We start from the raw sequence: 57,671 nt of genomic DNA, 5'->3' as shown, positions 1-57,671 counted from the left end.
GTGTCCTATCTGCTGATTATCGTATTCGTCGTCTTCATGCAGACAGCAGAACGTAAGATTCCGATTCAGTATACATCCAGTACTGTAACGACTCGTAAGAAGGACATGACTTACCTGCCGCTGAAAATCAATTCCGCCAGCGTAATTCCTGTCATCTTCGCATCCGCCATCATGGTTGCGCCGCTGCAGATCTGCAAAATGGTCTGGCCAGCAGCAAGCTGGGTCAAAACACTGGAAACCTATATGGGAATGCAGACTCCGGTCAGCCTTGTGATCTATGTGGTTTTGATACTGTTATTCACCTTCTTCTATACGAAGCTGCAGGTGGATCCGGAAAAAATCGCAGAGAACCTCGGAAAATCCGGTACGTATATCCCGGGAATCCGTCCGGGTACGGAGACCAAAGAATATGTTAACAAAGTATTGTGCAGAATCACGGTTCTGGGAGCAATCGGGCTTGCCTTTATCGCTGTTCTGCCGCATGCACTGCCTCTGATTCCAGGCATCAATCTTCCACAGTCAATGGGTATTGGTGGAACCGGAATCATCATCGTTGTCGGTGTGGCAATGGAAACGGTAAAACAGATCGAGGGACGCCTGACACAGAAATCCTACCGCGGATTCCTGCAGAGATAAAACGATAGAAGGTGAACCTATGAATATCCTGATTATGGGAGGACCTGGTGCCGGAAAAGGTACGATGTCTGCCAAAATCGTCGAGAAGTTTAACGTTAACCACATTTCCACGGGAGATATCTTCCGCAGTGAAATCGGAAAGGGAACAGCTCTTGGCATGGAGGCGAAAAGCTTCATGGATAAAGGACTGCTGGTTCCCGACGAAGTCGTTAACAATATGGTAAAGAGTTATCTGGAAAAGCTGGAAGACAAGAAAAACGGTTTCCTGCTGGACGGCTATCCGAGAACACTTGACCAGGCCAAAGCATTCGATGCACTGGCTGAAGGCAGCGAGCTTGCCATTGACAAAGTCATCGCACTTGAAATTGACTTTGAAAAGCTGGCAGATCGTGTAACCGGACGCCGCATTTGCAAGGAATGTGGAGAAATCTATCACATCAAATCAAAGCCGAGTAAAACCGATAATGTTTGCGATGTATGTGGTGGAGAATTATTCCAGCGCAAGGACGATACTGTGGAAAGCTTAACAGTGCGTCTGGAAGAGTACAGTTCACAGACGGCTCCGGTGCTTGACTATTATGATAGTAAGGGAATCGTCACAAGAATTGATGCGAGTCAGCCGATTGACAGCGTATGGAATGATACACTGACAGCTCTGGAGAAATAGGAATGGTGAAAGCCAAAACAAATCAGGAGTTGACAAAGATGAGAAAAGCGGGTATAATTGTTGCGCTTGCACATCGTGCAGCAAGTGCAGCAATGCAGCCCGGAATTACCACGCAGGAATTGGATAGAATCATTGAAAATGTGATTCTGGAAAACGGTGCAACACCGTCATTCAAGGGTCTGTACGGCTTTCCGGCAGCAGCCTGTATTTCTATAAATTCTGTCGTAGTACATGGTATCCCAGGCGATACCGTTTTATGCGACGGAGACATTGTTTCAGTAGATATCGGTGCCTGTTATCAGGGGTACCATGGAGACTCTGCCTGGACCTATGGCGTTGGCAAGCTCAGCGAGGAAGATCAGCGACTGATGCGTGTCAGTGAAGAATCCTTGTATGAAGGTTTAAAAATGGCCAGAGCGGGGAATCATTTAACTGATATTTCTCATGCAATCGGAGAATATGTGTTTACGCACGGGTATTCGATTCCAAGAGACTATGCAGGACATGGTATTGGAACTTCTGTCCATGAAGATCCGACAGTTCCAAATTTTGGCCCGGCAGGCCGCGGCATCCTCCTGCAGGAGGGTATGACGCTGGCAGTGGAACCGATGGTTCACGCGGGCAAACCACAGACAAGAATGTTGAAGGATGGCTGGGGTGTCGTCACTAGAGACGGCAGCAAGGCAGCTCATTTCGAACACACGATTGTGATTACAAACCGTGGGTATGAAATACTCACAACACTGAATAAGGAGGAACGTCCAGATAATGGGTAAACAAGATGTTATTGAAATTGACGGAGTTGTCGTAGATACTCTGCCAAACGCAATGTTTAAGGTGAAACTGGCCAACGGACACGAAATTCTGGCTCACGTTTCTGGTAAAATCCGCATGCACTACATTCGCATTTTACCAGGGGACCGTGTTACCGTAGAGATTTCACCGTATGATTTAACACGTGGGCGTATAACATTCCGACACAAGTAAGTCGTGAATTAAGGAGGAAAACGCATGAAAGTAAGACCATCTGTCAAACCAATATGCGATAAGTGCCGCATTATCAAACGTAAAGGCCGCGTCATGGTTATTTGCGAAAATCCAAAACACAAACAGAGACAGGGAAACTAACGGAGGTGTAATGTAATGGCTCGTATTGCAGGTGTAGACTTACCACGCGATAAGCGCGTAGTAGTATCATTAACGTATATTTACGGTATCGGTCGCTCCACATCAGAAAAAATTCTGGCTAAAACTGGAATCAGCGAAGATATCCGTGTAAAAGACTTAACAGAAGATCAGGTAAATGCAATCCGTAACGAAATCGATGGTGTAAAGGTTGAAGGTGACCTGCGTCGTGAGGTTCAGTTAAACATCAAGCGTTTAATGGAAATCGGATGCTACCGTGGAATCCGTCACAGAAGAGGATTACCAGTACGCGGACAGCGTACAAAGACAAATGCTCGTACGCGTAAAGGTCCAGTTCGTACAGTAGCAAACAAAAAGAAATAGGACGATAGGAGGAAGTAAATAATGGCAAAGAACGTAAAAGCGAACTCACGTGGTAAACGTAAGGCACGCAAGAATATTGCTCGTGGAGTTGCACATGTCCACTCAACATTTAACAATACCATCGTTACTATTACTGATGAAAACGGAAATGCTGTAGCATGGTCTAGTGCTGGTGCTTTAGGATTCAAGGGATCTCGTAAATCCACTCCTTTCGCAGCACAGATGGCTGGAGAAGCTGCAGGAAAAGCAGCAATAGAGAATGGTATGAAAGTAATTGCAGTTAGCGTAAAGGGTCCGGGACCAGGACGTGAAGCAGCTGTAAGAGCTCTGCAGGTAGCAGGACTGGAAATCACATTGATCAACGATGTGACACCGATCCCGCACAACGGTTGTCGTCCACCTAAACGACCACGTGGTTAATGATTAACTGTAATTGAGGAGGTAAACTATGCAAAAATTCGAACGTGCACATTTTGAAGTAAAAGAATATGATGAATCTCAACATTACGGGAAGTTTGTGTTTGAACCTTTGGAAAGAGGTTTTGGTACAACCATTGGAAATGCACTAAGACGTGTTTTGCTCTCCTCTTTACCGGGAGCTGCCGTATTTTCAATTAAAGTTGATGGTGTTTACCACGAGTTCACTTCAATTCCTGGAATTGTAGAGGACGTAACGGCAATCATTTTAAATATCAAAACCCTTGTGATGAGTATTCAGGATGATGAAATTTATACCCTGCGTATCTCAAAACAGGGTCCAGGCGCAGTAACCGGTGCTGATATCATTTGCCCGGAAGGTGTGGAGGTAATAAGCAAGGACTTGCACATCTGTACACTGGAAGAGGGCGGAATGCTGGAAATGGAACTGCAGGCTCGTATTGGTCGCGGGTACGTGAGTGCTGACACAAACAAGCAGCTGTACCAGACACCAAATCAGCCTCTGGGAATCATTTACACAGATTCAATTTATACACCAATCGAAAAGGTATCCTATAATGTGGAGCCGACTCGTGTTGGACAGGATGCTCACTATGACAAGGTTGCTCTGGAAATCTGGACAGACTCTTCACTGAGTCCTGCAGAAGCCGTAGCACTTGCCAGCAAAATTCTGATCGACCATCTGGAGCTGCTGACGAATGTTCACGAAGCAGTAAACGATATGGAATCCGTGATGAAGGAAGCACAGGGTGAGGTACAGAATAAGGGACTTGTCATGATGATTGAAGACCTTGACTTATCCGTACGTTCCTATAACTGTTTGAAGCGTGCAGGAATCCAGACTGTGGAGGAACTGACACAGAGAACAGAGGATGAAATGATGCGTGTAAGAAACCTGGGTAAGAAATCATTAAAGGAAGTTAAAGATAAGATCTATGATTTGGGACTGAGTTTCAAGTCATACGAATAAATATTCGCAAGGGAGGTTAATGGACCAATGTGGAATCGTAAATTAGGACGTAAGGCTGACCACCGTAAAGCTTTATTACGTAACATGGCGACATCCGTGATCGCTTACGGTCAGATTGAAACTACTGAAATGAAAGCAAAGGAACTTCGTTCCGTTGTTGATGAACTGATCACACTGGCAAAACGTGGAGACCTGCACGCTCGTCGTCAGGCTGCAAGCTTTGTACGTGATGTTGTTGTCAATGAAGAAACAGGACAGACTGCTCTGCAGAAGCTGTTTGAAGAAATCGGTCCTGCTTATGCAGACCGTAAGGGTGGATATACTCGTGTTGTTAAGACAAGAGTACGTCGCGGAGACGCAGCACCTATGGCAATCATTGAATTAGTTAAATAAATAACATGAGAACTGCAACGCAAATCCATAGCGCTGCAGTTTTTTTATCCCTACGGTAATTTAGACATCCTTTTTTAGGACCAGTGACAAAGGCAGATCAGCTGTTAAACTGGAATTGTTTGACGAGGGCTCCTGTATGATCACAACTGTTGTTGTGCAGGCGATAATAGAATTCCTCCCGTATTAAATTTATGAATATGGAGGATTCATGCATTCGCATTAAACAAATAATCTTATGCGATAGACATATCATGTATTTGATGGAAAAAAAGAAATTGAATACAGATCTGTGGTTTCGTTAACATACGATTCAGCAGTGTCTTTTTATATTGAAAAAAAGGTTACCTGTATTCTTTTTACCTGCATTGTAGTATTATAGTGTTGTAAAGGATGTGGGTAGCTCATGCGAATGAAGAAAAAAGTTCTCATTGCCGGTATTGCGATAATACTTGCAGCTTCCGCCGTTGTTGGCTATATCTGGCCACAAAATTAAAAAAAGGAACAGGATTATGCAAAGATGGAGATAACATTCCAAAAGGATCGCCAGATTCTGGAATATGGGGAAAAGATAGACAGCCGCTCCTTTGTAAAGCATTCATTTGGTGAAGTGAAAACCTACCCGAACGTTAATACAAAGAAAACAGGTAGTCAGACAATCACCTATGTATTGACCTATGAAGGGCAGACGAAAAAAATACCGTATACGGTTGAAGTAAAGGATACAAGAAAACCGACAATAAAGCTGAAGGAGAATCATATTACACTGGAATATGGGCAGAAGTATGATGTCGCAGATAATATAAAAAGCGTTCGTGATCCGATTGACGGACCCTTGAAGAAAGCAAACAAAAAAGCAGCCGGAAGCTATTGGATTGACAGCAAACTGAATGTGTTGGAGGCGGGGAGCTACACCATCACCATACATGCACAGGATTTAAATGGAAACAGTGCAGAAAAAAAGTTTACGGTAACGGTAGAGAAAAAAACAGAGCCGGAGCTGAAGGAAAAAAATCCTTCTTCTTCTGATGAAGCGTCATCATCACAGACAGAAGGTTCCGAAGCTGCATCTGTCGAGCCGTATTACGTCAACGGAGTGCTTCTGGTGAATAAAAAGCATGCACTGCCACAGAATTACGGAGGGATGGATTCCAATGCTTACGCAGCTCTGCAGCAGCTTCAGGTCGGAGCTGAGGCTGCTGGTTATTCCATGCCGCTGATCAGCGGCTATCGTTCCTATGCATATCAGGCTTCCTTGTATAACAGCTATGTCGCACAGGATGGACAGGAGCTTGCTGATACCTATTCAGCAAGACCGGGACATTCGGAGCATCAAAGCGGTCTTGCCTTTGACATCGGTGCCTTGGATAACGGGTATGGCAATACGCCGGGTGGGAGATGGCTGAATGCCCATTGTGCAGACTATGGCTTTATTCTGCGCTATCCGGCAGGTAAGGAAAGCATTACAGGCTATCAATACGAGCCATGGCATGTTCGCTACGTTGGGAAAGAAATCGCATCCCGGATTATGTCACAGGGGATCACGCTGGAGGAATATCTGGGCGATGTATAAGCATAGAAAACAAGTGAACTCTACATTCCTGTATAGAGTTCGCTTTTTTCCATTATGTCCGCCGCTTCATAAGACAGCCGTATTATTGAGGAAAAACAGCAAGCTTCCCATATATAATATTAAGAAACAGGGAAGATTCACCTGCTTTTTGCGGATGTCACTGTACGAATAAACAGAAACTGTTATAATATGGTGGAGCGAGGGATGTACATATGAGAAAACAACTGATGATACTTATGACGGCAGGGTTTCTGCTTGCCGGCTGCAATTCCAACGAGGAAGAGGACGCCCTAAAACAGTATGGGGTAGAGGATACAAAAAGCTGTGATAATCTTGCGGCTGTGAAGCAGGCAGGCGACAAGCTTGTAAAGGACAAGGGAAGTGTCTACTGTGCCATCACAACAGATAAGAATCTGGATCAGGCAACTGCCTTTGTGAAAAAGGATTACGATGCGAAGCGCATCAGCGAGTTTTTAAAGCTTCCATACTACCACAAGGAGTTAACCGAGCGCTATATTGCATACGATGACGGAAAAAGGGCAGTACAGGACATTGTTACGAAAGTTAATATCGGCTTGGATCAGCCATATTTCACCAACGTTGATATAATCAGGGATACTGATGATGTAGCACTGCTGGTTAATAAATATCACCGGCTGCCGGATGATTATGAGCCTAAGAATTTGGTAAAGACTCCGAATGCCTGTGTAATTGGAGAAGATTTTTCCTGTCAGAGCGAGCCTCAGTATCTACGCAAGGAGGTTGCGAATGCATTTTCCGAGCTGGTGAAGGCAGGAAAAGAAAAGCAAATCAATATCAAGGCAATTGCAAGCTATCGCAGCTTTGCATATCAGAAAAATCTGTATGATTATTATGAGCAGAGTCAGGGAAAGGAGTATGCGGATAAATACTATGCCCGCCCGGGACAGAGTGAGCATAACAGCGCCCTTGCCGTGGATGTGACCATTAACAATGAAAATTTCAATGAAATTGAAAACTCAGAGCATTATGACTGGCTGCTTAAACATATCGCAGACTATGGCTTCATCCTGCGATACCCTGAGGATAAGGTGGATGTGACCGGTTATCAGTATGAATCCTGGCATCTGCGCTATGTCGGAAAGGATATTGCTAAGGAAATTGTGAAGCAGGGGCTTACACTGGATGAATATATTGCCAGAAAGGATGTGCAGAAATGAAAAAGCTTATGGTTTTGATGCTGAGTCTGCTGCTGTGTGCATGCAGTACATCAGAGAATAAGGAAAAAGAAACACCGAAAGAGGATCCGAAAAATGAAAATACAACGGTATCCTTTGTCGGAGTCGGAGATAATTTGATTCATGAAATGATATATAAGCAGGCGGATGCTGCTGCCGGTGAGATGAATGATGGAAAATATGATTTTACGGAAATGTATACGCATGTAAAGAAGGATATTCAGAAAGCGGATCTTGCTTATATCGATCAGGAATCCATTGTTGGCGGAGATGCGCTTGGTATCAGTGGATATCCGACATTCAACACGCCTGCGGATATCGCTAAAAATGTTGCGGATACCGGCTTTGATATCGTGAATACGGCAAACAATCACTGTCTGGATAAATATCAGGAGGGAATTGATTATTCTCATGAAATCTGGGCAAAACAGAAGGGCATTATTACAGCTGGAACCTATACCTCCCAGAAGGATCGGGATACGATACGTACAATCAAACGCAAGGGAATCACATTTTCCTTTCTTGCCTATACCTATGGAACAAACGGAATTGAACCACCCAATCCCTACAGTGTTGCTTATTTCGATGAGGACCGGATTCGCGAGGATGTGAAGAAGGCAAAACAGCTCAGCGACGTTGTGATTGTTTCTGCGCATTGGGGTGATGAAAATGTTTCAGCCCCTACGGAGTTTCAAAAGAAGTATGCAAAGCTGTTTGCGGATTTGGGTGTTGATGTTGTTGTCGGTGAGCATCCGCATGTGATTCAGCCGGTAACATGGATGGATGGTAAGGATGGAAATAAGACGCTGGTCATTTACTCACTTGGCAATTTTCTGAATGGAATGCTGGATGTAAATAACGTTCTTGGCGGTATGATCCGTTTCGATTTTGTAAAAGACGCAAAAAGCAGTGAAATTTCCATCCAGAATGTGAAATGGGAACCACTGATTACACATTATACTGGAGATGCTGCGGATATTATGAATACGAGAAAGAATTTCACAGTATATAAGCTGAGTGATTACAGCGAGGAGCTGGCGGAACAGCATGGATTAAATGGTGTGGACGGACAGAAGGTTCGCCTGAATGATCTGTATGCACGAACAAAAAAGGTGATTACAGAAATACCTGTTATAGAAAAAGGGGATACGAAATGACGCTGATAGAAGAAATGGAGATGTATGCGCACGAACATGATGTGCCGATTATGCAGAAGGAGGGCATTGATTTTATGTGCTCCTTTCTGAAGGAGCATAATCTGAAGCATGTGCTGGAAATCGGAAGTGCCATCGGCTATTCGGCAATCCGTATGGCAATGCTGGATATGGATATACAGATCACCACGATTGAACGGGATAAGGATCGCTATGATCAGGCTGTGGAGTATGTAAAAAGAAGCGGCTTGCAGGACCGGATCACACTGCTGTTTGGTGATGCACTGGAGACAGTCGTTGAGGGAAGCTTTGATATGCTGTTCATCGATGCGGCCAAGGCACAGTACACTAAGTTTTTCGAGCGCTATGAGCCATTGCTGAAAAAGGGCGGATATGTAATAACGGATAATCTGAAATTCCATGGTCTGGTAGAGCATCCGGAAAACATTAAAAGCCGCAATCTGCGTAGTCTGGTACGTAAAATCGGAAATTTTGTCGAGTATCTGAAGCAGCGTGAGGATTATGATACACAATTTTATGATTTTGGAGACGGTGTGGGAATCAGCAGAAAAAAAGTGTGAGTATAGATCGGAAAGAAAAGGCGTAGCCGGTGCAGTAAGGAATGAAACTATTCCTGAAATTAAGCTATTTCATGTATCATTTCGCATGTTTTGTGATACAATAGAAACAAGAAAGTGGTGATACTATGAAAAAGATAATACCTGCACTGGCGGTAATTGCCGGAGCTGCGGCACTGGTTGCCTACAAGCTGAAAAAGGATGAGGAAAAACAGATCGTTGATCTTGATCAGGGACTTCTTGAGGATGAGGATGACCTGAATGAAATGGATATGGATGACGAAATTGAAGAAGGTCCGATCAGTGATCCCGCTTCCTGTATGGAGACTGTGAAAAAAGAAGCTGCGGATGCTGCAGAGGATTTGAAAGATCTTGCAAAGGATGCTTTTGAAGAAGGAAAAGAAGCAGCTGAGGATTTTGCGGATGCTGTGAAGAATCAGGCAGCGGAAGCAAAGGATATCGTTCAGGATGCTGCAGAGGAATTTGATACGGATTTTCCGTCTCTCCTGAAGAGTGAAACGGCAGCTCTGAAGGAGCAGGCAAAGAAATTGATGGATGACATGCTGCAGGAGGGTGATGTACATGAAAATGAGCGTCCGGTTCAGCACAGCGTGGTATTCCAGACAGCCGAGGATATGGACAGCTTTAAAAATGAGGTTATCAATAAGGGCTTCGTCATCACAAGAGGGGATGAAGACCTGGAGCTGATTGTATTGCATATCACACCGATTGATGATGTCAAGCTGATGGGAAATATCCTGTATATTGCCGGCGAAGCGAAGCTGCATCATGGTAAATATCAGGGATGGAGCAGTAAGGTTATTTATTAAGCCATACAAATAGAAAGACGTCACATACTGCGGCGTCTTTTTCTCAGCTTTGAAACACTTGCTTTTATTCGCTGAATGCTCATAGCACTATAGAGATTTTTTTCGTAAAGAAAAACCCCCCAGTTTTATGCACCGGGTTTTTTTTTCAATCAATTAACACTGTTTCGTCTATGCGTTTTCCATGCTTATCGTAAAAACGTAATTGTGAAATACTTGAATAAGGCGGAAGGAAGTCATAGCTTTTGATAAGATAGGTATCCAGATTTGATAATCCATCCAGTGATATGGTGAGCTTATCTTTATCATTCTTGGAAGCACGCAAATCAAATTCATAGCGCTCTGCTTTCACGATACTGTTATCGATAAAGATAACGATATGGATATTATCGGGCGTTCCAACCTTCATATAGCCAAAAGGTGTATCAGATTCTCTGCCGCCTTCATAGGAATAGGATGAACCATCCTTCTTAAAAATCAACAGATGATAGGTGTCCCCTTGTTTTAGTAAATATAGTAAGCTTTGCTTATCTTCTATAACATTTAATTGCTCGTGATTTTTATAATTATAGTTCATATAATCCTTTGGATCAACCGTATCCTTGCTGAATTCACATGCGGATAAAATGATTGCGCAGGCGAATATAAATGACAACCTTATTTTTGCTTTCATTTTCTTATCTCCCGTTAAAGTAGAAATGACCTATTCGGCTTTTAGAACAGATGATACGTAAGCCCTATGGATGTAATCATATCACATAGGTAATTGAAAATAATGATATGATTTAATAGCGGTTGTGAACCTTTTCAAAAAAGCAAAGCATATCCTCTAGCTTCAATATGCTTCCATCGTCCAATACGGCCGTTCCACTGAGGTAGCCGAAAACCTGATGCTGATCCGTTACAATGATGAGCGCACTTGTTTTCGCACAACGATCAAGAATCGGTCGAAAGGACATTTCAAAGCGTGCGTCGCTGGATGTAATACGCCAAGGCTTGAGATAGCTGTCCGGCGGTATGTGGAAGGTAACATCCTCCAGCTTGTGTGCAACACCATCATACAGCAGTAGATTTTCACTGGCCGCTGTCGTATCACCAAAGCCGTAGCCGACATTGAAGCCAAACGGTTTTCCTTCCACAAGGCCGTTTCCGTTTCCCCAGTACCAGGTGTTGTCATAGGTCCATACCCCACGCCCCCAATCCAGTGTTCCGAAGGAATCCTGTGGATCAAAGTGTATTGTGTTACCGTCAAAGCTGACATTTCCCTCAGCACGCATGCAATTGATTTTCTGATTGTAGTAAAATGCGGTCTTTTTTTCTTTCCACGGTGTCGCAATTACCATACTGTCCATATCCGGCTGATGCAGCGTGATTTCACAATGGAATGGTTTTCCTTCATAGAAGTTCCGAAAATCACAGCGAAGAATGCGTTTGCCCTTCATGACCTGAAATTCCATATCGAGTCGCTTATCCCTGTATCGGCAGGAGCCGCTTTCCGAGCTGGTCGGCAGCTTCAGCTTACCCATTGGAAATGCGTTCAGTATGGTTTCGGTATGCTCCCAGCCCTTCTTAAAATCAAGAAGAGAAACGGATTGCAGTCCGATATAACCGTCATCGGAGATTGTGAAGGCGACACCGTAAAAATCGTTCAGTATCAGATAATAATCCCATTCCTTGATTCTCCAGCGTTTTGCTTTAATATCCTCTCTGCGATATTCCTGCAGCAATGAACGGGACCAGCCTGCCTCTTTCAAACTGCCATGCTCATCCAGCAGAGGATGACGCTGTGTAACCTCATGATTGCGCATACAATAGCCTCCTGTTCTTCTATCTTCATTATAGGCAGTGTCCTGCAGGATTACAATATCATGACGCAAATCCTTGATTTTAATTGACAAATGATTTTCGTACGAGTATCCTGAACTTACAGATGCCGTAGGCTGTCGCATGACCATCAAATAGCCGGTAAAATAAGCGGTCAAACACGGATACAGTGTCTGCATTAGAGAAGGACAACCGGGAGGATACCTATGAAGCTGCATATACAAAATGTAAAGAAGACCTATGACGATAAAGTAGTGCTGAAAGGGGGCAGCGCTGTTTTTGAACAGGGGAAGATTTATGGCCTGCTGGGGAGGAACGGAAGTGGTAAAACGACGCTGTTTAACTGCATTTCTCACGAGATACCCTGTGAGGGTGATGTTCTGATTGAGGAGCACGGAGAATTGCGTAAGGTAGAGGACAGAGATATCGGCTATGCATATTCCAGCCCGATTCTGCCTGAATTTATGACTGGTTTTGAATATATCCGCTTTTATATGGATATTCATGCAAAGGAAATTGATTCTGCCAAGACCATAGATTCCTATTTTGATCTGATGCGCATCGTAGCGGAGGACCGGCATCGTCTGATTAAGGGGTACAGTCACGGTATGAAGAACAAGCTGCAGATGCTGGGATTTCTGATCTCACGGCCGAAGATCATTTTACTGGATGAACCGCTGACATCCTTTGATGTTGTTGTGGCAAATGAAATGAAGCATTTGCTGCTGGAAATGAAGGAGGAACACATTCTCATATTCTCCACCCATATTCTGCAGCTGGCAAGAGATCTCTGTGATGAGATCGTGCTATTGCATAACGGGGTACTGGAACAGCTCGGTCATGATCTGCTGCAACAAAATGATTTTGAGGATCGCATCGTTTCACTGCTGCAGGAGGAAGTAAAGCATGCTGAGTGATATTCTGCTGCTGTTTCGGATTCGGATGACCAGAAAGGTGAACGGATTTTTCTATTACTTTAAAAAACTCCCTCTGATTGGCAGGCTTTTGAAGGAATCCTGTTATGCGGCTGTAAATCTAAAGGGAGTGCTGAGTGTCTTCTCCTTCTTGGTGGATGTCCTGATGAACCTATTGAAGAATCTGCTGTATCTGTTTGTGGTGATTGCTGTGCCGCTGATCAATCTGCAAAAGGGTGCGAATGATGTGCAGATTAGAAATGGATTTCTGTTTGGCTTTGTACTGTTAAGTCTTGTGGCAGGAAGCATAAGCAACAGCAAGCTTCTCACAGCGGACGATGAAACCTTTATTCTCAGCCGCCAGATGCATATGGCAGCCAGACGCTGTCTGTGCTCCCGCAGCTGGTACAGCTATAGCATGAATGCGATCGGACTCTTCCTGGCGTGCCTGCTTCTGTCCTTTATGTTTTCGTTTCCCTTCTGGTATGCATTTATGGCCGGATTCGGCTATCTGGGCTCCCATCAGTGTATGGACATGCTGCAGATGCGGCGCTTTCAAAGGAAAAACAGCTTTTATTTGCAAGCGAATACATGGAAGCTCCTCATTCCACTTGGCTCCTTGATCTTGCTGTATGCATTATACTGGCTGAATGTGGATTTCAGCTTTACTCCATGGCTGTTCTGCATCTTTGCACTTGTGTGTGCAGCAGCCATCATTCCCTATTTGCGTTTTGAAAGCAGCTATCATGCTTACAGTGAGCTGCTGACATGTCTGCTTGTGGAGAATTATGAAATACTGAAGCTGGACAGCAGCCAGATGAAGCAGATGGAGGTAGCGGTGGATGAAAAGAGCTATACGAGTGAGGAGCTGCAATATCGAACAAAGAATACGGGCTATGCCCTTTTAAATGAACTATTCTTCCGCCGTCATAAGCATCTGATTTATAAGCCGGTAAGGTTTCGTCTGGCTGTCATGACAGCACTCTGGCTTGCAGGGACATGTTTGCTGATCGTGCTGAAGGATGATATGAAACTCACGAAGGATATTCTGGAGCTGCTTCCGCCATTTGTATTCCTTTCCTATATCCTCAGCATCTCACAGCGTGTCTGTAAGGCGATGTTTATGAACTGTGATGTATCGCTGCTGCATTACAGCTATTATCGTAGCAGGGAGGCGGTGCTGGTAAATTTCCGACTTCGCTTAAAAAAGCTTTGCTACTATAATCTCCTGCTGATCATGGTGCTTTGCCTGTATATGAATAGCACCGTTGTGCTTGTTGGATTGCCCTATACTCTCTCCACGCTTCTTCTGTTTGATTTTGCTTTGCTTTGTCTGGCTGTGTTTTTCAGTGTTCATTATCTGTTTGTCTACTATATCTTTCAGCCGTATAATGAGCAGTTTGATATGAAAAACCCGTTTATGTCCATCCTCAACGGTCTTGTGTATCTTTTTTGCTATTTCTGCATGCAGCTGGAGGGAAGTCTGTTGTTTGTCAGCGGTGTTTTGGCTGCTACACTTCTATATATCCCGATTGCGCTTCTCCTAGTATATCGTCTAGCGCCGAAAACCTTCCATTTGAAATGATGGTTAAGGCTATTGGCACTCCCTGGTTCCAATAGGAGCCACGGTATCCATTCCAATGACTTTGGATCCAGACAAAAATAATTTCTATCTGACTCCTGCAGCAGTCTGCGTTATCCATTACAAGGCTGTGGCTAGACGTTGCAGGATAACATAACTACGTTTTTCTCTAAACTGGCTGATGGATCTTGTGGTGAAAAAGGCTCACATATCAAAGGCATACCTGATTCTGATTTCATACTTGGGGAAACAGAAATTCATATCCATTTCGACAATGCGTGCAAAAGCAGCCTGTTGATCATACTGTCTGTATTTCTGAAAGGGGAAGCATTTGAGTATTACGTAAGCTTGGAAACGGTCTAACGTGGACAGGCGGTACCAATTTCAGGAGAACAGGGAATATGCATTGAAGCACAGACCAGGCATATAACGTATGTATATTTTTTTATGCTGCATGAATATGTATCCAACACATGTCCGCTATGGTTCTTTCTTTGTATTATCCAGAAAAATAGATTGCGGAATTTTTTCTTTTCGCTATAATTATAGGAAGTAGGGAGATGAGGGCATGCTGAAGAAAAATTTTAATTATTTTACTATGTTTGCGACCGGGCTGTTTTTCTGTGTGCTCGGTTTTTCCTTTATCTTCGATTCTCTTGCTGTCTGGAACTGGCTGTATACAACGCTTGTTATCGGTATATCCGTCGCCGGTGTTATTCGTATTTTCAATATGATTCTGAATTACCGCAAGCTGAAGCACAAGGGCGGACAGTTTCTGGATATCATCGTGTGGCTGATTGCGATTATCATATCACTGGCGATCCCGGAAACCTTTTTCGCCATCTTTCCGCGTTTGATCGGCTGCTGGATTCTGCTGCATGCCATTATCAAAATCATCGTCTTTTATATCAAAATCAAGGATCGGCTGCCGATTCCGTTTATGAAGGTGATTTTTCTATGCGGCGATTTGATCATAGCCTTTTTTCTGATTGTAAATCCGGGCGCACATGAGGATGTAATCAGCTTTTTTCTGGGTGCCTATTTCCTTATTTACGGAGGAAACACCCTGCTTGATCTGATACGGGAAATTCTTCCGAGCGGTAGCGGGGATAAGCTGGATCAGAAAATTCAGCTCTCGGTACCTCCGGTATTGTCTGCCGTTATTCCTCCACATCTGATGAGTACCCTTTTGAACAAGGATAAAGAGGATGAAATCAAGGAACGCTTTGATGCCATAAAAGAGGATATTCCCGTTGATATGGAGGTACTGATACATTTAGCGCCAAGTGGACCCGCTATGTTTGGACATGCGGATGTCGTATATCGTGGATTGGTCATATCCTATGGCTGTTATGATCCGCATAACCGGCATTTATTCGGTACACTGGGGGATGGTGTCGTCATTATCGCACCAAAGGATACCTATATTCGTAACTGTCTGGAGAATGAGAATAAGACACTGATCGGTTTTGGTGTATCCCTGAATGAGGAACAGAAAAAAAGGCTGAATGACCGCATTCTGGAGGTATTTGAAACCTTTTGTGATTTTGAGTGTGACGAGCAGCTAAAGCAAAAGGGACTTCCCTGCAAGGGGGCTTGTGATGACTATCTGAGCCGTGTTACCCGTACATCACCGGAAGCCAGATTTTATAAGATACGAGAAGGAAAGCTGAAAACCTTTTTTGTGGTATCGAGCAACTGTGTTTTTTTTCTTGGAAACCTGCTGAGCTCTATCGGCTTGAATTTGTTTGACCTCAGCGGTATTATATCTCCGGGAGCTTATTATGATTTTTTAAACAAGCAGTTCAAAAGTCACAAGGGGTTTATCGTATCGCGAAGGCTGTATCGGAAAAAGGATGCGAATCAATTTGATCAAAGCATGTCTGAATTTCATAAGTGATATCATCAGGGCAAGCACGCATCAGCGTTCATCAGGTCTGGTTTACAGAGCTGCACAGCATCTATAACAGCAATAGGATTTATCAAAAGCAGGATGAAAGCGTTTCATAGCTGCTGACTGATAAATCCTTTTTTATTTTCATTCTATGAAAAGATGACATCGTAGAGGGTAACACGATAGATAAGCAATGTTCTACGTCTTTTCTGTTTAAATCAGAATACATACACCATACTGTATGCGTTGCTATCCTGAACCTTACAAAATGGTCACATTTCTAGGAATACATTGACAAATCCCGCTGTTTCATATAGTGTATTAGTGTAATAGATACAGTAGTACAGTTTGTGACATGTACAGGGAGGAGAATACAATGCTGGAGCTGAAACATATAGCAAAAACGTATAAAACAGCAAAGGGAGTGAAAACCGAGGCTCTAAAGGATATCAATCTGCGCTTTCCACAGCGCGGGATGGTGTTTGTTTTAGGAAAATCAGGGTCAGGGAAATCCACCCTGCTAAATATCATCGGAGGACTGGATCAGGCGGATGCAGGGGAAATCATCATCAATGGGAAAAGCTCTGCGGATTTCAAGCAATCGGACTATGATTCCTACCGCAATACGTATGTGGGGTTTATCTTTCAGGAATTTAATCTGATGGAGGAGTATACCATTGAGAAGAACATCGCCATGGCGCTGCAGCTGCAGCAGAAGGAAGCATCCCATGCGGACATCGAAGAAATGCTGAAGCGACTGGGGCTGAGCGGCTATGCGGCAAGATATCCGAATGAATTATCAGGCGGACAGAAGCAGCGTGTTGCGATTGCCCGTGCCTTGATTAAGGAACCGGAAATTTTGATGGCGGATGAGCCGACCGGGGCTTTGGATTCTGCGACAGGGAAAGAGATTTTCGATACTCTGAAGGAATTGAGCAGAGAAAAGCTGGTGATCGTTGTCAGTCATGACCGGGAATCTGCACAAGCCTATGCGGATCGAATCATTGAATTTAAGGATGGTGTTGTGGAAGCTGATAGCGCGCCTGATGTTGAAGAACACGCCGAGGTGTTTGAAGCAATTCATTCCCATCTGCCGTTTAAGGATAGCTTCCGTCTTGGCTTTTCCTGTCTGGGGCATAAGAAGATCCGAATGGTATTCACCATTCTGTTGACCAGCTTTGCCCTGCTGCTGCTGGCTCTTTCGGATGCCGTTGGAAACTTCAGCTCTGTCAATGCGCAGTATAAGGCGGCTGAGGAATTACAGGAGCAGTATGCGGGTGTTCGTTATCAGTATATCGATGATCAGGGAAACGTTATTTATACCGGAATGGATACGCAGATAAAGGATGCAGATATAAAAACTGTTTTAAAGGAGAATCCGCAGCAGAAGTTCGCAAAGGTCTATTCCTGGGATACGATGCCGCTGCGTCTGGGCGATTTGGGAATTGAGGAGCTGGACAGTACAGCATATTCCGCTGCTGTCGAACAGTATAAGCTGACAGAAATGAGCAGCTTTGATGTTCTGGGCTTCAAGGATATCAAGGGAAGGTTTCCAAAGGATTACAAGGAAATGGCGATTTCCTCCTATCTGGCGGATATCATCCTTACACAGGGAATCGCAGATGAAAAAGGAAAGCTGCAATTTCCGAAATCATATGATGATATCTTGCAAAACGTAAAGCTGCCAATCGGTGATACATGGATGCGCATCAGCGGGATTGTAAGTAAGGATACCAGCAAATATGAATCCCTGAAGAAGGTCAGTGCAAATAATATCGACAGTGAAACCTACAAGCTCGTTCGTGAATTCCGAAATATAGCAAATATAAGCAGTAATAAGCTGTATGTGAAAGAGGGCTTTGTAAATACAGTGAAGCAGCAGAAGGGAACCGTTCTGGACAGCAGCAGGCATAATCTATTTCTGCGGGTCAATGATGAGGATAAGGGCATGTCCTCACTGGCCTATCCTGCGCAGGCGGTTTCCTATTATGATGGAACAGGAATGGTTTCCACAAAGAGCGTAAAAAAAGATGAAATCCTGCTTTCACCGGATATGCTGATGTTTATTCTGGGAAAATCAGAGAGCTTCTATAGTGATGCCATGGTAAAGAAATCCACAGAAGAGATTCGCAAGACTTTGCAGGATCATGCAAAGCGGCTGATTGGAAGAAATGTGGAGCTGCATGTGGATGAGGGCTTTGGAAACAGCGGTGAGCTTTTGAAGCAGCAGGTGCGGATTGCCGGTATATTGATGCCGGAGGGAACTTTCAGTATGGAGGATGTTTATCAGATCAATGATAACATTGTCAATAAGGAACTGATCGCCCCTTACATTCCGGATACGCTGTATGTCAGTGAGCTGCTGAGCAGCTTTGATGATACCACATTGAAGCCGTTTCTTGAAAAATATGAGATCAACAACAATCTGTATGCCAACACGGTAGCTACACAGGATGTTAAAAGCATCAAGGATTTTGCGAGCTTCGCTACCAAGGTATTCTTCTATGCAAGCATCGCACTGTTCATCTTTGCGGCAGTGCTGATGATGAATTTTATCATTGTGTCGATTTCCTATCGTAAAAAGGATATCGGTATTCTGCGTGCCATCGGCGCAAGAAGCACAGATGTTTTGAAAATCTTTATCTGGGAGGGCGTCATGCTGGCGGCAATCTCCTATGTAATTACCATGATAGGCTTGCAGCTGGTAACGCTGATAACCAATAATTTTGCCAAGGATGAAATCGGTGTTCTGATTTCACCGGTCATCATCACGCTGCGTCAGCCGCTGCTGATGCTGGTGATCGTTGCGGTTGTAACCTTTATTGCCTGCATCCTTCCGGTTACCAGAATTGCACGCCAGCGTCCGATTGACGCAATCAAGAAGTGATATAACAGTATACATTTTATAGAAATAAGGAGTTGTAGAGAATAGTCGTGAAAAACTGGCTAGTAGGTACTACAGCTCTTTTTTTGTTGGTATTCCATATAAATTGCATGTTTATGATATTGGGATATACCCACTTAATCTTGATAGGTCTTTATGATTCACAGGAAAGAGTAAGGGTTATCAGTGCAAGCATAGCTCAGGTCGTTTTTTAGTGGAAGCATAACTGCTCAGCGTTATACAAGAATGACAGTATTAAACATGAAAATGAAATAAAATATTTATTTATATTTAGGTTTATATTAGCTGTTATTTTCAAAAGTATGAAATTCATCTTGTGTTATGTCATTTTGGATAGAAAATCGAGATTGAAAATTATATAACTCCCTGCTAATTTCTGCCTCTTTTTGTTTCAAAGATGAGCGTTCTTCTGAATACGAATCTCATGGTCACTAAAACAAGGATAAACTAAAAAGAAATAGTGCCATTATAATAGTTTACACAATAACCTTTGTAAAGTGACTACCTCTTCCTTTGATAATGGAGCTAATAAAATCTTATTAGTTTTTATAATCTTACTGGCTATTTCATCAACCATCGAAAGACTTTTTGGTGTTAAATGCAAATGAAAATATCTCGCATCCTTTATACTTTGTATTCTATACACAAAATCTTTACTTATCATGTTCCGCATCAAAGCGGTTACAGACGGATTTGTCAATCCCATTTGTTTCTCAATGTCTTTTTGATATATTTCTTCTTTGCTCACGTATATGAATAAAATAATCATTGCCTGTTGAAACGTTATGTTAAATTCTTTCAATGCGGTATTATAAACAGTAAGTGTTTTTTTATCTAATTCATGAATCAGGTTCCCTATTAGACCATTGTGCTCAGATGTAAGTATTTGTATATCTTTATTCATATGAACCTCCATAAGATAGATATCTATATTATATCATAATAGATAAGTAAATGGTTTGAAAAAAGTATATTTAATAAATAAAATATATTGACATTTTAAAATACATAGAATACAATGTATATGACAAAGGATTGTGACTTTAAGTAGGCAAGACCAAAAGAAAAAGAGATTTCTTTTAGGTTTTGCTTGTTTTTTTAAGGAGGATAGGAGAATAGATATGAGAATAAAAAGAATATTAAATAATAATGCTGTAGTCTCACTTGACGAAAATGAAAATGAAGTCATTCTGCTTGGATCTGGTATTGCATTTAAGAGAAAAATTGATGATGAAATCCCTTTATGCAGTGTAGATAAAATATTTTCTTTAAAAAAATCTGAAAACAAGTCGAAATTCTATGAACTTATCTCGGATATCCCTATGGAATATATCAAGCTAACAGAAGAAATTATTTTGATGGCGGAGGAAAAACTTGAGAAAAAACTAGATGAAAGTTTATACTTATTACTAACAGACCATATTCATTATGCTGTAGAGCGTTCAAAAGAGGGGCAGCAGATTCGTAATAAAATGATTTGGGTAATTGAACATTATTATCCGGTAGAATATCAGATAGGCAGTGAAGCAATCACGATGATTAATGATCGGTTGAACTGTCATTTGATGCAACCTGAAGCTGGCTTTATCGCAATGCATATCGTGAATACCTCATCTTCCTGCAGTATGGAAGAAATTAAGAATGAAATGAAAGACATGAAAGCAATCTGTAAGCTTGTATCGTATCATTTTGACATACAGATTAATGAAGACTCCATGAACTATCTTAGGTTTGTCACACATTTGAAGTTTTTTATACAAAGAGTCAAACATAAACAGCTTCTAAATAAGATAGAGCAAAGCGATGAATTATTTTCTATTATTTGTAAAAAGTATTTTCAATCGTATTTATGTGTAGAAAAAATTGAAAAGTATTTTTTGAAGACATATGATGCAGAGATCAGCGATGAAGAAAAGATGTATCTCGTGCTGCATATAGAAAGAGTTGTAAACAACATCTAGCATTTTTATATGGGAAGGAAGGGATAAAATTTTAAGATAACGTACAAAGGGCAATCGGATTGTGACTTTAAGTAGGCAAGACCGCCATCGTTTACTACATTCTCAAATCTAAATAAACGAAAGGTGGAAAAAAAGATGAAAAAAGATTATGCAGATTTAGCAAAGAAAATTCTTCAGTATGTTGGTGGAAAAGACAACATAACATTTGTAATGCATTGTGCAACAAGGTTGCGATTTACATTAAAAGACATTGATAAAGCAGATACGAAGTCCATTAAAGAGTTAAAAGGTGTAATTGATGTAATTATTAAAAATGGACAGTATCAGGTTTGTATCGGTCCGGATGTTATTGATGTATTTCATGAACTGAATCAGTTAGGCACTTTTACGAAGCAGGAAAATGATAACTCAAAAGAAAAGAAAAAAATAGTTGATAAATTCTTTGAAGTAATCTCAGGAATATTTACACCAATCGTCCCGATCCTAATGGCGGCAGGTATGGTTGGTGCAGTCCTTACGGTTTTGAATCTGATAGGTATATTACCAGACACCAGTCCTACTTATTATGTTTGGAATCTAATAAAAGAAGCTGGTTTCTACTTCTTGCCCATTTATGTCGCATACACCGCTTCACAAAAATTAGGAGCGAATCCATTCTTATCCATGTTGCTGGGTGGAATATTATTACATCCGCAATTGAATAATTTTGAAGCACTGGGATTGGAACAATTGAATTTCTTTGGTATCGCAATTAAGAATGTAACATATTCAAGTACGATTCTGCCCATTATTCTTAGTGTGTGGCTATTATCTTACGTAGAGAAATTCTTCAATAAAATCTGTCCACAGGTCATCCGTGCTTTTAGTGTTCCTATGTTATCGACTATGATTGTGGTTCCTATCATGCTTATTGTTATTGGACCTGCTGGTGCTTATTTAGCTGATTATTTATCTGAATTTGTTCAATATCTTGGAGATAATCTTGGATTTTTGGCTGTTGGTATTATTGCGGCGTTAACGCCAATCATGATTGCTACCGGTACGCATTCCTTTGCTTTTCCTGTTATCGTAACCACATTGGCAATGAATGGTTCTGAAGCGCTCATTGTGCCAGCGATGCTGGCGGAAAATATCGCAATGGCAGGTGCTGCTTTCGCAGTAGGTATGCAGTCTAAGAATAAAGATGTAAAAGCAGAAGCAAATGCTGCGACCATATCTGCATTACTTGGCATTTCAGAACCAGCAATGTATGGAATCAATTTACCAAGAAAAACACCGTTTTATGCCACTATTGTCGCGAGTGGCATTGGTGGGATCTTAGCTGGCTTATTAGGTGTGAAATACTATGCTATTGCATCCGCTAGCTTGGTAGGATTGCCTGCTAATATTGGTGATGGATCAATTATGGGCGTTGTCTATGCCGGTGTCGTTATTGTGGTTAGCTTTATAAGTGCGTTTGTGTTGACAAAAGTATTGAGTAAGAAGGATGAAACCATAGAACCTGAAATAAAAAATGCGATTAAAGAAGATAATAAAAAAATAGAAATCAAAGCACCCTGTAACGGAGCAATCGTAAAACTAACAGAAGTGGATGACTCAACTTTCGCAAGTGAAGCTATGGGAAAAGGAATCGCGATGCTTCCAGAGGAAGGTATCTTATATTCTCCTGTAAAGGGAATAGTCAAAACCATATTCCCTACAAAGCATGCAATTGGTTTGTTATCCGATGATGGCGCAGAAATCATGATACATGTTGGAATCGATACGGTACAGTTAGAAGGCAAATATTTTACAACCTACGTAAAACCTGATCAGAGAATAAAAATTGGAGATGAACTTCTTGAATTTGACATCGAGGAAATAAAAAAATTAGAGTACGATATTGTGACACCTATTATCATTACAAATTCACAAGAATATTTAGAAGTATTAGAATGTGATAAAGATCAAGTGAAACGTGGAGAAACCATGATAACGTTACTATAGAGGAGGCTTATATGAACGAAGAATTTCTATGGGGAGGATCTACTTCCTCCTTCCAATTTGAAGGAGGTGCATTTGAGGACGGCAAAGGAAAATCCATATATGACGTCATTACAGAGAATTCGAAGCATAATGTAGATCAATCATTCGAAGCATGGATGGGGGCAAATAAAGTAAGAGATTATTCTATTACATCAGATTTCTATCACCATTATGAGGAGGATATTAAACTACTGGCAGAAATGGGCTTTCGTGCTTTCCGTATGTCGATTGCATGGACGAGATTATATCCGGATGGGGATGGCAGTCTGAATCAAAAAGGTGTGGATTTTTATAAAAGAGTTTTTAAATTGTTAAAGAAGTCTGGCATTGAGCCTGTTGTAACATTGTATCATTGGGATATGCCACAATCCTTGGTGGATCGTTATAATGGATGGTATGGTATTGAAACAGTACACGCATTCAAACAGTATGTGGATACATGTTTCCAGGAATTCGGCTGCTATGTTAGCTATTGGCTGACTTTAAATGAAAATAATATGACTTTAAAAATGCCAACATTTGGAATAGGGAAAAAGATGACACCGGAAACAGTGGGATATAAGGAGTTTTCGTATACAATCTATCATAATACGAATATTGCACATTTTTATGCAGTAAAGCGCTGTCATGAAATACTTCCTCATGCAAAAATAGGATGTATGATAGCGAGTTCACTTGCATATCCCCTAACCAGTGATCCGGAAGATGTATTTCTAGCCCAGCAACATAATCAAGAGTTGACCTATGATTATTTAGATTTATTATGCAAAGGTGAATATACTTCAAAAAACATAAAGCAATTTGAAAAAGATGGCTGGCACGGATATCGTCATGAAGAAGCTTTATTCAAAGATGAAAAAGCCAAAATCGATTTTATTTCATTTAGTTACTACTATTCTGTTTGTGTAGGAAAAGAAAGTAATGCTATCAATGAAAATGCTGAAACATTACAAATGATGTATCAGGCATTAAGGAATCCGAAGCTGAAGCAATCAAGCTTTGGCTGGACAATTGATCCTCTGGGGCTGAGAATTTTAATGAATGATCTTTATGATCGTTATAACTTACCGCTCATGATTGTTGAAAATGGATTAGGTGTAAAAGATGATAACCTGACAAAAGATAAAAAAGTGCATGATGATTATCGAATTGCTTACCTAAAACAGCATATTCAGGCAATTATAGATGCTGTAGATAAAGATAACGTAGAGTGTCTGGGCTATTTGCCTTGGGGATGTATAGATCTTTATAGTGCTTCAGGGGATAGAGATAAACGATATGGATTTATCTATGTGGATTATGAAGACGGATTGAAACGGTATCGAAAAGACAGCTTCTACTGGTACCAGAAAGTAATTGAAAGCAATGGAAAAGAGTTAGAGGGGGAGAGTGCATGTACATTGTTCTTGTAAAAAATAAAGTAAATCAGTCAAAGAAAACTGAGTATATGAGAGATTCGCAATTATTCGCAGAGGAAATGAAAGAGGTAGCTGGATGCAAAGACACTTATGTCCTTACTTCAGCAGATTATGAAGATGTTATAGTGAATGTTGAAGTTTGGGAATCTAAGTATGTTTATGAACAGTATGATGGACATGTATTTCTGAAATACAAGGAGAAACTAAAGTCAAATTTTATTAGTAATACAATAGAAACATATACACTTTAACAAAAAAGATATGCTTAGCATATCTTTTTATACAAGATAAATAGGCGGTGACCATAAATGATTTTATATGAACATGGCATCATATCTATAGACTGTAAACATATAAAGGCGAAAATCCTTTACAAAATTATAAAAGGAGGAGAGTAGGTATATGAATATCGATAAATTGGAAGAAAATTCCGTATGGAAAATAATTCTCGCTTTAGCACTTCCAACAATGATTGGGCAACTGGGTACTATTTTGTATAATATGGCAGACACCTATTTTATTGGACAGGTAAATGACGTTAATCAAGTTGCAGCTATTTCTGTAACCATGCCAGTGTTTTTGGTATTAATGTCTCTAGGTGCTTTGTTTGGGATAGGGAGCGCTTCTTATATATCCAGAATGATGGGAAGTAAAAATGAGCATGAAATGAAAAAAGCTTCTGCATATACATTCTATATCTTACTTGCCTGCGGCTTTGTTTTCACAGTGTTAGGCATAGTATTCATAAATCCGATTCTTTCTATCATCGGTTGTGATACTAATTCATGGAGTTATTCACATGATTATCTATTTATTATCATATTGGGGACGCTTGCTATAATGATATCGAATGCTTTTGCGTTTACATTGCGTTCGGTTGGTGAAACAAAAAAAGCAATGTATGGTTTGGTGATTGGCTCTTTATTAAATATTGCTTTAGATCCTATCTTTATATTATATTTTCATATGGGAGTGAAGGGGGCAGCGATTGCAACTGTTTTTTCAAATGTTGTAACTTCATTATTATATATCTATTATGTTCAAAGAAACGTATATTTGTCATTGCATTTTAACGATGTATCATTTGCTATGTCACTCCAAAAAGAAATTATATCGATTGGGATTCCTGGTTCTTTAGTTACTATTCTGTTAAGCTTCTCAAATATTATATTGAATAACTACTGTGTACTGTATGGAAATGTTGCCGTCGCAGCTATGGGAATAGTCAGCAAAATTAATTTGTTCCCAATTCAACTAACTGTAGGTCTTGGGCAGGGAATACAGCCTTTGATAGGGTACTGTGTTGGAGCAAAAAAGAAAGATAAACTTAAAGAAACAATGAAAGCCGCCAATATAATATCTTTATGTCTAGGTATGTTTTTTGTATTAATCTTTATCCTCATGAAGGCAGTCTTGATGCAGATGTTTATAGATAATGAAGAGGTAATACATTCTGGAGAATTATTTCTCATGATTATAACCATCTCTACACCAATATTAGGCGGTATCTTCATATTCTCGACATTCTTTCAATCATCCGGATTGGTAAAGCCATCCCTATTTGTTTCTGTTGCTAGACAAGGATTATTCTACATTCCTATCATTATGCTTGGAAATTATTTTTTTGGTATCAAAGGTGTTATAATCGCACAGCCAATCTCCGATATTCTTTGTTTTATTGTTTGCATTAGATGGTATAGGAAAATCATGCATGAAGCATAATAGAAAAGACTATCGTCGTCAGATGTGTTGTCTATTAAAGTAAGTCCGTTCGTAAAACTGCTGAACTAATTTTATATGCTATAGCGAAGGTATTGACTGGCAGTATAGCAGAACGGAGGTTATTGCGATAATAGTTCAAATCAAAGGTGATAATGAGGATACCTGTTTAAATGATGAGGGTGACAAGAATAAATTTAAATTATTATGAGAATGTAAAACATGCCAAATAGAAATGGATTTAGAATAAATTCAGGTTAAAAAGTAAGTATATGATGAAGAGCAAGTTAGATTATTTTGTCTGCCTTGCTTTATTTGACCGAATCAAAACGCCTTTTTATAATAAATATTGTGAATACATTTAAATCGAATTTAATGATTGCCTAATTTCTAAGTGCAGGTTCTTTATCATCCATCTTGAAATATTTTTCATTTCACTTACTGGTTTGCAAGGAAAAATTCATACTTATAAAAATTACGGAACAATCGTTTAAAATGCATAATATGTTTTGTATTTTATTGTATACAGCGTGTATATTTCATGTGGGAACATGCAAGTGATAGCTGGACAAAATCTAATATATGTTATTTTAGCATTTCTATGATTGCATGTACGTACTTTTCTCTGTAAAGTGGATGTTTCTCATAAGGATGTCTTTGAAGAAACCTCATACATATAAGGAAGAATCCATGGTTTGTGTTGTTAGTTTTGTTTTACACAGTAGATTTATTGTGTTCACTTTCGATTCGTTGTATAATAAAAACGCTATAATTTTGAGGTGAGAACATGGAAAAAATACGTGTGGAGGATCTGACATTCTCTTATGATAAGGAAACAAATGCAGTGGAGCATGTTTCTTTTTCGATTGAAGAGGGAAGCTATACAACCATTATCGGACATAACGGAAGCGGTAAGTCAACGATTGCTAAGCTGTTGATCGGTCTGCTGGATAAGGATCAGGGACATATTTATGTGGATCAGGATGAGCTGAGCATAGACACCCTGTACGATATTCGCGATAAGGTCGGAATCGTCTTTCAGAATCCTGACAATCAGTTTATCGGCGCTACCGTTGCGGATGATATCGCGTTTGGTCTGGAAAATCATCAGGTGGAAACGGAAAAAATGCAGCCGATTATTGAACGTTTTGCACAAAAGGTAAAAATGACGGAATATATGCAGAGTGAACCGACCAAGCTGTCCGGCGGGCAGAAGCAGCGTGTGGCGATTGCCGGTGTTCTTGCCATGTCTCCGCAGATTCTTATTTTTGATGAATCCACCAGTATGCTGGATCCGCAGGGAAAAGCGGAAATTAACGAGCTGATTCAGGAAATTCATAAGGAAAGCAATATAACGATCATTTCCATAACACATGATATCGAAGAGGTCAGTAAGTCGGATTATGTCATCGTCATGGATGGTGGACATGTGGTTATGAAGGGACTTCCCGACGATATTTTAAGAAAAGAAAAAGAGCTGATTGCGCTTCAGCTGGATATACCGTTTGCCTTGAAATTCACAAAGGCCATGCGTGCACACGGTGTGGATATGAAGGATTGCACAACGATGGAAAAGGTGGTGGATGAAGTATGCCGATTACATTTCAAAAAGTAGCACATACCTATAATGCGGATTCTCCGTTTTCCTATGCGGCCTTAAAGGGGATTGATCTGGAGATTCCGGAAGGAAAGGTAACAGCCATTATCGGAGAAACCGGTAGTGGTAAGTCTACTCTGGTACAGCATCTGAATGCCCTTCTGCTGCCTAGCGAGGGCGAAGTTCAGATACTGGATAAAACAATTACGGCGGGAAGCAAGCCAAAAAATCTGAAGGAGCTGCGCCGTCTGGTCGGTCTGGTGTTCCAGTTTCCGGAATATCAGCTGTTTGAAGAAACCATTGAAAAGGATATCAGCTTCGGACCGAAGAATTTCGGCGTCAGTGCTGAGGAAGCGGCACAGCGTGCGAAGGAGGTACTGAAGGTCGTCGGTTTGGATGAAAGCTACCTGCAGCGCTCACCGTTTGATTTATCCGGGGGACAGAAGCGAAGAATTGCCATTGCCGGAATCCTTGCCATGAACCCGGATGTGCTGGTGCTGGATGAGCCGACAGCCGGACTGGATCCGCAGGGAGCCAGCGATATGATGCGGCTGTTTGTGGATATGAATAAGAAATACGGAAAAACCGTTTTGATCGTAACACATGATATGGAGCATGTATTACAATATTGTGAAGAGGTTGTCGTTGTTCAGGATGGAAGCATCAAAAAGCACTGTGATGTGCAGTCCTTCTTTGAAACCGTAGAGCTCCTGCAGGAGCTGAATATCAATCCCCCGGCTGTGATACGGCTTCGGGAAGAGCTGATTCGCCGCGGCTTTTCCATCGACCGTACTCTGCTGGACATGGACAAGCTGGCTGCGGCTGTCGCTTGTGAGGTGAAGAAGCATGAATAATATCGCACTTGGAAAATATCTGCCGCTGGATTCCATCATTCATCATATGGATCCCAGAGCCAAAATCGGTGCCATGCTGATTATGATGATTGCGATTTTCATACCGGCAGGCTATGCGGGCTATGGAGTTATTGCGGCTGCGGTCATCGGAACTGCACTGCTGGCACGTTTAAAGCTGTCCTTTTTATGGAGAGCAATGAAGCCGATGCTGTTCATGCTGACGTTTCTGCTCATCATCAATCTGCTGGTCATTCGTGACGGGGATGTTCTGTTTACCATATTCGGATTTTCTGTTTACACCGGGGCAATTGCACAGACCCTGTATATCGTTATCCGTCTTGCCTTAATGATTATGATTACCACAATTCTGACTGCCACCACAAAGCCGCTGGAGCTGACGCTGGGAATCGAAGACCTGCTGAAGCCGTTTCAGGTCATTCATGTACCTGCTCATGAAATCGCCATGATGATTTCCATCGCACTGCGCTTTATTCCGACGCTGATTGAAGAAACACAGCGCATCATGAAGGCGCAGGCGTCCCGTGGTGTGGATATGGAGGAGGGAAGCCTGATGGAAAAGGTGAAGGCGATTCTTTCTCTGATTGTACCGCTGTTTGTATCTGCATTCCAGCGTGCTGAGGATCTGGCCTATGCCATGGAGGCAAGAGGCTATATCCCCAACCGTATGCGGACGCGCTATAAGCAGCTGAAGATGGAAGGCAGAGATTATGTTCTGCTTATTGCATCTGTTCTGGTTTTCACTGCAATGGTTGCTATGATGCTGTATGCCTAGATATAAGGTAACACTCAGTTATGACGGCACTGCCTACGGAGGCTGGCAGCGGCAGACGAATACGCATTCCATACAGCAGGAAATTGAAGCAGCCATGGAAAAAATCGAAGGCAACTTTATCCGTATTACGGCAAGTGGAAGAACAGATGCCCATGTGCATGCACTCGGACAGGTATTTCATTTTGATTCCGCTAAGGATCTGGCACCGGAGAACTGGAGGCGTGCTTTAAATTCCCTGCTTCCTCACGATATCCGGATACAGGATGTATGTCTTGTGGAGGATGACTTCCACGCACGCTTTCATGCGGTAAGCAAGCGCTATGATTATCTGATTACAACGGATGTGAACAATCCGTTTTATTATCATTATATGGGGAAGGATCGCAAGGTGCTGGATGTGAAACGTATGAGTGAATGTGCCAGAGTGTTTCTGGGAACCCATGATTTTACGAGCTTCACCAGCAGCAAGCTTGATCCGCGCAAATCAAAGGTCAAAACCATCACTCGTTTGGATATCGTACAGGAGGAGCATGCTGTCCGCCTTGTGTTCGAGGGGAACGGATTTTTGCGCTATATGGTGCGTATGATCGCACAGACCCTGATTGAAGCAGGCAAGCATCGTCTGGATGTTGCGGATGTCAAACAGATGCTGTATGGACAGGATAAGCATCTGTGCCGGTATAAGGCACAGGCGGAAGGACTTTATCTGGTCCACGTAACCTATGCGGATACGAAAAAAACAAAGGAATAAGTACAAAATGACTTGCTATCGGCAGGTCGTTTTTCTGTTTGCAGATGTTCTCAAAAATGCACATTTCCTTTTCATGCCTGCAAAATGTGGGTTAAGGAAAGCAAGCTGCTGTCTTCGCCTGTACCGAGGGCTTTTAAACAGCATATGATAAAAAAACAGGTATAAAAACTTGGATATGGTTCATAACATAAAAGAGCAGTAAGCATATGACTTGAAAAAATAAAGCTGCTTGTATATGATAGTCAGGTACAACGAGGAGGGGTTTTATGAAAAACGTATTTCTAAGCCAGTTTCTGATGATTAGTGAGTGGAAAACCATTGTGTTTCTAATCGCCTATCTGCTGCTGGCTTTTGCAGTATATAAGCTTCCAAAGAAAAAATTCAGCTTTTCCAGCAAGGTGCTGATTGCGACTGTGCTCGGTCTGGCACTGGGACTTGCCATGCAGGCGGTATCCGGTTTTGCGGCAGACCCGATGAAGATTCCGTTTGTGAATGAAACGACACTGTGGTATTCGCTTATCGGTAACGGCTTCATTGATTTTATCCGTATGCTGGTAATTCCGCTTGTCATGGTTTCCATCATTCATGTTATCCTTCATATGGATGAGCGTGAAAATGTACGCAAGCTTGTAAAACGCAGTATTCTTACTACCATGGGTATGGTGGCCGTTGCCGCTGTTGTCGGTCTGACACTGGGAATCGTCTTTCAGCTTGGAGGCAGCGGAAGTGCCGCATCCATCACAAACGGAGAGATGAAGGAGGTCGTACCGGTTGTGACGACTCTGCGCAATCTGATACCTGCCAATCCTGTGGAAGCCATGGTCAACAGCAATGTTGTCGGACTGGTAATCTTCTCCGCATTTTTCGGGCTTGCGGCACGCCGTATGCAGAAAAAGTATCCCGATACCATCCAGGTGTTTTATGAGCTGATTGATGCTCTGCACAAGATTATCATCAGTATTGCCATGACGATTATTAAGGGAATGCCGTATGCAGTGCTGGCATTATTGGCAAATACGATTGCACAGCGCGGTCTGAACAGTATTCTGGAGGTTGGAAAGTTCATCGTGATTCTGTATATTGCATGTATCATACAGCTCATGATTCAACTGCTCGCTATTTCCTTTTTCAAGGTCAATCCGATCACATATTTGAAAAAAAGCTATTCTCTGTTACTGCTTGCCTTTACCTCCCGCAGCTCTCTGGGAGTTCTGCCGGCAACGATTGACACACTGACACAGAAGCTCGGGGTGTCACAGGGAACCGCAAGCTTTGTATCCAGCTTTGGAACAACGGCCGGTATGCAGGGCTGTGCAGGAGTTTTTCCGGCGCTCCTGATTGTCTATGTCGCAAATACCAGCGGTACACCGATTGATATCAGTTTGATCATCATGTCCATCATTGTCATTACCATCGGCTCCATTGGTATTGCCGGTATCCCAGGTACCAGTACCATGGCGGCCTCAGTCGGTTTGTCCGGTGTTGGCCTTGGAGCATCCTTTGCTTTCATAACACCAATTCTGGCAATCGATCCCATTATTGATATGATGCGTACCATGCTGAATGTATCCGGGTCACTGACCAATGCCATCATGGTTGACCGTCAGCTGGAGCTGATGGATATGGAGCTGTATCAGGATATGACGCGCAAGGAAGCAGAAAAGGTATAAAGTTGCGGGCATGGAATGAAATGAAATGTGCCTGCGTGCAACAGAAGAAACAGGGAACGGGCTTAGCCTGCACCTGTTTCTTTTTTGTAATACATATGGAAGAGGGCAGAGAATCTGAGCAGATTGTTTTTTGTCTATTGTCATGCAAGTGTTTCTCCGTTTCAGAGCATCTATTTCTTTGTGGAGGTCAGCTATTGGCAGCGGGTGCTTTGTATATTATAATGAGAATACGTACAGCTTGGGTAAATTTATGGAGAAAAGCAGGTGCAAAGCTGGTGGAAACGACAAGAACAGCGATATATCGATAGGAGAATACAGATGAAGAAAATAATACTGAATCAGGCATCACTGAAGCTTATCGCAATGGGTCTGATGCTTCTGGACCATATATATAAAATTTTCTGCTTTGATGTACGGGATTTTCTTCTTGTACATACCACGCTGACACAGGAAGCCATTCAATGGGGAATTCAGCTGATCGGTATGCTTGGCGCCGCCTCCTTCTGGATCTTTGCATTTTTCATAGCGGAGGGCTGCCATAGGACTCACAATCGCAGTGCCTATCTAATTCGATTGCTGATTATGGGGCTGATATCGGAAATTCCCTTTCAGTATATGATCTGCATTTTACTGGATGCTCCGCTCACTCTGCACTTCGCTTTAACGAACATTTTTTTCACCCTTTTTCTGGGAGCTGCAGCTATTATGGCCTATGATGCTTTCAGAAGCAGACAAACGCTTCAAAAGCTCTCCCTCCTACCATTGCCTCTTTGCATGCTTATCGCATATGTCCTGCAAACAGACTACGGTGCCCTTGGTGTTCTGGCGATTTTTGTCTGCTATTGCGGAAGTGATGAATATCGTCTGTATCGTCTGGGAGGGGTCATCCTGTTGGAAGCCTCTACTCTCCTTATACAGGGACAAAGCCTTCAGGCAGATGATCTGCTGTATGCTTTCCTGTATATCCTCTACGCTTCTTTGTCCCTGCCACTGTTATCCTGCTATAACGGTAAAAAAGGAGCCCTGCCAAAATGGTTATTCTATACCTTCTATCCCTTGCACATCACCATTCTGGTTGTATTGTATATCACTGCATGAAAAGACAAGAAAATCATACAGGAAGCTATCCTGCATGTACCGAGCTGTTTTCTATTATGTTAATAGCAGGGCTGTAATTTCCTCTTTATTTTATAGCTGCTCTTTTCATATCGGAAAGACTTTAATGAAAACTTCTATGAGTATCGTGAATGCTACAAAGGATATGAGTTTAAGAATTTGCTGCAAAGAACATATCAAATAGCATTCTTATAAAGCGTTGACGGCTAAACAATTCATCGAAAGCAGAAAGAAATGACGATATTGAAGCAGTATGATATAATGTACAGAATGATAAACCGGCATCAGTCGTTTATATGATAGGAGGCTGTTAACAATGAATATACAGCGCATTGCAAACCGGCATCTTGAAGATGTAACCAAATTGGTTACAAAGGTTTTTATGGAATTTGAAGCACCGGATTATACGGATGAGGGGATAAAAACGTTTTTTGATACTGCATTGCATAATCAGGAGTTTATGGACCAACTGGATATCTGGGGGGCATATATAAACAAAAAACTGACTGGTATAATTGCGACTAGAAACAACGGCAGTCATATAGCGCTGTTCTTTGTTGATGGTGAATATCATCGACAGGGAATCGGACGAAGGTTGTTTGAAGCAGCATTAAAAAATTCTTCTTCCAATGAGTTAACTGTAAATGCATCTCCTTATGCCATGGAAATTTATCACCATTTGGGCTTCAAAGACACAAAAACCGAACAAACTGTTATGGGGATACGCTTTATTCCAATGATATACAGAAGCAAAACAAGAGACTGCTAAACTCCGCCTTCAATTAACATAAGCTTTTATTATTTATGTTTTTTTTCATTGCAACTACGGGTTGACACATTTCCATGCTTGCATAGTGGCTATGCAACTGAATACTTGCTATAATCGCATCATGAAAGGAGTGCTGATCATGAAGTTAGCGGAAAGAATACAATATTTAAGAAAAATGAAAGGAATCTCACAAGAGGAGCTTGCTGAGAAAGCAGGTGTTTCCAGACAGGCTGTTTCCAAATGGGAGAGTGATCAGAGTACACCGGATGTAGAAAAAATAATTATAATGAGTGATTATTTTGGAGTTACAACAGATTATATCCTAAAGGGCATTCAGACGGTAGAGAGCAAAGAACAAAAAAGCAGGGAGCTTGCGAGTAAGGTACTTTATATCTCATCAGCAGCTTTTGTTGTAATAGGTCTGTTCTGTGCATTTGGAGGCTGGTATGCGCAACAGACAATGGAAGCTGTTTGGGGAGCAATGATCGTTCAAGTAGTAGGTGTTGCCGGATTTTTTATAGCAAGCATACTGTCCAGAGAAAAGGCTCCGATTTATATTGCGTGGATTCTTATCAATGGAATCGTTTTTATGCCTGTATCTATCATGACCGGATATATTGCAGACCTAGTTTTCAGGCAAGGGTGGATTTCTCCTTATCCAATAGGGATCGTTCATACCTTAGCATTTGCAGTTGTATACCTGTCCGTTTTGATTATGAGTTATTTCATTCTGAAGAAACGACAGGAAAATGCAGTTGATATTCAGAAATTTTATTGAATACCATCAATGACACGGGTCTGAGCGGATCAAGTGTCAGGCGATATTTTAAATCTTATAAAACAGAATATGCTTTTATTTAAAACAGAATATGCTTTTATTACTCAGGTGAGATTCTGGCACAGCTGGTGGCTACGAGTTGTTGTGGTATATGATTATCGTGATATACTCAAATAGAAAGCTATGGAGGGTTAAAAATGAAAACAATTGGCTTAATTGGTGGAATGAGTTGGGAAAGTACAATCCCGTATTATCAAATTATCAATGAAGGAGTTAAGGCGCAGCTTGGCGGACTGCATTCAGCAAAAATTATTCTTCACAGTGTGGAATTTGATGAAATTGAAAAATGCCAGTCAAGAGGTGACTGGAAGAAAAGCGGAGAAATATTAGGGAAAGCTGCTCAGGGATTAGAAGCTGCCGGTGCGGATTTTATTTTGATCTGTACAAATACTATGCATAAGGTTGCACCTCAAATCGCATCCATGATTCATATTCCCATCATCCATATTGCAGATGCGACAGCAGAGGAGCTTTTAAACCACAATATTCATAAAGTGGGATTGTTAGGCACAAAATATACGATGACTCAGGATTTCTATAAGCAAAAACTGGTAGAGAGAGGCATAGAGGTTATCGTTCCTGAAGCAACGGAGATTGAAGTGATCAATCATATCATTTTTCATGAACTCTGCGTTGGTCAAATAAAGGAGGACTCACGGAAAAAATTCCAGAGCATTATAGAGCGCATGAAGTCCAGAGGAGCTGAGGGTGTTATTCTTGGCTGTACGGAAATCGGACTTCTTATTCATCAATCAGATTCTTCCATCCCTGTATTCGATACAACGTGTATTCATGCAAAGCGTGCAGTAGAAATCGCATTAGGGGATGGAAGGATGGGAAATTGCTGAGACGATTGTTATGGATGTATGGAAAACACTATATAAGTAAGCAAGTGAGCAATATCCCCCCTGAAGAAGTAACCCTGTTATCTATGCTCACCATGTTGCCTGTGAACTTGAAGCAGGCAATGGGGATATTGATACCGGCTTTTGTATGGAAAGCTGCAGGGAGGCTTTTGTACTGAATATGTGCATAGACAGCGGAAGCTATAATCATACATTTGATTGCCTTTCGTGAAATGGCTCCATATGAAGGTGGAACCGGCAGGCTTGTTGAGGGCTTCTTTATCAGTTAAACGAAGAGAACGAACATATAAAAAAAATGGTTGATTTTAAGAAAAGGAAATTGATGTGTTCATAGGGCTGATGCCAAAATAGTGGGAAAGAATGATACATGAATGCAAACGCATAATGGCAGCTTTTCATTCATACAAAGGTAAGCTGCAGCGCAGTGACGTTGCATCGTTTCTTCATGCAGTAGTGCCATCTTTCTTGTATCGTATATGAGCAGGACACGGAAAATTATAAAAAAGAACACGGTCATTGCGTGCATACAGCATGATTTTCATTTTTCTGCCAAAGAAATCGTATTATGAACATACAGGAGCTGTTATTTACAAATTTATTAAATAGCAGCTCTTTTTGTTGTGTTTTTCTTGTAAAATTACATGAAAAACAGAAAATATAACAAAGAATTTACATAATTTATGAAATGTTAAGGGTTCGTAAAGAGGACGTTAACACTTAATGAAAGCTATTGTAATCTTTTTTCACTTTTCTATAATGGACACAAGCGAGCAAAATATCGCGATGAGGAGAGTAACGTATGCTGACACTGAATAATCTGAAGAAATCGTATGATCAGACATCGATTCTCAACGGAATCAGTCTATCGATAGAAACCGGGGAAATCGTTTCCATTCTGGGACCGAGCGGAAGCGGAAAAACAACCCTGCTGAATTGTATACTGGGCATTACAGAAATTGACAGCGGGAGTGTGGTATTCAACGGACAGGATGTCACCGGAGTATCCATGGAGGAGCGCGGCTTCAATATCGTATTTCAGGACTATGCCCTGTTTCCGAATCTGAACGCCTATGAAAATATCACCTATGGTCTGAAGAATAAGCCCGGTATTTCCACACAGCAGGAGGTGAATGAGCTGATTGAGCTACTGGGGCTTTCTCAGCATCTGGATAAGCACATCGACCAGCTGTCCGGTGGTCAGAAGCAGCGCGTGGCACTGGCCAGAACCATGGTCATGAAACCAAAAATTCTTTTGCTCGATGAACCGCTAAGTGCGCTGGATGGTGTTATCAAGGAAAGCATCAAGGAGAAGATCAAAACGATCGCCAAGGAATTTCACCTGACAACAATCATTGTCACACATGATCCGGAGGAGGCGCTGACCTTGTCCGACCGCGTGCTGATCATGAAGGATGGCAGCATTTCGCAGTATGCGAAGCCGAAGGATATCATCGAGCATCCGCAAAACAGCTTCGTGAAGGAATTCATCCTGAACCAGCTGGAAATCAAACGCAATAATATCTTTACGTTGTTTGGAGAAACCTATGCATAAAAAGCAGCTGGAGCTAAAGGGAATCTATGTGGTTCTGGCGGCTTTGTTTCTCGTATTTCTCTTTATGCCGGTCGCCATGCTGCTGTATAAATCCTTTGAAAGCGGAACCTCACTGACACTGCAGCATTACCGTGATTTGATCTTCAGCGGCAAGTTTGTGAACGCCTTTGGCAACAGCTTTACGGTATCCGGTATCAGTGCCCTGGTGACAACGCTGCTTGCCTTTCTAATGGCCTACACCATCAATTATACAAATGTATCCCAGCGGCTGAAAAAGGGAATCCGCAGTATTGCCACTCTGCCGATGCTCTTGCCTACGATCACCTATGGCTTTGCCATTATATATACATTTGGAAAGCAGGGACTGCTGAGTAAGCTGCTGCATGTGCAGCTGTTTGATATATATGGCTTCAACGGTCTTCTGATCGGTTATGTGATCTATACGCTGCCGATTGCCTTTTTGCTTGTGAACAATACGATGAAATTCATTGATAAGAAATTTATCATCGTTTCAAAAATCATGGGGGATTCCGGAGGGAAGCGCTTCTGGATGACCGCCCTGTCACCGATGATTCCAACCCTTGCGGCAGCCTTTCTTCAGGCATTCTTTCTGAGCTTTACCGACTTTGGTATCCCGGCGGCCGTTGGTGGCGAGTTTGCGGTTGTCGCAACCACGCTGTACAATGAAATGCTCGGCTCCATCCCGAACTTTAGCAACGGTGCGGTTGTCGCCATGATGATGCTGCTTCCTTCCATCATCAGTATCGTTCTTCTGAATTATCTGGAGCGCTATAATGTTCGCTACAATAAAATCAGCAGAATTGAGCTGCCGGAAAACAAGGGGCGTGATTTGTGGTGCGGCCTTGGCTCAGGTCTTATCCTATGCAGTATTCTGCTTGTATTTACGGTTATCATCCTGCTGCCGTTTGTAAAGGAATGGCCGTATGATATCAGCTTTTCCCTGCAGCATTTCACAGATACGCTGGCAAGCGCCAATTTACTGTCGGTTTACCGCAATTCACTGATTGTATCCCTGGGCACAGCGGCTTGTGGTACCATGGTTGCGTATGGCTCTGCTCTTGTGACCACACGCAGCACGCTTCCTGTACTGTGCAGAAAAAGTACTGATGCCATCAGCAGTATAGCTAATACCATACCGGGAATGGTCATCGGTATTGCCTTCCTGTTCGCATTTAGCGGCACACCGCTGCAGAGCACCTTCTGGATCATTATTCTCTGTAATATGATTCATTTCTTCTCCACACCGTATGTGATGGCGAAGAACACACTGGGAAAGCTGAATACCTCCTATGAAACAACGGCAATGCTGATGGGGGACAGCTGGTTCAAAACAATTCGACGAGTGGTCGTTCCCAATTCCAAAAGCACGATACTGGAGATGTTCAGCTATTATTTTATCAATTCCATGGTGACGATTTCTGCCCTGATTTTCATTGTCGGCGCAAAAACAGCAGTGCTGACAACCAAGATCAAGGAGCTGCAGCATTTTGCGAAATTTGATCAGATTTTCGTTCTGTCTCTACTGATTCTTCTGACCAATCTGCTGGTAAAGGGAATCATTCTCTTCGTTACACAGAAGAAGGAGGAGAAGAAAGCAAGAAGTGTCCGTGTGAAGAAATATGCACTTGGCATTCTTGCCGGCGGTGTTGTGCTGTTTACCTTCGTATTCGGACAGGGAAAGGAGCCTGTAGTAATTTACTCCAATGCGGATGAGGAAGCACTGGTAGCGATACAGCATGCACTGGATGAAAACGGCTTTCAGGATCAATATGTTCTGCAATCGTTTGGAACAAGCGAGCTTGGTGGAAAAATCATGGCGGAGGGTAAGAATCTGGAAGCGGATATCATTACGATGAGCTCCTATTATATTGACAGTGCCCAACAAAAAAATGACATGTTTGATAAGCTGACCTTCCCGACGCCGACACTGAAAACCTATTCCGATTACGATACTCCGCTGACGGCATTGGAGGGAGCGATGATTGTGAATACGAGTGTACTGAAGGAAAAGCAGCTGCCGGTGCCGTCCTCTCTGAAGGAGCTTGCAAATCCGAAATATAAGGGACTGATCTCAATACCGGATATCAAGGCAAGCAGTACCGGCTGGCTGCTCGTACAGGCATTGCTGGATACCTATGGAGAAGAAGATGGGAAAGAAATTCTAACTGCAATCCTCGACAATGTCGGTCCGCATCTGGAATCCAGCGGCTCAGGTCCTTTGAAAAAGGTGCGCTCCGGGGAGGTCGGCATTGCCTTCGGACTGCGGCATCAGGCACTTGCGGATAAGGAAAAGGGGCTTCCCATCGACTGTATTGACCCGATTGAAGGCAATTATTCCCTTACGGAAAGCATTGCCGTTGTAAAAAAGGAAAATGTGAATAAGACGGCAATGGCAATGGCACGCTGCATTATGGAAAATGGGAGAAGAGATATTCTGTATACCTATCCAACTGCACTTTATGAAGGTGAACAGGTGGAGAAAAAATATGCAAGCAAATATCCGCGGGTATTTAAGAGAGCATTGAGTGTAGAGCTTTTAGAAGAGCATCAGGCGTTCTTTGAAGGCTGTAGAAAATAAGGAGAGAAGACAAATGAAAACATACAAGCTGTTAACACCGGGACCACTTACGACAACAGACAGTGTAAAGCAGGAAATGCTGTTTGATCACTGTACATGGGATGAGGATTATAAGCAGATTACGCAGCGAATCCGAAGAGAGCTGCTGCAGCTGGCACATGTCGATGAGACTGCATATACAACCGTACTGATGCAGGGCTCCGGAACCTTCGGGGTGGAAAGTGTGATTTCCAGCGTGATTCCTGACGATGGCTGTCTGCTGCTGCTCAGCAATGGGGCCTATGGGGAACGAATCGCCGCAATGTGTCGCTATCATCACATTAGCTGCGTTCATATTGCACAGGATTATGATAAAATACCGGATCGAATGAAAGCAGAGGAAGCACTGAAGCAGCACCCGGAAATTACGCATATTGCAATGATTCACAGCGAAACGACAACCGGCATTCTCAATGATATTCAATCCATTGGTGAGCTGGCTAAGACGTATCATAAGGTCTTTATCGTGGATGCGATGTCAAGCTTTGCCGGCGTGGATATTCCGATGCATGACTGGCATATTGATTTTCTGGTAAGCTCGGCCAATAAGTGTATTCAGGGTGTTCCGGGCTTCTCCTTTATCATCGCAAGAAGAGAGCTTTTGATCGCTTCCAGAGGCTGTGCCCGCAGTCTGTCCTTGGACCTGTACGATCAGTGGGCAGGCATGGAGAAGGATGGAAAATGGCGCTATACCTCTCCTACGCATGTTGTTCTGGCATTTGCCAAGGCAATGGAGGAGCTGCAAAAGGAAGGCGGTATTCCTGCAAGAAGTAAACGCTATGCACATAACCGTGATGTTTTGATTGAGGAATTCGGTAAGCTTGGCTTCCTTCCTTATGTGGAAAAGGCGGTACAGGGTCCAATCATCACAACCTTCCTGTATCCGGATACAGATTTTGATTTCGCACAGATGTATCGCTTTATCAAGGAGCGAGGCTATGCAATTTATCCGGGAAAGCTGACGGATAAGGATACCTTCCGCATTGGAACGATCGGTGAGATTTATGAGGAGGATATCCTGCGGCTGGCACAGATTATGAAAGAGTATATGGAAAGCAGAGGAAACTGATATGAAAATAGAGGGAATTATATTTGACTGGGCAGGAACGACGGTAGATTACGGCTGTTTTGCGCCGGTACAGGCATTTGCGGAGGTATTTCATGCGTTTGGCATGGAGGTTACGATGGAGGAAACGAGAAAGCCGATGGGGATGCTGAAGCGTGATCACATCAAGACCATGCTGGAAATGCCGAGAATTAAGAGATTGTGGAAAAGTGCACACGGCCGTGCAGTAACGGAAGCGGATATCGATGCAATGCATGATACCTTTACGGAAAAGCTGATGAGCATACTGGATCAGTTTGCCGATCCGAAGCCGTATGTCGTGGAAACGATCGCAAGGCTGCGGGCTATGGGACTGGCAATCGGTTCTACTACTGGGTATACAGATCAGATGATGGCGGTCGTAACGCGTGTCGCAAAGGAAAAGGGATATGCTCCGGATTTCTGGATTTCACCGAACAGCGTGGATAACTATGGAAGACCGTATCCGTATATGATTTTTGAGAACCTGAAGCAGCTGCATATCCGTGATGTACACGCAGCCGTTAAGGTAGGGGATACGATCTCCGATATTAAGGAAGGCGTTGCGGCAGGTGTTATCTCTGTCGGTATTCTGGAGGGAAGCTCTCTGATGGGGCTGATGCAAACGGAATACGAAGCACTCAGCACACAGGAAAAGGAAGCACTGTGTGCACGCCTGCGAAAGGAGTATATACAGGCAGGTGCCGATTATGTAGTGCAGGATATACGTGAATTGCCTGCATTGATCCAAGAGCTGAACGATAAATAGACCCGCTATGGCGGGTTTTTCTATAGAGTGTGTGAACATAAGACATACATTCTAATAAAATTGATGATATTTTCGATAACTAAAACGTAGAGCAGGAAAAGAAAAACAATAGAAATCGTTGAAAAGAAAGAGTAACTACTGAAAATTTAGATATACAAATGCTGTCAAATGAAGTTTTCAATAATACTTCTCCGGTAACTGGATGGATGCAGCGGAAGAAAAACCGTATTTGTTTGTCATGATGTCTCTGGCATGCTGAAATATGTGGTAATAGCTATCAGCAATTCGATTAGCAAATTCTATGTAGTCTCCTGTATGCAACTCATGTACTGCTAAGCGCAGTCCTTTATTAACTGTCTGCAATACCTGCTTTTTATGATCGTAATAAGCAATATAATGCCCCCATTCTGTGAGGCGAAAGGCCTCTTCCAGTATGCTTTTCAGGGGTTGTGCATCCGTATGGTATAAAATAGCTTCAAATATATCTATAATACAGATAGAATCCGGAAGATAGAGCTTTTCCTCTAAACTCTTCAGCTCCCTTTTCTTGAATTTTGCGGCAGCATTCACCGTTGCAGGGTGAATGATCAATGCCAGTAATTGCAAAGCATGCAAGTACCGCAATGCCTCCTCTGTTCGTCCCGGATTGGGAAGCATCTGCCTTACACGGGTATCATCCGGGTTTATAATCATTGTACCTTTTCCGTTTATCGTTCTGACAAAGCCTCGTTGTGAAAGCTCTGTCAGAGCTTTTCGTATTGTGGAAACAGAAACATTATAGATTGCAGCCAATTGCTTTTCACTGGGGAGAAAAGTGCCACGCGGATAATCACCGCGGACTATTTTGCGGTTCAGATCACTAACGATGCGAGTATAGAAATAATCCTTGCCACGCGTTGGTCTCCATGAAAAAGCAGCAGGGCTCTGCAGGGGATAAGTCTCCAATGTATCTGCCAGATGCTGCAGGGTTTCTTGAACAGCATATACAAATTTGTGAAGAAGATGAGTCAGCTGAGTATACATAACATGTGTATCCTTTTCTTTCAGGATACTGATAAGATTTGCTGTTATGGGGATGGAATCCTTTCGTAAGACTTTCAGAAAAAAGGTACTGTTTTCTGTGAAAAAGCTTAAATGAGAATGTAGTTCAAAGACAGAATAAAGGTTCCCCAGCAAGGGACTTCCTCCAATTGTCAGAATTTCTTTTAACAGATTTGATACAGGACGCCACCCTCCGGCGGAAATTCCCATACGGGAGACCTTCATAGCTTTTTTGTAATGATACAGAATTTCCAGATTACAGTGCTTTGCTGCAAAGCTTAACAAGGAGGGAAGTATCAAGGCAAATGTCTGATATAACTGTAGAATGTTATCACGACTTCGCAAAATGTCAATACCTTCATTCTCCTGCTGTATTACGGCTTCTCGCGGTAATACGATGGGAGCGATGCGAGGTTTTATCTCAATATATCCCTCCTTTTGCAGTGCTTCAAAGACGCGATTGATGGTATAACGGCTCACATTAAATTGATGACAGAGTATTCTTGAGGAGGGCATATAATCGCCGGGTGGTATTTGGTTTGTAAGGATGCGCTGCTTTACTTCATGATAGACAAATGAGAATTTCGTTTCTTGTGCTTCCATACCCATATCCTTTCCGGTTTTTTTCCATTATTATAGTATGCGACCTTCTGTTTGTCAGTATGCATATGCGAAGCTATTTGTTCACCTTACCAATTTTGTATAAAGCGTATGGGTATACCTTACCAATCGGGATGTTGTCAGGGTGTTCAACTAAAATTATAATAAAATCGTGAAATATACCTTGTTATGAAAGCGATGGATGCATGTGAATAAACAAAAAATTCTTATAGCAGATGATTCAGAAATAAACAGAGCTCTTCTGATTGAAATCCTTGAGAATCAGTATGACATTGTAGAAGCGGAAAATGGAGTGGAGGCGATAGCTCTTCTTTCTCGCTACAAAACGGAATTTTCACTCTTATTACTGGATATCATGATGCCGAAAATGGATGGTTTCGAAGTTTTGGCTTTTATAAAAAAAAGAAGCTGGAATGCCAGCCTTGCGGTTATTATGATCTCTGCGGACAATTCTCCTGCGAATATAAAACAGGCATATGACTTCGGGGCATTTGATTATATAAGCCGGCCATTTGACCCTGCGATTGTCCAGCATCGAATAGCGAATACAATGCTGTTATATGCACGGCAGCATTACCTCGAAGAAATAATCGCACAGCAATATCAAAGTCAAGAAAAAAATAATAAGCTGATGATTTCTATCCTATCCCACATTGTAGAATTTCGTAATGGTGAAAGCGGCTCGCATATCCGGCATGTTCATACGATAACAAGGCTTTTGTTGGAAACCCTTGTTCACCAAAGCACTCCGTATATGCTGACAGATACCGATATAGACATCATCAGCACAGCTTCAGTACTTCATGATATAGGGAAAATCGCGATACCCGATGCAATTTTAAATAAGCCGGAACAATTAACAGCTGAGGAGTTTCGGGTAATGAAGACGCATACAGAGATCGGTGCTGAAATGCTGATGGAATTACCAGCGGAACAGCGGGAATCCGAGCTTGTCAAGGTAGCCATTGAAATTTGCCGCTGGCACCATGAGCGATATGATGGAAGCGGCTATCCGGATGGGCTGAAGGGAGAAGAGATACCGATCGCAGCGCAGGTGGTAGCACTGGCAGATGTATATGATGCACTAACCAGTGAAAGGTGCTATAAAAAGGCATATTCACATACAAAGGCATTGCACATGATTGTAAATGGAGAATGCGGTGTGTTTAATCCAACGCTTATACAAGGTCTGATAGACATAAGTAATACACTTGCATCAAATCTCACCTATAATCAACCGGATTCCTATAATGTGCAGGGTGCTGTAAAAATATAATGCATGGAAATCCTGCAGTGGTGTTTTGGATTTCGTATGACCTCACTAGCACCTGGAAATTAGATGCAACGTATAGAACATAAGAAAGGATACTGGGATGAAACATAAAAATTTGAAACTCACATCATTCACCGCTCTGGGAGAGGATGTCATACAGGTGGAAAATGAATTGCGGGAATATGCAAAAAACGGAATACAGCTATCCATTCAGGGGATGGTCATTGATGCAGCTGTACTTTCTTCCTTTTATGAATATATTATAGATTTGAACCGCAAGAAGATGAAGGAAAGTCAGCATAGAGGCATCCAGAAGGCTTTGCAAAGAAAATTAGAGGGAAAAGGAAATTATGGACGGCCATCAATTGATTTGCCGAATGACTTTGAGGTACAAATAAGAAAACGTTTAGTTGACAGGGAGGCATTAAGTGAATACCAAAAAGAACTGAACATCAAGAGGTCTACCTTTTATCGGCATGCAAATCTTATCAAGCATGCAATCCTAATGGAGGAGGCGGAACAGAATATTCAAAAGAAATAATGGGAAGACATGTCGTATGTACTTAACAGAATAAGGTGACACCTTCTATTCCATCCTTTTATATCATCGATTGATTATGTTATTTGCCTTTAAATTGATCAGCGGATAGCGTGGAGACTTCAAGAAACATTATATTTTAGAAGTTGAGCAGATTATGGAAAGGCGATTTAGTTTAGAATTTGAAATTTTATATGAGTAACGAAGCTTATTATACTATTGGGTTTTTATTAGGTTTTAGAAAGTGAGTGATTGATCATGAGAGGTCTGAAGAAGATACGAGGGAGAAATCTTGTATGTGCAATCCTCTGTATGGGGATTATTGTTACAAATATAGCGGGGGTTCTGGCTGAGGAGTACAAGGAAGAGGACTCTTTTCTCTCTGAGGAGAAGATACCCGAGTCAAATGCAAACAAGCAACAAGCTGCGGATAAGCTGAACGAGACATCGCAAACGGAGGATGCATCAACTGAAGCACCAGAGCATAAAGCTGACAATGTGTTATCCGAGATGCCGAAAAAGACTTTGGCAAAAGAAAATCCGGGAATGCAGATTACGACGGCAGTAATTAAAGATGATGCAGGTACGGAACAATCCTTGTTAGAAGGAAATGGCCTCTTTACCATTGATTATACGAAGTCGGTAACACTGCATGTCAAGGTTCAAAGCACACTGAATTTAAAGAATAAAAGGGTGAAAATAAACGTTCCGGACGGTCTGATTGTCGTAGAGTATCCAAAACCAAATGCCATGACAGGCCTGGTAGCAAGTGTATCACCAGAAAATATCGAAGAGTTGAATAGTGATAACACCTATGGAAGCTATCGCCCTAAATCCGGTACGATTACCTATTCACTTCGTGATACAGCAGAATATAGCAGCTTCAATATCATTTTGGCACCGGATACCACACTTTGGAATAAGAAACTTGGCTCAACGATGAAAAATCCATTGGAAGTCAGCGTTTATTCCGTACAAGGGGATGAACAAAGAGAGTATCAGAAGGTTTCCGGAAAAGCTGTAATCACAGGTGACAAGCTTACTTCTGGCCCTGTTATGACCTCTTGGGATTCAAAGAGAATAGTTCCTGCAGCAGCAAATACACCTTTTAAAATGCAGCAGATTCGTTTTCGCCCGGACAGAACCCGCTACAGCATGGGGATGTTCTTTCAAAAACTGGAGGTTACTATCGCGCTGCCGTACAATAGTACAAAGGGCACCTATGCGGAGTATGTGCGGACAGATTTTGATACAAAGGAATATGGCGATAACTGGATGGATCCTGTTCATCACAAGGATGAGCAGAAATTTCAATTTAATGAGAAAATCGACAATATCAATCATACTGTTACTTTGATCTGGGAAAACATGTATATTCCCCGGGATGATTATTTCACGCCTTATTTTCGTTGGAAGGATGGAGAGCCTTGTGATGCTGGAGATAAAATTGAGTGGAGAAATTCGAATATTCAACTTATAAAGGCGGACGGAACAGGGACAGTTAATCGTACAGCTGTGGGTGGAACGATTACCTATGCAGACGGTCTTTATGAAACGACTGCGAATACTGTCAATATATTAAACAACGATTTTAATAAGGAAAATTTGGATCAATTCAAGGCCGGAAACGCGAGTGATATAAGGATGCAGGGAGCAAGCTCAGGCGCTGGTACCTCTGGGAAATCTGGTATTGTCAGCGTCTATGATTCAGCGCCGGATATGGTCTATTTCCTCGGGCAGTTTCTTGTGTCTAACCAAGGGACAATGGAGAGTGAACCACAGACTGTGGAATTTATTTATCAGGACTCGGATGAACTTGGAGTAATTGCGCAGCGAATTCCTGCTACCAGTGGGAATCAGATTGAGGTTTGGTATACGACGAACAAGACGTCAGAAACGAAATACTCCCATGCACTTACAAGTAGTAACGGTTTTGCTTTGTTCACTGCTGAAATGGCAGGGCTCAAGAAGGACGAGTATTTCACCAATATACGCGCAAATGTCGGTGTTTATGATGCTAACTATATGGGCTATGTCGAGTCTCGAACAGCAGATCCGTCTTCAGCTTGTGCAGGAACATTGGGAAAGCTTAAAAAAGCCATGGAACCTAAAAATATCCCATCGTTTGCGACTATGAAAATGTATGATACGCAAACCCGTGATGAAACTGTTCTTCCAGCTACCTTCGACGCAAAATTTGTTTCAGCCAATGAGAGCAATCAGGTGTCTCTTGCGCTGATAAATACAATAGAGAATGGCAAAAAAATTCCGGTATTGGATATACATTCCACGACTGCCGGAGAGACAGTTCAATTCAACGGTGTTATCGCCTCCACGGCGTATCCGTACTCAATTCATAGGCTGGTAATGGATACGGAAATCTATATCCGGTTACCAAAATCCATTAAGATAGAGAATTTGAAGCTAACCAGATTGGAAGGAAGTACGGCTGATCGCGTCCTGTTAGGGGATGGTACGCCAGAGACTGGAAAGGTAAAAAGCGCTCCATTGCAGGAAAAGACGGATTATACTATTCTTGATAGTGAATGCGCGAATGATTACAGAATGTACAAAATTTCATTTGAGAGTGGCAAGGCTCCGGTCGGCTGGTTTACGCAGAATCTGGGACAGTATCAGATTGGTCTGTCTTTCGATATGAAAATTGATAAGGTTGCGGATGCCATGGCCCTGGATATGCGGAACTGTGTGCGAATAAAAAGTGCATCTCTGGCATCTGATAATGCCGGTGGTACGCAGAGTGAATATATACAGTCAGATACCGATGATTGGGATGGCGATGCGGATACAACAGAGAAATTTTGTACCTTTAATAAAAATGCTGATGATACAAAGTTATCAATCGTAGCGGCGCGTCTTGGTCTGAGCTTTGGCTTTGGCGCAAAGCTGTCTGAGGGTGATTCTGCTGATATCAGCGATGAAGGATATGCCAATTATGAGATAGATAAGAAAATTGAGTTTTTAAAAGAAGATACTCATAGCATTGATTTTCGGTTTACTGCCAAAAACGAAACCGGCAGACCATTTGGTGAGGAAGACGCAAAAGCCTTTTATTATTATATTCCAGTACCCAAGAAGGGAGACAACTGGGATACCCATATTCAGGACAAGCCGTTTGAATTTAATATGAAAATGAGTGGACCTGCAACGATGATAGGAAGCTCTCAAAGTGATTTGCAGGTGCAGTATAGTACAACAGTTGATTCCAAAGCAACGATAGGTGATCCGCTCTATTATAATAATAAAGATAATTATGTAGATGCAGATAAAATATCGGATTGGTCTACAGTAAAAATGCTTCGTATCAGCGCGAAGGATACGGTCACAGAAATACCAAATAATGCAGAAATAAAAATCTATCTGCATTATGAAGCAGAAAAGGCAACATCAGCTTTGGTGGGTAGTGTTGTTAATTTCGGGCCTTGCGGGTATACGCCGTATACAGTAGGTAATGAAGAAAACGGTGGACATATGCCTTTGCCGCATATACAAGCGGAGTTCCAGACAGGAATCATTGAAGGAAAGATCTTTGTAGACAGGAATTTCAATGGCGTTTATGATGAGGATACGGACGAGCTGTACAAAGGTGATGTAAAGATAGAAGCGCCTCATCAGAATGCAGTGGGAAGTGACGATACAGAAAGTCATGAAACAACTGCGAAGAACGGAACTTTTAAATTTACCGGACGCCGAGCTGATACTTACCATGTGAAAATTACAAACCCCGGTAATACTGATATAAATAGCGCATATCCTTTGAAGTTCTCGTTGCCGGAAGATGGGATATTTAAAGAAGACGGCAACAACAATAGTGCTACCGGCACCATTGTTGTTAACTGTGACGAGGAAAATCTCAAAAAGAATACGAATTTATCAATTGGACTTCAAGCGCCTCACACGATTACTTTCAAAGCAGAAAATGCTACAATCAGTAAGGCAAGTATAAAGGTATGGCACAAAAATACGGTTGGAACGATTCCAACTGTTAAAGAAGCAGATGGCTGGCGTTTTGATGGTCAATGGTCTGATGCCGATAATAAAGTATATAGTACCGAGGAGCTCAAAGAATTGTCGATCGTGAAGGATAGGGTGTTTACCGCTCAGATAAACAAGCTTTACACCGTACGTTATGATGGTAATGGTGGCACTGGCGATGTGCCGGGATCCTCTGCGCACATTGCCAATGAATCTGTTTCAATAGCGGCAAAGCCGGACAATTTGAAAAGAGAAGGAGCAATCTTTGCCGGTTGGAGTAAGGAAAAAATATCCTCACCGTTATCAGCGGATGCTTCACAAGAGGTCATTAACAAAATTATTATTGATGATGAGCTTTCGATGCCGGAAAAGGACCTTACGCTTTATGCGGTATGGGCAATCGATGGAAATGGTAATGGAAATCCTGACTATAATGATGATGCTGTACACGTTCGATACCATGACGCTGCTTCTGATCGTAAAGATGTGATTTGTCCTCATTATCATGTAGCAGGTGAGAAAGTACAGCTATCCTCAACTGCTAAGGATATTGCTGGTAAGCAGATAGAGCATGATGAATTAGGGAGCACGGAGGGGATATCTGGACGCTTTACCTTTGAAAACGGGAATCATATTTTTGTGGGATGGAGTATTAAACCGACTCTTGATACGATTATTACAAATTCAAGGGAATATGAAACGCTGAAAGACAGCATACAGACAGAAGTAACGATGCTGGAAACGGATGCTGCAGATCCAGATGGAAATACCAATGTTTATGCCGTGTGGGCTGCTGATAGCAACAATAATGGAATAGCAGACTATCTGGAGGAACATCAGCTTGTATATGATGCCAATGTCATCGAAGGTAACGTTGAAAATATGCCTACCAATGACAACAAGATTTATTTGCCGGGTAATAAGGCTTCACTGAGCGAAACAGTGCCAAGTCACAGTGAGGTGAATGGCAAAAAGGTAGTATTCCTCGGCTGGACAACAACACAGAGTCCTCATATCTGCGAACGGAATCATACACCTATAAAAACAGTTAAAAAAATTACCTTTGGTAATGAAAACGTTACGGTTTATGCAGCCTGGGGCTATGATGAGAATGGCAACGGTACTGCTGATGTACTGGAGACATATTCTTTAAAGTATGATTTAAATGGTGGCAATGGAACTACACCGGCAGAGAAAAACGGCATCAAACACGGTGAGAGTATTGCTATAACAGATGAGAAGGGCTTTACACGTAATGCGAGAGAAATTTTTGTCGGCTGGAGTCGCCAGCCATACAGCGCAGCTTTTACTGCAGAACAAAAGGCCGACATAGAAAAAATATTGATTAGCGGAAACACTATCGTCATGGGTACTGAAAATGTAACACTTTATGCAGTTTGGGCAGAAGATCGCAATGGAAATAACCAGGCAGATTATACGGAGACACTCTCACAGCTGTTATATTCAGAAAATGCTCTTAACGATGGAATCGTTCAGAACATGCCGAAGGATATTAACAAATATTTGCCGAAAGAGAAGGCGATACTATCAAATGAAAAGCCAATGCATAGTAAGGTAGATGGAAAGGCTGTTGTTTTCATTGGCTGGACAACAAAGAAAAACAATAAAATCTATCAATGGAATGATTGTGAATTGGAAACAATCACGGAGATTTTATTTGGAAAAGAAAATATAACAGTTTATGCAGCCTGGGGATTCGATGAAGATGGTAATGGAACGGCCGATGCTCTGGAGGACTGGGGAGTCATTTCCTATGATTTGGCCGGTGGCATATCTCCGGATGGCATTGAGAAATATGATGAGGAAGTTATTAAAATTGGGAAAACGCATATGGTTAAGACAGCTCCGATGAAAGACGGGTATAAATTCATTGGTTGGAAGTATAAAGATAAAGTGTATCAACCAGGTGACAGCATAGAGGTGAAGGCTCAGACAGCTTCTATGAAGCTGATTGCCGAATGGAAAGGTGGTAATCTGACAATATCTAAGCTTGTAGATGGAACTAAGGGAGATACGAAAAAGGATTTCCATTTTCGAGTATACCTTCAGGATACAAAAATTAACGGATTGTTCGGTGATATAAGCTTCAAGAGTGGTGTGTCAGACGAATTTACTCTGAAGCATGGGGAACGTAAGTCTGCCATAAATCTTCCGTTAGGAACAGCGTATGAAGTCGTTGAGGTTGAAAGTAATCAGGATGGTTATATCACAACCTCAAAAGGTGCGAAAGGCAAGATTACAACGAATGCTTCTACAGTGGAGTTCCTTAATACGAAGAACAGTACGCCAACAGAGCCTGAGGTTAAAACCGGAAGTCTGATGATTTCCAATACAGTAGCCGGAAATGAAGAAGAACAGAAAAAGGACTTTACATTTACCGTGACTCTGAGTGATAAGAGAATTACGGGTGTTTATGGAGACATGAGATTTAAGCAGGGTGTAGCGAACATTGTTTTGAAGCATGAAGAGAGTATTGCTGCTAAAGGTCTTCCTTCCGGAATTCGCTATACAGTAGAGGATACCGATAACAACAAAGCCTACAAGGTGGAAAAATCGGGAGAAACTGGAATCATTAAGGAGGGAGAAATAGCTTTTGCCAAGTTTTTGTATTACAGAAAGGATAGTGTTGATATCGATGAGGGGGTAAAGGATAATGTAACTAGTCCTTCCTGGTATAATGAAAAGGAGAATGAATTGGAGTCTTCAGTGAATGTGAACACACCAGGGACAAAAGAAGTACCGGAAACCGGAGATAAATCTAACAGATCGCTTTGGGTGTTACTCTTAGTAGCTTCTGGTATAGTGATTTCTATTTTAACAGCCTCAAAAATAAGAAAAGGAACACACTGTAAATAAATAATGGCGAGCTTGATGCGTTAGCGTCTGCTCGCCGCTTTTATTCTGTAAATGGTTATTAGGGAGATACTGTAATCATGAAGTAGTCTTACTTAAAATGATATTAAGTGACTATTTGTATAAAGCTATACTTCATAATGCTTTCGAGTGTTTTCTAAAACATTCTGATTTGGACAGAATGTGAAGAAATCGCAAGTTGTTTCTTATGCTGTATAAGGAATAGAAAAAAACCCTGAACAACAGGGCTTCTATAATATTCTGGCGCACCCGACAGGGATCGAACCTGCAACCGTCAGAATCGGAATCTGATACTCTATCCAATTGAGCTACGGGCACATCATTTGCAGGGTTTATTATATCATAAAATTGAGGTAACGGCTACTTAAAATTTCTATTTTGATATCATTTTGACATCATCATAGGAATACTCACGATCTGTCTTAGCGGTGTTGAAAAGCTGCATTCTCATAATGTCATACTTTTTGTTTATAGCTTATGGTACTCCATAGTGAATAGATTTAGACAACTGAAGGAAAAGTGAAATCGATAAAGATGGTAAAGCATTGCAAAATTTTATGCAGGAAAAGACCATTTACCTGTTCTGCTTTGATTTTCAGGTATTTTGGAATGTCGCTTTTCATCAGCATGCTTAACAAAAAAATAATTGTTATATCCGTCACAATGTGATATAAACAGTAAAATCTATTATGATTATTTCTTATCAAATTTTAATTTCTCAATGAAATGATTGCTATACATATTCCAATACGTCTTATACACAAAATCCTCATTACCATCAAAATTGAGCTGATACATTCTGAATATTACAGGAAAATCCTTTGGCTGCCATTGTTCTTCATAGGAATAACGATAGGTCATCCCTACCCTTCGCATAACATTCCCACTTCTCGGGTTGTTTTTATCGTGCGTTGCCGTAATATAAGGCAAACCATCTGTTTTCACTTGTTCTATGACTGCTTTCCCTGCTTCTGTAACAATTCCCCTATGCCAAAACTCCTGCCGAAGTCCATAACCAAAGTCATGATGTTTTTCCATATCAACATTGACATAGCCTATAGGAAAATTATCTTCTTTTAAACAGATTGCATACGCATATGCCTGCGGCTGTACGTATTTCAAAGCATATCTTTCTTCATAAAATTTCCTTGTTTCCTCTAAATTTTTCAAAGGATACCATGGTAAGAATTTATTAACTTCCTCATCTTTCAAAATGAGGAAAAGAGCTTTCATATCCTTTTCTGTGAATCTTCGTAAAATCAAACGTTTTGTTACCAATGCAGGTGTATTCACGTTATCAACCTCCATAATTCCTTGTTTTAAGTTCAATAAACTGAAATTTGTAAATCAAACAATATTCTCACCCAGAATTATTTTGGGCATTGTGATCAAACACCTATTCCAACGCTTATAGAACTTTTCCAAACCCAGTTTTCCAACTCTTGCATGAACTTCTTCATTTTCCATCACCCAATACAAGACATATGTTACCTTACCTACATTTCTTGTAAGACGAACAGGTAATTCTCCCTCTTTAACTGCATTGAAATCTTTTTGTCTGTGAGTACGTTTTATATAATGTACATCAATAACACCATCTTGCTCCAAGTAAAATTCCGCCACTTCCCTCATCAGTTCTTCAATTTCATCTAACTTGGTCAGCTTTGCCTCATATATGCATACTTCATTAAACATAAAATACCTCCTCCAATCGTGATTTATCTTTATAGCCATTGAATAAAAACTAATTTATGCACTTCTATTTATCTTTTATACGATCATGAAATTGCTTTAAATCACGTTTGACTTCATCCGGAAGTTTATCATAATCGACATTATCAATTGCACCTTGCAGTGCATATAGATGAACTAAGCATACGTTTGGATACTGTTCTTTTAATTGAGAAAACACTTCTTTACTACCTAGTCTAATTAAATCTTCTGATGACCTGACACCGATTGAGAAAAGCTTTCTTTTCATTTCTTTTCCAATGTTTAACATATTATCTAAACTTTCCATATAATAACTCCTAACTTTGATTTACCTATGCATCCATTTTACCATAATAATGAACGTAAAAAATAAAATATATTGAAAAACATTTTGTCTCATCAAGCTTATCCTATATTTTAAAAGTATCAGCTTCAGAAGTATGCGAAGCATCACAGTTGGCAAGCTAACTCCGATTACAGCCATAATAGAAGCAGCTTCTGAATAAAACGCTGTCTAATCTTAACTATATGGAAGACAATTCAGCTTTTCTCGTGTACAATTAAGGAAAGAAGGAGTGCGAGCCTAAGCAATCGGCATGCAAATGTACAATAGAATGATGAAGAAAATCGGATGCTGTATACTGATGCTGCTATGCTGTGCATGCAGCGCTGAGCCTGACAGGGATGTCGAGGAATTTCAGAAGGACAAGGATACTGTAGCACAGCTGGATACAGCCTTAAAAAAACTGGAAGCCGCAGATAGCTTTCATTTGAAGCAGGAGAATGAAAAGGGTCAGCTTGTAGATCTTAGTATTCGTAAATCCAGCAGCACGGAGGATACTACAGCCAAGCCAAACGATGTATATGCCCCTTATGAATTCAGCGGCACCTATACGGATGAAAAGGGAGCTTCTTTCCATATCGAACAGACAAAGCAGTCAGGGCTTATGGCACAGGTGAACATAGCGGATACCGGTCTGCTGCCTCAGGGCTTCAACACCATACGCTGGGACAAACAGACCTTTGAACAAACCCTGGAGAATGCTGCACTTGAGGACTATGTGCGTATCTGCGAAACGGATGATGATCAATTGCATACCTGTAAGGTTGGCGAGCTTACGGTTATCTTCAAAACGGATGCAGATGGATATCTCATCTATCATAAAAGCAGCAGAGATCAAGTTATGCGAATATATACGAATATACATAAAGAAGAGGTACACTTCATGAATAAAATCTGATCTGTGTGTCATAAAGAAGCGCTATGATTACAGATCGGGCGAAGAGCCGTAAACATGCGGGAACAAAATCTATAGGTACAGAGAAGAAAGCAGATCGCACACATGCTGCCAGCATTTCTCTTTTTTGAAAATGAATGAGAACAGAGACTTCACTTGATTAAAAACGAAGTCTTTTTTTCATATTCCCGAAAACGCCTTGCTGTCGTATACGGCACACATATTTCGCTATACATTTCCTGCATGTCCGCTGTGAAAGAAAAAGGCTTTTCCTCATCTGCTCTGCATTTGCACAGCCCTGAAAATCCTCTGTTCTCAATCCTGACGGCACATCATATTCTGTACTGTTCACCCAACCTCTTTCTTGTGAAAAATCGCTGTTTTTTAATTTGTTATTTTATTCACAAAAAGTGAGAAACTGTTGGAATGCCAACACGTAACAGGAAAAAGGGAGTGTTATCATAGGGGTGGATCCAAGGTTGGTGGCTATATGAAAAAGAACGATGTAAACGCTTTATTGAAATTCCATATGCATCAGGAATTCGCCGTACTGCCCATCGTACTGTATGTTCTGCTGAGCGGTATCATCATGATCTGTTTTCATTATTACTCTATGAAGGCGCTGATTCTGGCAGCGGTACTTGCCATTCTGATCGGATTCCTCCTATGTGCTGACAAGGCGCATTACTGGGATGCCATCGTACACGGTCTTGCCCAGTATGGAAATGCCAGACTGATTATGATCTTCATGGTAATCGGTATCTTTTCCAAGCTTCTGGCTGTCGGACAGATCGGCTCCGGCTTTGTCTGGATCGGCATGCATCTGCATTTGAGCGGAGGAAGCTTCACGGTTTTCTGTTTTCTTGTATCCTCGCTTATTTCCATGGGCGCAGGTGCACCGATTGCGGCACTTCTGGCCGTTGTGCCGATTTTTTATCCGGCAGGGGTGCTGATGGGCGCTGATCCTGCGATTCTGACAGGGGCTATGCTGAGCGGCATTTTCTTTGGGGATGCACTCTCACCAAGCTCTCAGGTCATTCATACGACGATTGCCTCCCAGCATGATCCTGTCACAAACAAGGGCGCTGATTTGCTGCGTGTAATGAAACAGCGTCTGCCGTATCTGCTTATCGCAGGAATTCTGTCCGCTGTTCTGTTTTATGCTTTGGTAACAAGTGGAAGCGCACAGAATCCCGAGCTGCTTGCGAGCATGTGCAATCCAAAGGGACTGTGGATGCTGCTGCCGATTCTGCTTCTGCTGATAATCTGCTTTAAAACAAGTGATCTGTTTGTCGGCGTCACCTATGCGATTGTGGCAGGTATAATCGTCGGAATCGCAACCGGACTGTTCCGGTTTTCTGATCTGATCAGCATTCAGTATGAAACACAGGAGCTGCACGGCATTCTGTTTGACGGCTTATCCGGCGTGGTCGATATCATCATTTCCACCATCCTGCTCTATGGTCTGATTGCGATTGCCGTAGAGGGCGGAATGATGGAGAAATGCTGCAACTATCTCACATCACGAAAAGCGCTACAGCATGTAGGCGGTGCAGAGGCGATGATTTCCCTTGGCGTCGGTATCGTCAATATTCTTTTGGCAGGCTGTGTGCTGCCTTCCATTCTCATGTTTAAGGATATTGCGGATACCATTGGAAAAAAGGCCGGAATATCACCGGAACGCAGGAGTATTCTGTTAACTGCGATGACAACGAATATAACAGCAATCATACCAATCAACAGCGCCTTTGTCATGGGAGCTGTTACTGTGATCAATCAGCTGGCCGCAAATCATGCCTATCTGCCGGTTGTCACACCGTTTCAAATTTTCCTGTCCTCCTATTACTGTCTGCTTCTGACACTGATCTGCGGTATCTGGGTCGTGCTCGGTGCAGGGAGAGAGGGAGAACATAAATATAGTATGACATACCATCATGCAAAGGAGTGAGGATGTATGGAAGAATGCTATGATGTCATCATTATCGGAGGAGGACCTGCCGGTCTGGCAGCTGCCATTTATGCAGGAAGAGCCGGACGAAAAACCCTCATGATTGAGAAGGGAAGCTTTGGCGGACGTATCAACGACACCAGAGAAATCCGAAATTATCCGGGCTTTATTTCTGACAGCGGTGCAGGTCTGATGCAGAAATTCAAGGCGCATGCCCAGTCGTATGCCACCAATGTCTTCAAGCGGACTACGGTAACCGGATTGGAAACGATGGAGGACGGTGCGTTTCTTGTACACACAAAGCGCCGCGGAGATTTTATCGGTGACAGTGTGATTCTGGATACGGGGACGAAGCCGAGGGTTCTCGGTATTCCCAATGAAATCGAGCTTGCCGGACATGGGGTCGCCTATTGCGCTACCTGTGATGCCGAGTTTTTCCGGGATAAGGAAATCTATGTACTGGGAGCCGGCGATCAGGCAATTGAGGAAAGCGGATATCTAACGCATTTTGCGAAAAAGGTAACCGTTATCGTCCTGCATGAGAAGGGGCACCTTGACTGTAATGAAATGGCAGCGGCTGAAGCCTATGCAAATCCGAAAATAGAGTTTGTCTGGAACACCACCCTGCAGGAAATTCTGGGGGATGAGGAGGTCCGCGGGTTAATCCTGAAAAACGTTGTCAGCGGTGAAACACGGGAAGTGCGTGCGGACGGTATCTTCTTCTTTGTCGGCATGGTGCCGCAGACAGCGTTTGTACAGAATGTGGTTGCCTGTGATGCAAAGGGATATATTCTTGTGAATGAGAAAAAGGAAACCAGTGTTCCCGGCATTTATGCAGTGGGGGACTGCACACAGACCTTTTTGCGTCAGGTGGTCACCGCAGCCGCAGACGGAGCGATTGCCGCTACGGCAA

49 protein-coding genes and 1 tRNA gene (2 of these 50 running past the window's edge) are annotated in these 57,671 nt (G+C 42.0%); 42 read left to right on the top strand and 8 right to left on the bottom strand.

Annotated features, from left to right (window positions below):
- From secY to KSZ58_RS08210, 14 genes are all read left to right on the top strand, one after another.
- Positions 1 to 636 carry the 3' portion of a preprotein translocase subunit SecY gene (gene secY / locus KSZ58_RS08275; protein ID WP_008818598.1) on the top strand. 669 nt of this gene lie to the left of the window's left edge, so the window shows 636 of its 1,305 coding nt (coding positions 670–1,305); its start codon lies off the left edge, out of view; the stop codon is at positions 634 to 636.
- Positions 637 to 640: 4 nt separating this feature from the next.
- Positions 641 to 1,303 carry an adenylate kinase gene (locus tag KSZ58_RS08270; protein WP_373144771.1) on the top strand — a complete coding sequence of 221 codons (663 nt, stop codon included), beginning with the start codon at positions 641 to 643 and terminating at the stop codon, positions 1,301 to 1,303.
- A 2-nt stretch (positions 1,304 to 1,305) separates the two neighbouring features.
- Positions 1,306 to 2,079, top strand: a complete 774-nt coding sequence (gene map, locus KSZ58_RS08265; RefSeq protein WP_002607437.1) for a type I methionyl aminopeptidase — start codon at positions 1,306 to 1,308, stop codon at positions 2,077 to 2,079.
- On the top strand, positions 2,072 to 2,290 hold the full coding sequence (gene infA / locus KSZ58_RS08260; protein WP_002607438.1) for a translation initiation factor IF-1: 219 nt from the start codon (positions 2,072 to 2,074) through the stop codon (positions 2,288 to 2,290). Before map ends, infA begins: the two co-directional genes overlap by 8 nt.
- Positions 2,291 to 2,314: 24 nt before the next feature.
- Positions 2,315 to 2,431, top strand: coding sequence for a 50S ribosomal protein L36 (gene rpmJ / locus KSZ58_RS08255; protein ID WP_008979808.1), 117 nt, complete (start codon positions 2,315 to 2,317; stop codon positions 2,429 to 2,431).
- Positions 2,432 to 2,446: 15 nt separating this feature from the next.
- The gene (rpsM, locus tag KSZ58_RS08250) at positions 2,447 to 2,812 is read left to right on the top strand and encodes a 30S ribosomal protein S13 (protein ID WP_002607439.1); all 366 of its coding nucleotides are present in this window, start codon (positions 2,447 to 2,449) and stop codon (positions 2,810 to 2,812) included.
- 21 nt (positions 2,813 to 2,833) lie between these two features.
- Entirely contained in the window at positions 2,834 to 3,232 is a 399-nt protein-coding gene (rpsK, locus tag KSZ58_RS08245) for a 30S ribosomal protein S11 (protein ID WP_002607440.1), read from the top strand.
- Positions 3,233 to 3,260: 28 nt separating this feature from the next.
- Positions 3,261 to 4,220: a DNA-directed RNA polymerase subunit alpha gene (locus tag KSZ58_RS08240; RefSeq protein WP_008726983.1), complete on the top strand. Its 960-nt coding sequence runs from the start codon at positions 3,261 to 3,263 to the stop codon at positions 4,218 to 4,220.
- Between the two features lie 27 nt (positions 4,221 to 4,247).
- Positions 4,248 to 4,613, top strand: a complete 366-nt coding sequence (gene rplQ / locus KSZ58_RS08235; protein WP_002607442.1) for a 50S ribosomal protein L17 — start codon at positions 4,248 to 4,250, stop codon at positions 4,611 to 4,613.
- A 517-nt stretch (positions 4,614 to 5,130) separates the two neighbouring features.
- Entirely contained in the window at positions 5,131 to 6,183 is a 1,053-nt protein-coding gene (locus KSZ58_RS08230; RefSeq protein ID WP_009269761.1) for a D-alanyl-D-alanine carboxypeptidase family protein, read from the top strand.
- A 212-nt stretch (positions 6,184 to 6,395) separates the two neighbouring features.
- Positions 6,396 to 7,382: a M15 family metallopeptidase gene (locus KSZ58_RS08225; RefSeq protein WP_008818600.1), complete on the top strand. Its 987-nt coding sequence runs from the start codon at positions 6,396 to 6,398 to the stop codon at positions 7,380 to 7,382.
- Positions 7,379 to 8,557: a CapA family protein gene (locus tag KSZ58_RS08220; protein ID WP_002607445.1), complete on the top strand. Its 1,179-nt coding sequence runs from the start codon at positions 7,379 to 7,381 to the stop codon at positions 8,555 to 8,557. Before KSZ58_RS08225 ends, KSZ58_RS08220 begins: the two co-directional genes overlap by 4 nt.
- Positions 8,554 to 9,135 (top strand): O-methyltransferase, encoded by a 582-nt coding sequence (locus tag KSZ58_RS08215; protein ID WP_008818601.1) that lies wholly within the window; start codon positions 8,554 to 8,556, stop codon positions 9,133 to 9,135. The genes KSZ58_RS08220 and KSZ58_RS08215 overlap by 4 nt, the downstream gene beginning before the upstream one ends.
- 125 nt (positions 9,136 to 9,260) lie before the next feature.
- Complete coding sequence (locus KSZ58_RS08210; protein WP_008818602.1) at positions 9,261 to 9,962, top strand: ribonuclease E inhibitor RraB; 702 nt, start codon at positions 9,261 to 9,263, stop codon at positions 9,960 to 9,962.
- A 145-nt stretch (positions 9,963 to 10,107) separates the two neighbouring features.
- On the opposite strand, the gene KSZ58_RS08205 is transcribed toward KSZ58_RS08210, so the two are convergent.
- Together KSZ58_RS08205 and KSZ58_RS08200 are read right to left on the bottom strand one after the other, a co-directional pair.
- Complete coding sequence (locus tag KSZ58_RS08205; protein WP_008818603.1) at positions 10,108 to 10,632, bottom strand: hypothetical protein; 525 nt, start codon at positions 10,630 to 10,632, stop codon at positions 10,108 to 10,110.
- A gap of 112 nt (positions 10,633 to 10,744) precedes the next feature.
- Positions 10,745 to 11,857, bottom strand: a complete 1,113-nt coding sequence (locus KSZ58_RS08200; protein WP_244343581.1) for a DUF2804 domain-containing protein — start codon at positions 11,855 to 11,857, stop codon at positions 10,745 to 10,747.
- Positions 11,858 to 11,989: 132 nt separating this feature from the next.
- Here KSZ58_RS08200 and KSZ58_RS08195 point away from each other — a divergent pair, with 132 nt between their 5' ends.
- The 4 genes from KSZ58_RS08195 (at position 11,990) to KSZ58_RS08180 (ending at position 19,060) form a co-directional block, all read left to right on the top strand.
- Positions 11,990 to 12,700, top strand: coding sequence for an ABC transporter ATP-binding protein (locus KSZ58_RS08195; RefSeq protein ID WP_022300296.1), 711 nt, complete (start codon positions 11,990 to 11,992; stop codon positions 12,698 to 12,700).
- Positions 12,690 to 14,282 (top strand): hypothetical protein, encoded by a 1,593-nt coding sequence (locus KSZ58_RS08190; RefSeq protein WP_022300297.1) that lies wholly within the window; start codon positions 12,690 to 12,692, stop codon positions 14,280 to 14,282. Before KSZ58_RS08195 ends, KSZ58_RS08190 begins: the two co-directional genes overlap by 11 nt.
- 565 nt (positions 14,283 to 14,847) lie before the next feature.
- A complete protein-coding gene (locus KSZ58_RS08185) occupies positions 14,848 to 16,179 on the top strand; it encodes a hypothetical protein (RefSeq protein WP_009269756.1) in 1,332 nt (443 codons plus the stop codon).
- A 370-nt stretch (positions 16,180 to 16,549) separates the two neighbouring features.
- A complete protein-coding gene (locus tag KSZ58_RS08180) occupies positions 16,550 to 19,060 on the top strand; it encodes an ABC transporter ATP-binding protein/permease (RefSeq protein ID WP_008818608.1) in 2,511 nt (836 codons plus the stop codon).
- A 484-nt stretch (positions 19,061 to 19,544) separates the two neighbouring features.
- Here KSZ58_RS08180 and KSZ58_RS08175 read toward each other — a convergent pair whose 3' ends face one another.
- Positions 19,545 to 19,982 (bottom strand): MarR family winged helix-turn-helix transcriptional regulator, encoded by a 438-nt coding sequence (locus KSZ58_RS08175; RefSeq protein WP_008818609.1) that lies wholly within the window; start codon positions 19,980 to 19,982, stop codon positions 19,545 to 19,547.
- A 217-nt stretch (positions 19,983 to 20,199) separates the two neighbouring features.
- On the opposite strand from KSZ58_RS08175, the gene licT reads away from it, so the two are divergent.
- The 18 genes from licT to phnX all read left to right on the top strand — a co-directional run bounded on the left by licT (position 20,200) and on the right by phnX (position 41,498).
- Entirely contained in the window at positions 20,200 to 21,039 is an 840-nt protein-coding gene (gene licT, locus KSZ58_RS08170) for a BglG family transcription antiterminator LicT (RefSeq protein WP_008818610.1), read from the top strand.
- 135 nt (positions 21,040 to 21,174) lie between these two features.
- The gene (locus tag KSZ58_RS08165; RefSeq protein WP_008818611.1) at positions 21,175 to 23,025 is read left to right on the top strand and encodes a beta-glucoside-specific PTS transporter subunit IIABC; all 1,851 of its coding nucleotides are present in this window, start codon (positions 21,175 to 21,177) and stop codon (positions 23,023 to 23,025) included.
- Positions 23,026 to 23,036: 11 nt separating this feature from the next.
- Positions 23,037 to 24,476 carry a glycoside hydrolase family 1 protein gene (locus KSZ58_RS08160; RefSeq protein WP_009269755.1) on the top strand — a complete coding sequence of 480 codons (1,440 nt, stop codon included), beginning with the start codon at positions 23,037 to 23,039 and terminating at the stop codon, positions 24,474 to 24,476.
- On the top strand, positions 24,458 to 24,733 hold the full coding sequence (locus tag KSZ58_RS08155) for an antibiotic biosynthesis monooxygenase (protein ID WP_008818613.1): 276 nt from the start codon (positions 24,458 to 24,460) through the stop codon (positions 24,731 to 24,733). Before KSZ58_RS08160 ends, KSZ58_RS08155 begins: the two co-directional genes overlap by 19 nt.
- A gap of 151 nt (positions 24,734 to 24,884) precedes the next feature.
- The gene (locus KSZ58_RS08150) at positions 24,885 to 26,204 is read left to right on the top strand and encodes an MATE family efflux transporter (protein ID WP_008817031.1); all 1,320 of its coding nucleotides are present in this window, start codon (positions 24,885 to 24,887) and stop codon (positions 26,202 to 26,204) included.
- A gap of 784 nt (positions 26,205 to 26,988) precedes the next feature.
- Positions 26,989 to 27,816: an energy-coupling factor transporter ATPase gene (locus KSZ58_RS08145; RefSeq protein ID WP_009269753.1), complete on the top strand. Its 828-nt coding sequence runs from the start codon at positions 26,989 to 26,991 to the stop codon at positions 27,814 to 27,816.
- Positions 27,792 to 28,652 carry an energy-coupling factor transporter ATPase gene (locus KSZ58_RS08140; protein ID WP_009269752.1) on the top strand — a complete coding sequence of 287 codons (861 nt, stop codon included), beginning with the start codon at positions 27,792 to 27,794 and terminating at the stop codon, positions 28,650 to 28,652. The genes KSZ58_RS08145 and KSZ58_RS08140 overlap by 25 nt, the downstream gene beginning before the upstream one ends.
- Positions 28,645 to 29,445: an energy-coupling factor transporter transmembrane protein EcfT gene (locus tag KSZ58_RS08135; protein WP_008817028.1), complete on the top strand. Its 801-nt coding sequence runs from the start codon at positions 28,645 to 28,647 to the stop codon at positions 29,443 to 29,445. The genes KSZ58_RS08140 and KSZ58_RS08135 overlap by 8 nt, the downstream gene beginning before the upstream one ends.
- Positions 29,438 to 30,196: a tRNA pseudouridine(38-40) synthase TruA gene (truA, locus tag KSZ58_RS08130; RefSeq protein WP_008817027.1), complete on the top strand. Its 759-nt coding sequence runs from the start codon at positions 29,438 to 29,440 to the stop codon at positions 30,194 to 30,196. The genes KSZ58_RS08135 and truA overlap by 8 nt, the downstream gene beginning before the upstream one ends.
- A gap of 266 nt (positions 30,197 to 30,462) precedes the next feature.
- On the top strand, positions 30,463 to 31,866 hold the full coding sequence (locus KSZ58_RS08125) for a cation:dicarboxylate symporter family transporter (RefSeq protein WP_009269750.1): 1,404 nt from the start codon (positions 30,463 to 30,465) through the stop codon (positions 31,864 to 31,866).
- A 318-nt stretch (positions 31,867 to 32,184) separates the two neighbouring features.
- Positions 32,185 to 32,964, top strand: coding sequence for a TraX family protein (locus KSZ58_RS08120; RefSeq protein WP_008817025.1), 780 nt, complete (start codon positions 32,185 to 32,187; stop codon positions 32,962 to 32,964).
- Positions 32,965 to 33,298: 334 nt separating this feature from the next.
- The gene (locus tag KSZ58_RS08115; protein ID WP_022300303.1) at positions 33,299 to 33,751 is read left to right on the top strand and encodes a GNAT family N-acetyltransferase; all 453 of its coding nucleotides are present in this window, start codon (positions 33,299 to 33,301) and stop codon (positions 33,749 to 33,751) included.
- Positions 33,752 to 33,890: 139 nt separating this feature from the next.
- Positions 33,891 to 34,529, top strand: a complete 639-nt coding sequence (locus tag KSZ58_RS08110) for a helix-turn-helix domain-containing protein (RefSeq protein ID WP_008817023.1) — start codon at positions 33,891 to 33,893, stop codon at positions 34,527 to 34,529.
- A 197-nt stretch (positions 34,530 to 34,726) separates the two neighbouring features.
- Positions 34,727 to 35,437 (top strand): aspartate/glutamate racemase family protein, encoded by a 711-nt coding sequence (locus KSZ58_RS08105; RefSeq protein ID WP_008817022.1) that lies wholly within the window; start codon positions 34,727 to 34,729, stop codon positions 35,435 to 35,437.
- Positions 35,438 to 36,254: 817 nt separating this feature from the next.
- Positions 36,255 to 37,007, top strand: a complete 753-nt coding sequence (locus KSZ58_RS08100) for an ABC transporter ATP-binding protein (protein ID WP_008817021.1) — start codon at positions 36,255 to 36,257, stop codon at positions 37,005 to 37,007.
- Complete coding sequence (locus tag KSZ58_RS08095; protein ID WP_074748426.1) at positions 37,000 to 39,606, top strand: ABC transporter permease subunit; 2,607 nt, start codon at positions 37,000 to 37,002, stop codon at positions 39,604 to 39,606. Before KSZ58_RS08100 ends, KSZ58_RS08095 begins: the two co-directional genes overlap by 8 nt.
- Positions 39,607 to 39,619: 13 nt before the next feature.
- Positions 39,620 to 40,714, top strand: a complete 1,095-nt coding sequence (phnW, locus tag KSZ58_RS08090) for a 2-aminoethylphosphonate--pyruvate transaminase (protein ID WP_009269748.1) — start codon at positions 39,620 to 39,622, stop codon at positions 40,712 to 40,714.
- Between the two features lies 1 nt (position 40,715).
- Positions 40,716 to 41,498 (top strand): phosphonoacetaldehyde hydrolase, encoded by a 783-nt coding sequence (gene phnX, locus KSZ58_RS08085; protein ID WP_008817018.1) that lies wholly within the window; start codon positions 40,716 to 40,718, stop codon positions 41,496 to 41,498.
- Between the two features lie 177 nt (positions 41,499 to 41,675).
- Here phnX and KSZ58_RS08080 read toward each other — a convergent pair whose 3' ends face one another.
- Entirely contained in the window at positions 41,676 to 43,142 is a 1,467-nt protein-coding gene (locus tag KSZ58_RS08080) for a GntR family transcriptional regulator (RefSeq protein ID WP_074748423.1), read from the bottom strand.
- 205 nt (positions 43,143 to 43,347) lie between these two features.
- Between KSZ58_RS08080 and KSZ58_RS08075 the strand changes: the two genes are divergently transcribed.
- From KSZ58_RS08075 to KSZ58_RS08065, 3 genes are all read left to right on the top strand, one after another.
- Positions 43,348 to 44,436 (top strand): HD domain-containing phosphohydrolase, encoded by a 1,089-nt coding sequence (locus KSZ58_RS08075; RefSeq protein ID WP_233104378.1) that lies wholly within the window; start codon positions 43,348 to 43,350, stop codon positions 44,434 to 44,436.
- A 97-nt stretch (positions 44,437 to 44,533) separates the two neighbouring features.
- Positions 44,534 to 44,974, top strand: a complete 441-nt coding sequence (locus KSZ58_RS08070; protein ID WP_009269747.1) for a hypothetical protein — start codon at positions 44,534 to 44,536, stop codon at positions 44,972 to 44,974.
- Positions 44,975 to 45,229: 255 nt separating this feature from the next.
- Positions 45,230 to 51,841, top strand: a complete 6,612-nt coding sequence (locus KSZ58_RS08065) for an InlB B-repeat-containing protein (protein ID WP_217752654.1) — start codon at positions 45,230 to 45,232, stop codon at positions 51,839 to 51,841.
- Between the two features lie 259 nt (positions 51,842 to 52,100).
- Here KSZ58_RS08065 and KSZ58_RS08060 read toward each other — a convergent pair.
- The 4 genes from KSZ58_RS08060 to KSZ58_RS08045 form a co-directional block, all read right to left on the bottom strand.
- Positions 52,101 to 52,177 (bottom strand) — tRNA-Arg (locus KSZ58_RS08060).
- A gap of 375 nt (positions 52,178 to 52,552) precedes the next feature.
- Positions 52,553 to 53,167, bottom strand: a complete 615-nt coding sequence (locus KSZ58_RS08055) for a GNAT family N-acetyltransferase (protein WP_154410992.1) — start codon at positions 53,165 to 53,167, stop codon at positions 52,553 to 52,555.
- A gap of 39 nt (positions 53,168 to 53,206) precedes the next feature.
- A complete protein-coding gene (locus tag KSZ58_RS08050; RefSeq protein WP_008817011.1) occupies positions 53,207 to 53,554 on the bottom strand; it encodes a hypothetical protein in 348 nt (115 codons plus the stop codon).
- Positions 53,555 to 53,618: 64 nt separating this feature from the next.
- Positions 53,619 to 53,879, bottom strand: a complete 261-nt coding sequence (locus tag KSZ58_RS08045) for a TfoX/Sxy family DNA transformation protein (RefSeq protein WP_008817010.1) — start codon at positions 53,877 to 53,879, stop codon at positions 53,619 to 53,621.
- Positions 53,880 to 54,174: 295 nt separating this feature from the next.
- Here KSZ58_RS08045 and KSZ58_RS08040 point away from each other — a divergent pair, with 295 nt between their 5' ends.
- The 3 genes from KSZ58_RS08040 to KSZ58_RS08030 all read left to right on the top strand — a co-directional run.
- Complete coding sequence (locus KSZ58_RS08040; protein WP_009587371.1) at positions 54,175 to 54,813, top strand: hypothetical protein; 639 nt, start codon at positions 54,175 to 54,177, stop codon at positions 54,811 to 54,813.
- Positions 54,814 to 55,300: 487 nt separating this feature from the next.
- Positions 55,301 to 56,758, top strand: coding sequence for a hypothetical protein (locus KSZ58_RS08035; RefSeq protein WP_161129036.1), 1,458 nt, complete (start codon positions 55,301 to 55,303; stop codon positions 56,756 to 56,758).
- Between the two features lie 6 nt (positions 56,759 to 56,764).
- On the top strand, positions 56,765 to 57,671 hold the 5' portion of the coding sequence (locus tag KSZ58_RS08030) for an NAD(P)/FAD-dependent oxidoreductase (protein ID WP_217752652.1). It continues 272 nt past the right edge of the window; the window shows 907 of its 1,179 coding nt (coding positions 1–907); its start codon is at positions 56,765 to 56,767; the stop codon falls past the right edge of the window.

This window comes from Erysipelatoclostridium sp. DFI.2.3 (assembly GCF_019132535.1).
GTDB classification, from domain to species: domain Bacteria; phylum Bacillota_I; class Bacilli_A; order Erysipelotrichales; family Erysipelotrichaceae; genus Clostridium_AQ; species Clostridium_AQ innocuum.
The sequence above is the reverse complement of the archived record's forward strand: the minus strand, read 5'-3'. Positions and strand labels throughout refer to the sequence as shown.

Bases quoted from the DNA above. Each gene is read 5' to 3' on its own strand.
- map (WP_002607437.1), top strand. From the start codon at position 1,306: ATGGTGAAAGCCAAAACAAATCAGGAGTTGACAAAGATGAGAAAAGCG.
- infA (WP_002607438.1), top strand. From the start codon at position 2,072: ATGGGTAAACAAGATGTTATTGAAATTGACGGAGTTGTCGTAGATACT.
- rpmJ (WP_008979808.1), top strand. From the start codon at position 2,315: ATGAAAGTAAGACCATCTGTCAAACCAATATGCGATAAGTGCCGCATT.
- rpsM (WP_002607439.1), top strand. From the start codon at position 2,447: ATGGCTCGTATTGCAGGTGTAGACTTACCACGCGATAAGCGCGTAGTA.
- rpsK (WP_002607440.1), top strand. From the start codon at position 2,834: ATGGCAAAGAACGTAAAAGCGAACTCACGTGGTAAACGTAAGGCACGC.
- KSZ58_RS08240 (WP_008726983.1), top strand. From the start codon at position 3,261: ATGCAAAAATTCGAACGTGCACATTTTGAAGTAAAAGAATATGATGAA.
- rplQ (WP_002607442.1), top strand. From the start codon at position 4,248: ATGTGGAATCGTAAATTAGGACGTAAGGCTGACCACCGTAAAGCTTTA.
- KSZ58_RS08230 (WP_009269761.1), top strand. From the start codon at position 5,131: ATGGAGATAACATTCCAAAAGGATCGCCAGATTCTGGAATATGGGGAA.
- KSZ58_RS08225 (WP_008818600.1), top strand. From the start codon at position 6,396: ATGAGAAAACAACTGATGATACTTATGACGGCAGGGTTTCTGCTTGCC.
- KSZ58_RS08220 (WP_002607445.1), top strand. From the start codon at position 7,379: ATGAAAAAGCTTATGGTTTTGATGCTGAGTCTGCTGCTGTGTGCATGC.
- KSZ58_RS08215 (WP_008818601.1), top strand. From the start codon at position 8,554: ATGACGCTGATAGAAGAAATGGAGATGTATGCGCACGAACATGATGTG.
- KSZ58_RS08210 (WP_008818602.1), top strand. From the start codon at position 9,261: ATGAAAAAGATAATACCTGCACTGGCGGTAATTGCCGGAGCTGCGGCA.
- KSZ58_RS08205 (WP_008818603.1), bottom strand. From the start codon at position 10,632: ATGAAAGCAAAAATAAGGTTGTCATTTATATTCGCCTGCGCAATCATT.
- KSZ58_RS08195 (WP_022300296.1), top strand. From the start codon at position 11,990: ATGAAGCTGCATATACAAAATGTAAAGAAGACCTATGACGATAAAGTA.
- KSZ58_RS08190 (WP_022300297.1), top strand. From the start codon at position 12,690: ATGCTGAGTGATATTCTGCTGCTGTTTCGGATTCGGATGACCAGAAAG.
- KSZ58_RS08185 (WP_009269756.1), top strand. From the start codon at position 14,848: ATGCTGAAGAAAAATTTTAATTATTTTACTATGTTTGCGACCGGGCTG.
- KSZ58_RS08180 (WP_008818608.1), top strand. From the start codon at position 16,550: ATGCTGGAGCTGAAACATATAGCAAAAACGTATAAAACAGCAAAGGGA.
- KSZ58_RS08175 (WP_008818609.1), bottom strand. From the start codon at position 19,982: ATGAATAAAGATATACAAATACTTACATCTGAGCACAATGGTCTAATA.
- licT (WP_008818610.1), top strand. From the start codon at position 20,200: ATGAGAATAAAAAGAATATTAAATAATAATGCTGTAGTCTCACTTGAC.
- KSZ58_RS08165 (WP_008818611.1), top strand. From the start codon at position 21,175: ATGAAAAAAGATTATGCAGATTTAGCAAAGAAAATTCTTCAGTATGTT.
- KSZ58_RS08160 (WP_009269755.1), top strand. From the start codon at position 23,037: ATGAACGAAGAATTTCTATGGGGAGGATCTACTTCCTCCTTCCAATTT.
- KSZ58_RS08155 (WP_008818613.1), top strand. From the start codon at position 24,458: ATGTACATTGTTCTTGTAAAAAATAAAGTAAATCAGTCAAAGAAAACT.
- KSZ58_RS08150 (WP_008817031.1), top strand. From the start codon at position 24,885: ATGAATATCGATAAATTGGAAGAAAATTCCGTATGGAAAATAATTCTC.
- KSZ58_RS08145 (WP_009269753.1), top strand. From the start codon at position 26,989: ATGGAAAAAATACGTGTGGAGGATCTGACATTCTCTTATGATAAGGAA.
- KSZ58_RS08140 (WP_009269752.1), top strand. From the start codon at position 27,792: ATGCCGATTACATTTCAAAAAGTAGCACATACCTATAATGCGGATTCT.
- KSZ58_RS08135 (WP_008817028.1), top strand. From the start codon at position 28,645: ATGAATAATATCGCACTTGGAAAATATCTGCCGCTGGATTCCATCATT.
- truA (WP_008817027.1), top strand. From the start codon at position 29,438: ATGCCTAGATATAAGGTAACACTCAGTTATGACGGCACTGCCTACGGA.
- KSZ58_RS08125 (WP_009269750.1), top strand. From the start codon at position 30,463: ATGAAAAACGTATTTCTAAGCCAGTTTCTGATGATTAGTGAGTGGAAA.
- KSZ58_RS08120 (WP_008817025.1), top strand. From the start codon at position 32,185: ATGAAGAAAATAATACTGAATCAGGCATCACTGAAGCTTATCGCAATG.
- KSZ58_RS08115 (WP_022300303.1), top strand. From the start codon at position 33,299: ATGAATATACAGCGCATTGCAAACCGGCATCTTGAAGATGTAACCAAA.
- KSZ58_RS08110 (WP_008817023.1), top strand. From the start codon at position 33,891: ATGAAGTTAGCGGAAAGAATACAATATTTAAGAAAAATGAAAGGAATC.
- KSZ58_RS08105 (WP_008817022.1), top strand. From the start codon at position 34,727: ATGAAAACAATTGGCTTAATTGGTGGAATGAGTTGGGAAAGTACAATC.
- KSZ58_RS08100 (WP_008817021.1), top strand. From the start codon at position 36,255: ATGCTGACACTGAATAATCTGAAGAAATCGTATGATCAGACATCGATT.
- KSZ58_RS08095 (WP_074748426.1), top strand. From the start codon at position 37,000: ATGCATAAAAAGCAGCTGGAGCTAAAGGGAATCTATGTGGTTCTGGCG.
- phnW (WP_009269748.1), top strand. From the start codon at position 39,620: ATGAAAACATACAAGCTGTTAACACCGGGACCACTTACGACAACAGAC.
- phnX (WP_008817018.1), top strand. From the start codon at position 40,716: ATGAAAATAGAGGGAATTATATTTGACTGGGCAGGAACGACGGTAGAT.
- KSZ58_RS08080 (WP_074748423.1), bottom strand. From the start codon at position 43,142: ATGGAAGCACAAGAAACGAAATTCTCATTTGTCTATCATGAAGTAAAG.
- KSZ58_RS08070 (WP_009269747.1), top strand. From the start codon at position 44,534: ATGAAACATAAAAATTTGAAACTCACATCATTCACCGCTCTGGGAGAG.
- KSZ58_RS08065 (WP_217752654.1), top strand. From the start codon at position 45,230: ATGAGAGGTCTGAAGAAGATACGAGGGAGAAATCTTGTATGTGCAATC.
- KSZ58_RS08055 (WP_154410992.1), bottom strand. From the start codon at position 53,167: ATGGAGGTTGATAACGTGAATACACCTGCATTGGTAACAAAACGTTTG.
- KSZ58_RS08050 (WP_008817011.1), bottom strand. From the start codon at position 53,554: ATGTTTAATGAAGTATGCATATATGAGGCAAAGCTGACCAAGTTAGAT.
- KSZ58_RS08045 (WP_008817010.1), bottom strand. From the start codon at position 53,879: ATGGAAAGTTTAGATAATATGTTAAACATTGGAAAAGAAATGAAAAGA.
- KSZ58_RS08040 (WP_009587371.1), top strand. From the start codon at position 54,175: ATGTACAATAGAATGATGAAGAAAATCGGATGCTGTATACTGATGCTG.
- KSZ58_RS08035 (WP_161129036.1), top strand. From the start codon at position 55,301: ATGAAAAAGAACGATGTAAACGCTTTATTGAAATTCCATATGCATCAG.